General features: G+C 74.2%; 37 protein-coding genes and 1 rRNA gene (1 of these 38 cut by a window edge). 21 read left to right on the top strand and 17 right to left on the bottom strand.

Translation table 11 applies throughout. From position 1 onward, the window contains the following. The first annotated feature begins 165 nt into the window (after positions 1-165). Positions 166-282, top strand: a 5S ribosomal RNA gene (gene rrf / locus ACFV3R_RS04715). Between the two features lie 518 nt (positions 283-800). Here the strand turns inward: rrf and ACFV3R_RS04710 are convergent. Further along, a complete protein-coding gene (locus ACFV3R_RS04710) occupies positions 801-2201 on the bottom strand; it encodes a hypothetical protein (RefSeq protein WP_385575456.1) in 1401 nt (466 codons plus the stop codon). Positions 2202-2347: 146 nt separating this feature from the next. Here ACFV3R_RS04710 and mtnA point away from each other — a divergent pair, with 146 nt between their 5' ends. The 7 genes from mtnA to ACFV3R_RS04675 all read left to right on the top strand — a co-directional run bounded on the left by mtnA (position 2348) and on the right by ACFV3R_RS04675 (position 11454). Then, on the top strand, positions 2348-3520 hold the full coding sequence (gene mtnA, locus ACFV3R_RS04705; protein ID WP_385575453.1) for an S-methyl-5-thioribose-1-phosphate isomerase: 1173 nt from the start codon (positions 2348-2350) through the stop codon (positions 3518-3520). Then, positions 3517-4194 (top strand): two-component system response regulator MtrA, encoded by a 678-nt coding sequence (mtrA, locus tag ACFV3R_RS04700; protein WP_385575450.1) that lies wholly within the window; start codon positions 3517-3519, stop codon positions 4192-4194. The genes mtnA and mtrA overlap by 4 nt, the downstream gene beginning before the upstream one ends. A 1-nt stretch (position 4195) precedes the next feature. Continuing rightward, positions 4196-6373 carry an MtrAB system histidine kinase MtrB gene (gene mtrB / locus ACFV3R_RS04695; protein WP_385575446.1) on the top strand — a complete coding sequence of 726 codons (2178 nt, stop codon included), beginning with the start codon at positions 4196-4198 and terminating at the stop codon, positions 6371-6373. Then, positions 6363-8219 carry an LpqB family beta-propeller domain-containing protein gene (locus ACFV3R_RS04690; RefSeq protein WP_385575443.1) on the top strand — a complete coding sequence of 619 codons (1857 nt, stop codon included), beginning with the start codon at positions 6363-6365 and terminating at the stop codon, positions 8217-8219. The genes mtrB and ACFV3R_RS04690 overlap by 11 nt, the downstream gene beginning before the upstream one ends. A gap of 423 nt (positions 8220-8642) precedes the next feature. After that, on the top strand, positions 8643-9416 hold the full coding sequence (locus ACFV3R_RS04685; RefSeq protein ID WP_385575440.1) for a ComF family protein: 774 nt from the start codon (positions 8643-8645) through the stop codon (positions 9414-9416). 364 nt (positions 9417-9780) lie between these two features. Next, the gene (hpf, locus tag ACFV3R_RS04680; protein WP_385575437.1) at positions 9781-10473 is read left to right on the top strand and encodes a ribosome hibernation-promoting factor, HPF/YfiA family; all 693 of its coding nucleotides are present in this window, start codon (positions 9781-9783) and stop codon (positions 10471-10473) included. A 237-nt stretch (positions 10474-10710) separates the two neighbouring features. Next, positions 10711-11454 carry a response regulator gene (locus ACFV3R_RS04675; RefSeq protein ID WP_385575434.1) on the top strand — a complete coding sequence of 248 codons (744 nt, stop codon included), beginning with the start codon at positions 10711-10713 and terminating at the stop codon, positions 11452-11454. A gap of 76 nt (positions 11455-11530) precedes the next feature. On the opposite strand, the gene ACFV3R_RS04670 is transcribed toward ACFV3R_RS04675, so the two are convergent. Further along, positions 11531-12751, bottom strand: a complete 1221-nt coding sequence (locus ACFV3R_RS04670; protein WP_385575431.1) for a winged helix-turn-helix domain-containing protein — start codon at positions 12749-12751, stop codon at positions 11531-11533. A 217-nt stretch (positions 12752-12968) separates the two neighbouring features. Here ACFV3R_RS04670 and ACFV3R_RS04665 point away from each other — a divergent pair, with 217 nt between their 5' ends. Beyond that, on the top strand, positions 12969-13442 hold the full coding sequence (locus tag ACFV3R_RS04665; RefSeq protein WP_385575428.1) for a YfbM family protein: 474 nt from the start codon (positions 12969-12971) through the stop codon (positions 13440-13442). Positions 13443-13577: 135 nt separating this feature from the next. Here the strand turns inward: ACFV3R_RS04665 and ACFV3R_RS04660 are convergent, their stop codons facing one another. Continuing rightward, on the bottom strand, positions 13578-14192 hold the full coding sequence (locus tag ACFV3R_RS04660; RefSeq protein WP_385575425.1) for a GNAT family N-acetyltransferase: 615 nt from the start codon (positions 14190-14192) through the stop codon (positions 13578-13580). Positions 14193-14539: 347 nt separating this feature from the next. On the opposite strand from ACFV3R_RS04660, the gene secA reads away from it, so the two are divergent. Further along, positions 14540-17365 (top strand): preprotein translocase subunit SecA, encoded by a 2826-nt coding sequence (secA, locus tag ACFV3R_RS04655; RefSeq protein ID WP_385575422.1) that lies wholly within the window; start codon positions 14540-14542, stop codon positions 17363-17365. A gap of 131 nt (positions 17366-17496) precedes the next feature. On the opposite strand, the gene ACFV3R_RS04650 is transcribed toward secA, so the two are convergent. After that, positions 17497-18297: an Rv3235 family protein gene (locus ACFV3R_RS04650; RefSeq protein ID WP_385575419.1), complete on the bottom strand. Its 801-nt coding sequence runs from the start codon at positions 18295-18297 to the stop codon at positions 17497-17499. Between the two features lie 272 nt (positions 18298-18569). Here ACFV3R_RS04650 and ACFV3R_RS04645 point away from each other — a divergent pair, with 272 nt between their 5' ends. The 3 genes from ACFV3R_RS04645 to ACFV3R_RS04635 all read left to right on the top strand — a co-directional run bounded on the left by ACFV3R_RS04645 (position 18570) and on the right by ACFV3R_RS04635 (position 25377). Then, positions 18570-19076 carry a DUF6912 family protein gene (locus ACFV3R_RS04645; protein ID WP_385575416.1) on the top strand — a complete coding sequence of 169 codons (507 nt, stop codon included), beginning with the start codon at positions 18570-18572 and terminating at the stop codon, positions 19074-19076. Positions 19077-19201: 125 nt separating this feature from the next. Beyond that, entirely contained in the window at positions 19202-19867 is a 666-nt protein-coding gene (locus tag ACFV3R_RS04640; protein WP_385575413.1) for an HAD family hydrolase, read from the top strand. Between the two features lie 488 nt (positions 19868-20355). Continuing rightward, positions 20356-25377, top strand: a complete 5022-nt coding sequence (locus ACFV3R_RS04635; protein ID WP_385575410.1) for an NAD-glutamate dehydrogenase — start codon at positions 20356-20358, stop codon at positions 25375-25377. A 133-nt stretch (positions 25378-25510) separates the two neighbouring features. Here ACFV3R_RS04635 and ACFV3R_RS04630 read toward each other — a convergent pair whose 3' ends face one another. After that, on the bottom strand, positions 25511-26296 hold the full coding sequence (locus tag ACFV3R_RS04630) for an ABC transporter ATP-binding protein (protein ID WP_385575506.1): 786 nt from the start codon (positions 26294-26296) through the stop codon (positions 25511-25513). A 64-nt stretch (positions 26297-26360) separates the two neighbouring features. After that, positions 26361-27290 carry an ABC transporter permease gene (locus ACFV3R_RS04625; RefSeq protein WP_385575407.1) on the bottom strand — a complete coding sequence of 310 codons (930 nt, stop codon included), beginning with the start codon at positions 27288-27290 and terminating at the stop codon, positions 26361-26363. 339 nt (positions 27291-27629) lie between these two features. On the opposite strand from ACFV3R_RS04625, the gene ACFV3R_RS04620 reads away from it, so the two are divergent. Beyond that, on the top strand, positions 27630-28238 hold the full coding sequence (locus ACFV3R_RS04620) for a TetR/AcrR family transcriptional regulator (RefSeq protein WP_385575404.1): 609 nt from the start codon (positions 27630-27632) through the stop codon (positions 28236-28238). A gap of 103 nt (positions 28239-28341) precedes the next feature. Here ACFV3R_RS04620 and ACFV3R_RS04615 read toward each other — a convergent pair whose 3' ends face one another. After that, a complete protein-coding gene (locus ACFV3R_RS04615; protein WP_385575401.1) occupies positions 28342-29061 on the bottom strand; it encodes a hypothetical protein in 720 nt (239 codons plus the stop codon). A 383-nt stretch (positions 29062-29444) separates the two neighbouring features. On the opposite strand from ACFV3R_RS04615, the gene ACFV3R_RS04610 reads away from it, so the two are divergent. Beyond that, a complete protein-coding gene (locus ACFV3R_RS04610) occupies positions 29445-32315 on the top strand; it encodes a CDP-glycerol glycerophosphotransferase family protein (RefSeq protein WP_385575398.1) in 2871 nt (956 codons plus the stop codon). Beyond that, the gene (locus tag ACFV3R_RS04605) at positions 32312-33499 is read left to right on the top strand and encodes a glycosyltransferase (RefSeq protein ID WP_385575395.1); all 1188 of its coding nucleotides are present in this window, start codon (positions 32312-32314) and stop codon (positions 33497-33499) included. Before ACFV3R_RS04610 ends, ACFV3R_RS04605 begins: the two co-directional genes overlap by 4 nt. A 33-nt stretch (positions 33500-33532) precedes the next feature. On the opposite strand, the gene ACFV3R_RS04600 is transcribed toward ACFV3R_RS04605, so the two are convergent. The 5 genes from ACFV3R_RS04600 to ACFV3R_RS04580 form a co-directional block, all read right to left on the bottom strand. Beyond that, positions 33533-34765, bottom strand: a complete 1233-nt coding sequence (locus ACFV3R_RS04600) for an acyltransferase family protein (protein ID WP_385575393.1) — start codon at positions 34763-34765, stop codon at positions 33533-33535. Positions 34766-35206: 441 nt separating this feature from the next. Next, complete coding sequence (locus ACFV3R_RS04595; RefSeq protein WP_385575390.1) at positions 35207-35572, bottom strand: DUF6415 family natural product biosynthesis protein; 366 nt, start codon at positions 35570-35572, stop codon at positions 35207-35209. Positions 35573-35687: 115 nt separating this feature from the next. Then, positions 35688-36932, bottom strand: coding sequence for a helix-turn-helix domain-containing protein (locus ACFV3R_RS04590; protein ID WP_385575387.1), 1245 nt, complete (start codon positions 36930-36932; stop codon positions 35688-35690). Positions 36933-37072: 140 nt separating this feature from the next. Beyond that, positions 37073-38059, bottom strand: coding sequence for a UDP-glucose 4-epimerase GalE (gene galE, locus ACFV3R_RS04585; protein WP_385575384.1), 987 nt, complete (start codon positions 38057-38059; stop codon positions 37073-37075). 66 nt (positions 38060-38125) lie between these two features. Beyond that, positions 38126-39028, bottom strand: a complete 903-nt coding sequence (locus ACFV3R_RS04580; RefSeq protein ID WP_385575381.1) for an alpha/beta hydrolase — start codon at positions 39026-39028, stop codon at positions 38126-38128. Between ACFV3R_RS04580 and ACFV3R_RS04575 the strand changes: the two genes are divergently transcribed. Further along, positions 39010-39669, top strand: coding sequence for a TetR/AcrR family transcriptional regulator (locus ACFV3R_RS04575; protein WP_385575378.1), 660 nt, complete (start codon positions 39010-39012; stop codon positions 39667-39669). The genes ACFV3R_RS04580 and ACFV3R_RS04575 overlap by 19 nt on opposite strands. Positions 39670-39727: 58 nt before the next feature. Here ACFV3R_RS04575 and ACFV3R_RS04570 read toward each other — a convergent pair whose 3' ends face one another. Then, positions 39728-41395: a glycosyltransferase family 2 protein gene (locus tag ACFV3R_RS04570; RefSeq protein ID WP_385575375.1), complete on the bottom strand. Its 1668-nt coding sequence runs from the start codon at positions 41393-41395 to the stop codon at positions 39728-39730. 241 nt (positions 41396-41636) lie between these two features. On the opposite strand from ACFV3R_RS04570, the gene ACFV3R_RS04565 reads away from it, so the two are divergent. Further along, complete coding sequence (locus ACFV3R_RS04565) at positions 41637-43292, top strand: glycosyltransferase family 39 protein (RefSeq protein WP_385575372.1); 1656 nt, start codon at positions 41637-41639, stop codon at positions 43290-43292. Positions 43293-43330: 38 nt separating this feature from the next. Here the strand turns inward: ACFV3R_RS04565 and ACFV3R_RS04560 are convergent, their stop codons facing one another. From ACFV3R_RS04560 to ACFV3R_RS04545, 4 genes are all read right to left on the bottom strand, one after another. Continuing rightward, positions 43331-44212, bottom strand: a complete 882-nt coding sequence (locus tag ACFV3R_RS04560) for a carbohydrate ABC transporter permease (protein WP_385575369.1) — start codon at positions 44210-44212, stop codon at positions 43331-43333. Beyond that, on the bottom strand, positions 44209-45624 hold the full coding sequence (locus ACFV3R_RS04555; RefSeq protein ID WP_385575367.1) for a carbohydrate ABC transporter permease: 1416 nt from the start codon (positions 45622-45624) through the stop codon (positions 44209-44211). The genes ACFV3R_RS04560 and ACFV3R_RS04555 overlap by 4 nt, the downstream gene beginning before the upstream one ends. Positions 45625-45667: 43 nt before the next feature. Continuing rightward, on the bottom strand, positions 45668-47023 hold the full coding sequence (locus tag ACFV3R_RS04550; RefSeq protein WP_385575364.1) for an ABC transporter substrate-binding protein: 1356 nt from the start codon (positions 47021-47023) through the stop codon (positions 45668-45670). Positions 47024-47196: 173 nt separating this feature from the next. Beyond that, a complete protein-coding gene (locus ACFV3R_RS04545) occupies positions 47197-50553 on the bottom strand; it encodes an FtsK/SpoIIIE domain-containing protein (protein WP_385575360.1) in 3357 nt (1118 codons plus the stop codon). Positions 50554-51256: 703 nt separating this feature from the next. Between ACFV3R_RS04545 and ACFV3R_RS04540 the strand changes: the two genes are divergently transcribed. The 3 genes from ACFV3R_RS04540 to prfB all read left to right on the top strand — a co-directional run. After that, entirely contained in the window at positions 51257-52951 is a 1695-nt protein-coding gene (locus ACFV3R_RS04540) for a serine/threonine-protein kinase (protein ID WP_385575357.1), read from the top strand. A gap of 432 nt (positions 52952-53383) precedes the next feature. Beyond that, complete coding sequence (locus ACFV3R_RS04535; RefSeq protein WP_385575354.1) at positions 53384-54667, top strand: serine/threonine-protein kinase; 1284 nt, start codon at positions 53384-53386, stop codon at positions 54665-54667. Positions 54668-54918: 251 nt separating this feature from the next. Continuing rightward, on the top strand, positions 54919-55976 hold the 5' portion of the coding sequence (gene prfB / locus ACFV3R_RS04530) for a peptide chain release factor 2 (RefSeq protein ID WP_385575352.1). 61 nt of this gene lie beyond the right edge of the window; the window shows 1058 of its 1119 coding nt (coding positions 1-1058); its start codon is at positions 54919-54921; its stop codon lies off the right edge, out of view.

Raw genomic sequence — 55976 nt, 5'->3', positions numbered from 1 at the left:
GGTTGATAGGCCAGATATGGAAGCCGGGTAACCGGTGGAGTTGACTGGTACTAATAGGCCGAGGGCTTGTCCTCAGTTGCTCGCGTCCACTGTGTTGGTTCTGAAACCACGAACAGCAAGACCGCCCTGTTGGGGCTGGTTGCTGGTTTGAGTGTTTCATAGTGTTTCGGTGGTCATTGCGTTAGGGAAACGCCCGGTTACATTTCGAACCCGGAAGCTAAGCCTTTCTGCGCCGATGGTACTGCGAGGGGGACCTCGTGGGAGAGTAGGTCGCCGCCGAACAATTTTTGATGGGGGAGCCCCGCACCGTTGGTGCGGGGCTTTCCTGCGTTCACGGTTCCTTTCGGTGCGTGGTCGCGTGGCTGCGACTCCTGTGGCTCCTGTGGCTCCTGTGGATCTGCTTCTCGGCTGGTGCTGCGTACCGTCCGGGGCGTGGTGTGCCCATCGGTGTGTGCACCTTCTGGCGTGAGGGTGTCGGGGCGTCACCTGGGAGTGAGCTGCCGGCGGTTGATGATCCGGAGGCGGCGGTCGGCTGTCCTGGGGCTTGTGGTTACGAGCTGGAGGCTTCGTACGCGGGTCGGAGGTCGGGGGCGGTGCTGAGGCGTCGGCGGCTCGGGGTGGGCCGTCAGCTGCGGCCCCCGGACGACGTCTTGGGGCAGGACAGGGCCGCCAGGGCCGGCTGTCGGTGCTTGGCACGGAGTGGCTGCAGAGCTTCCGCACAACAAGGACCCCCGTACGACAGGACCCCGCACGACAGAGCCCCCGCCGGAAGTGTCCGGCGGGGGCTCGTGGGGGTGTTGTCAGGCTGGGGGTGTCGTCGCGGTGGTGTGCGGGCCGGGCACCTGGTCGTAGCCGGGGATGCCGGCGGCGCGGCCGAGTTCGACGTCCAGGGACTCCCGGCGGACCCGCTGGTCCATGTAGAGGAGCGCGGTGACGCCCGCGGTGAAGGGGAAGGCGAGCGCGGAACTGACCACGCCGGCCACGCCCATGCAGATCAGGACCGTCCAACCGGCATCCGTCCGCCCCTCCATCCAGCGCGTCAGATGGTCCGCGTCCAGGATGAAGGCGACGATGAGCGCGGGGATCTGGAGGACGAACTGCACGAGGCCGGTCACCAGGTAGGCGAGGAGCTGGACACCCAGGACCCGCCACCAGGCACCGCGCGTCAACTTCGCGGAACGGCGCAGGGCCTGCAGGGCTCCCTGCTTCTCCAGCATGAGGGCGGGTGCGGCCAGGCTGTAGCGGATCCACAGCCACACTCCGAGGCAGCCCGTCACCAGGCAGCCGAACAGGGCCAACGGGCCGCCGGCGCGCGGTGCGTCCGCAGCGATCAGCAGCAGGCCCGGTACGGCGCCGACCACGACGACCAGGGCCACGCCCAGCGGCAGCAGTACGAGCAGCGCCAGCAGGCGCAGCAGGCGGCCTCGCGCGTCGTGCCAGGCCTCACCCGTCGTCGTCCGCCGGCCCAGGACGGCGCGGCCCACCACGACGGTCAGCAGGGCCGTCACCACCACCGAGCCCAGCAGGTCGATGAGCGAGGAGAAGGACGTGCCGAGGTAGTCCGAGGGGTTCAGGGACACCGAGGAGGAGCTCAGCGCGTCCGAGGCCGAGGGGGTGGTGCTGCCCGGCGCGTCGAACCAGAGGCCGTTGACGACCGTCACCACGACCTCGGTGAGGACCGCGAAGGCCAGGGAGACCCCCAGCATGGTCCGCCAGTGGGTCCGCAGTGCCGTGATCGCCCCACCGATGATCTCACCGGCGCGCAGCGGACGCAGTGGGACGATGCCGGGCTTGGGCGCCGGAGGGGGGAACATGCCGCCTGGCGGGCTCCACTGGCCCTGCCGGCCCCAGCCCGGCGGGCCGCCCCACTGCGGGCCGGGGTCCCGGCCGCCCGGTTGCTGCGGGGCGGGGCCGCCGCCCGCCCGGGTGCGGCCGGCTCGGGCGCCGCCGGTCGGGGCGTCACCCCACGAGGAGCCGTGCGCCGGGGGCGGCTGGTGCTCGGACCAGTGCGAGGCAGGTGCCTGCCCGGGCGCGCCGGGGGCGCCGGCCGCCTCGCCGTCGCGTTGCTCCGGCACCGCCCGTGCGGTGTCCGCCGGCGGTGCACCGGCGGCACCCGGTGCGGCCGCCTGCTCGGGGGGACCGTCCGCCGGCTCGCCCAGGGGACCGGAGTCGGGCGTGGCCCGGCCCGGAGAGTCGTTCATCGCTCGTTCGCTCCTTCACGCTGCCCGTCCGCCCGCAGCCGGGCTACGACGCCAGCCATCGTGCCATGACGCGCCCGCACCGCGACCGTGAACCGTCACCCCCGAAAGCCCTTCTGCCCAGCCCAGGGCGGCGGCAGACTGGGCCCATGGCCGATCGCTTCGAGGTATCCGAGTCAGGCGCCGCCGCGCTCACCATCCCCTCCCTGCGCTGGGAGGAGCCCCCCGAGGGCCCGGTCCTCGTCCTCCTGGACCAGACCAGGCTGCCGGCCGAGGAGGTCGAGTGGGTCTGCACGGACGTGCCGTCGCTGGTTGAGGCGATCAGCACACTCGTGGTGCGCGGGGCACCGCTGCTCGGGGTGGCCGGCGCGTACGGGGTGGCGCTCGCCGCGGCGCGCGGCTACGACGTGACGGACGCCGCGGACGCCCTGGCCGGGGCCCGACCCACCGCCGTCAACCTCCAGTACGGCGCGTGTCGAGCCCAGCGGGCCCACCGGGCGGCGCTCGCCGCGGGACAGGGGAGGCAGGGTGCCGCCGAGGCCGCCCTGCGGGAGGCACGGGCCGTGCACGAGGAGGACGTGCGGGCCGCCGACGCCATGGCGGCACACGGCACCGCGCTGCTGCGGGAACTGCTGCCCGGCGGCGGCTACCGGCTGCTGACCCACTGCAACACCGGCGCGCTGGTGTCGGTGGGCGGGGGCACCGCCCTCGCCGTCGTCGCCGCCGCCCACCGCACCGGGGAACTGCGCCGGCTGTGGGTGGACGAGACCCGCCCGCTGCTCCAGGGCGCCCGGCTCACCGCCTACGAGGCGGCGCGCGCCGGCATGCCCTACACGCTCCTCACCGACAACGCGGCCGGTTCCCTGTTCGCCGCCGGCGAGGTCGACGCCGTCCTGATCGGTGCGGACCGCATCGCCGCCGACGGATCGGTGGCCAACAAGGTCGGCAGCTACCCGCTGGCCGTACTGGCCCGGTACCACCACGTCCCCTTCCTCGTCGTCGCGCCCACCACCACCGTGGACCTCGCCACCCCCGACGGGGCGCACATCGAGGTGGAGCAGCGTCCCGGACACGAGGTCACCGAGATCGCACCGCCCCACGCCCCGGGGGCCGGCGCCGAGGCCGGCACCGGAATACCGCTGGCACCGCTGGGCGCCCAGGCCTACAACCCGGCCTTCGACGTCACCCCGCCCGAACTGGTGACGGCGCTGGTCACCGAGGCAGGAGTCGTCTCGCCGCTCACCGCGGACCGGCTGGCCGAGATGTGTTCCGCGTCACCTGTGGATTCGACGGAATCAGGTAATGGGATGATGGCCCAATGAAGGGACGCGTCCTGGTCGTCGACGACGACACCGCACTGGCAGAGATGCTCGGCATCGTGCTGCGCGGCGAAGGCTTTGAACCGTCGTTCGTCTCCGATGGCGACAAAGCCCTCACCGCCTTCCGCGAGACCAAACCCGACCTCGTACTGCTCGACCTCATGCTGCCCGGCAGGGACGGCATCGAGGTGTGCCGCCTCATCCGTGCCGAGTCCGGGGTGCCGGTGGTCATGCTGACCGCCAAGAGCGACACCGTCGACGTGGTCGTCGGGCTGGAATCGGGGGCCGACGACTACATCGTCAAGCCGTTCAAGCCCAAGGAGCTGGTGGCCCGCATCCGTGCGCGGCTGCGCAGGTCCGAGGAGCCCACCCCGGAGCAGCTCGCCATCGGCGACCTCGTCATCGACGTCGCCGGCCACTCCGTCAAGCGCGAGGGGCAGGCGATAGCGCTGACCCCGCTGGAGTTCGACCTGCTGGTCGCCCTCGCCCGCAAGCCCTGGCAGGTCTTCACCCGCGAGGTGCTGCTGGAGCAGGTCTGGGGCTACCGGCACGCCGCCGACACCCGGCTGGTCAACGTCCACGTGCAGCGGCTGCGCTCGAAGGTGGAGAAGGACCCCGAGCGGCCGGAGATCGTCGTGACCGTCCGGGGCGTCGGCTACAAGGCTGGAACGAGCTGAGATGACCGCAGGTGGTCCGGCTCCGACGACTCGCCGGGAACGGACCGTCGAGGAGACGGCGACGAGCACGGCAGCGGGGGCGGGCGACGACGGGCCGGTCGGCCCGCTCACCCGGTGGTGGCGCGGCGGCGGCTACGGCTGGCCCGACGGCGCCGCCGCCGGCCCCGCCCGCCCGCTGCTGCGGGTCTTCAGCCGGTGGGTGCGCCGCCCGCTGCTGCTCGCGCTGCGGCTGTGGCGGCGCAACATCCAGCTGCGGGTGGTGGCCACCACCCTGCTGATGTCGCTGGCCGTCGTCCTGCTGCTGGGCGTCGTCGTCATCGGGCAGGTGCGCAACGGCCTGATGGACGCCAAGCGCCAGGCCGCGCAGTCCCAGGCCACCGGCGGCTTCGCCGTCGCCAAGAACATGGCCGACGGCGCGGGGGACAGCCGCAGCGACGACAGCATGCGCACCGGCAACCGCTCCAGCGCCGACCCGGCGACCTGGCTCACCAACCTCGTCGAGCAGCTCGCCAGCGGCGGCCAGGGCGTCTACTCCGTCGTCGCCCTCAGCTCCGACGCCGCACTGGGCCAGCCCACCGCCGGCGACAGCGCGGGCACCCGGGGGCCGCGCGCCTCCGGCGACATCGACCCCGAACGCAGCGTGCCGCCCGACCTCCGCCGGGAACTGGACCAGAAGTCGGGCACCTTCCGCCGCTACACCCGGATCCGGCGCATCGGCTCCGACGAGGGCACGCCCGCCCTCGTGATCGGCAAGCGCCTCAACGACCCCCAGAGCAACCCCTACCAGCTCTACTACCTCTTCCCGTTCACGCAGGAGGAGAGCTCCCTCAACCTCGTCACCGGGACCATCGCGACCGCCGGCGTCTTCGTCGTCATCCTCCAGGGGGCCATCGCCTGGCTGGTGGTGCGGCAGGTCGTCACGCCCGTCCGCATGGCCGCCGGGATCTCCGAGCGGCTGGCCGCGGGCATCCTCCAGGAGCGGATGAAGGTCACCGGTGAGGACGACATCGCGCGCCTGGGCGAGGCCTTCAACAAGATGGCGCAGAACCTCCAGGTGAAGATCCAGCAGCTCGAAGAGCTCTCCCGGATGCAGCGCCGCTTCGTCTCCGACGTCTCCCACGAACTGCGGACGCCCCTGACGACGGTGCGCATGGCGGCGGACGTGCTGCATGAGGCGCGCACCGACTTCGACCCGGTGACGGCCCGCTCCGCCGAGCTGCTGCACGGCCAGCTCGACCGCTTCGAGTCGCTCCTCGCCGACCTGCTGGAGATCAGTCGCTTCGACGCCGGGGCCGCCGCGCTGGAGGCCGACGCCGTCGACCTGCGCGACGTCGTCCACCGGGTCGTGGAGGGCGCCGAGCCGCTCGCCGAAGCCAAGGGCACCCGGCTGCGGGTCCGAGGCGACGGCGAGCCGGTGGTGGCCGAGGCCGACGCCCGCCGCGTGGAACGGGTGCTGCGCAACCTCGTCGTCAACGCCGTGGAGCACGGTGAGGGCCGCGACGTCGTCGTGAGCCTGGCGGTCTCCGGCGACCGGCGGCACGGCGCGGTGGCCGTGGCGGTGCGCGACTACGGCGTCGGCCTGAAACCGGGCGAGGCGACCCGGGTCTTCAACCGGTTCTGGCGCGCCGACCCGGCCCGGGCCCGCACCACCGGCGGCACCGGCCTGGGGCTGTCCATCGCGGTGGAGGACGCCAGGCTGCACGGCGGCTGGCTGCAGGCCTGGGGCGAACCGGGCGGCGGCTCGCAGTTCCGCCTCACCCTGCCCCGCACCGCCGGGGAGCCGCTGCGGGGCAGCCCCATCCCGCTGGAGCCGGTCGACTCCCGGCGCCACCGGGCCCGGCGCGAAGCCGCCGGCCGCCCGCCGGTCGCCCCCGCCCTGCCCGCCCAGACCCGCGGCCCGCTCGGGGAGAGCCGGGTGCCGTCAGCGGGCAGCACTGCGGCGGCCCGGCCCGCCGGCGACGGCGGTGAGCCGGGGCGGGCCGGCAGCCCGGGCCTGCCGGAACGCGGGACGCGGGTGGTGTGCCCACGCACCGGGGGCCCGGCGCCGGACGGGACGGCGGCGGACGGCCGCGGTTCCCTGCCGGGACAACGGCGGGCAGGCGGCGGGGACGAGGCGGAGCAGCGGTACGCGTCGCCGGACAGGCAGGGCGAGAGGGAAGGCGAACACGGTGAACGGTGAGGCCGGGGCGGGGGCGGCGGGAGGGGGCCGCCGGCCACGTCGCAGGCTCCACCTCGCCCGGGGACTGGTGGTCGCGGCCTGCGGGGCGCTGCTGGCCGGCTGCGTGTCCATGCCGGACAGCGGCGAGGTGCAGCGGGTCGACGAGTCGCCGCGTGCCGACAGCGACTCGCAGGTCCGTGTCTACGGGGTCCCGCCGCGTCCCGACACCTCGCCCACCGACATCGTCCGCGGCTTCCTCGACGCCACCACCAGCGACGAGGCGGACTTCCGCACCGCCCGCCAGTACCTGTCGGAGGCCGCCCGCAAGAGCTGGAACCCCTTCCAGGACACCCGGGTGCTCCAGGAACGCCCCAAGCCGGAGACGCCCACGGGCGGTACGGACGCCACCGGGTTCACCGTGGTGCTCACCGGCACCCAGGTCGCCGAGGTCGGCGGCAACCACGCGTACACGCCCGAGGAGCAGCGCTACCTCCAGCGCGTCCACCTCACCCGGGAGCACGGCCAGTGGCGCATCGACCAGCTCCCCGACGGGCTGGTGCTGGGCCTGCCCGACTTCCAGCGCATCTACCGGTCCGTCAACAAGTACTACTTCGCCTCCTACGGTTCGGAGACGGGCGACGAGGGCGCCGGCCGACGCGCCCTGGTGCCCGACCCGGTCTACCTCCGGCAGCGCATCGACCCGCTCACCGCCAGTGTGGAGGCCCTGCTGGAGGGCCCCAGCTCCTGGCTCGACCCGGTCACCACCACCTCCTTTCCGCGCGGCACCACGCTGCGCAGCCGCGGCCTGGTGCTGGACGACTCCAACGCGCTGCGGTTGCGGCTCAGCGGGCAGGCCGCCGTCGCCGACCGGACGCAGTGCCACCGGATGGCCGCCCAGCTCCTCTTCACGGCGCAGGACATGTCCCGGGCGACGAAGGTGAGCGAGGTCGACCTGCAGGGCCCGACCGGCAAGAGCCTGTGCGTCCTGAGCCAGTCCGAGGCCACCCGCGAGTTCGGTCCGCCGGAGCGGCCGGACGGACAGGGGGAGGCGTTCTTCCTCGACCAGCACCACAGGATGGTCAGTGTCTCCGCGGCGTCCTCCCACCCGCGAGCCGTCGGCGGGCCCTTCGGCAGCGGCCCGAACGCGTTCCGTTCCGTCGGCGTCTCGCACCGCGAGGACACCGCGGCCGGGGTCTCCCTCGACGGCCGCTCCCTCTATGTCGCACCGTTGGCGCACGGCAGCGACCTGGGGCCGCGCCGGCTGCACAGCAAGGCCACCGGTGTCGCGCCGGGCCTGACGCCGCCGAGCTGGGACGGGCTGGGTGACCTGTGGGTCGCCGACGAGGAGGCCCACGGCTCACGGCTGCTGAGGCTGCGCCGGGGGACCGGTGACCCGCGGGAGGTGTCGGTGCCGGGCCTGGGCGACGGGCGCATCGCCGCGGTGCGCGTCGCCTCCGACGGCGTGCGCGTCGCGCTGCTGATCGAGCAGGACGGGCACACGACCCTGCGGCTGGGGCGGGTCGAGCGGACCGGGACGGCCCGGCAGCCGAAGCTCGCGGTGGTGGACCTGCGGATCGTCGCGCCGCAACTGGAGGACGTCGAGGCGGCCTCGTGGGCGGGCGGCAGCCGGCTGGTGGTGGTCGGCAGGGAGGCCGGCGGCGTCCAGCAGATGAGTTACGTCGACACCGACGGTTCGGCATCGACCTCGCAGCCGCTGCCCGGCGTCGACGGGGTCACCGAGGTCGCCGCCTCGGAGGACGAGACCCGGCCACTGGTGGCGCGCGCCGCGGACGGCATCGTGCGGTTGCCGCCGGACGCCAACTGGAAGACGGTCTCGCAGGGGACGGGGCCGGTCTACCCGGGGTAGGCCGGTCTACCCCGGGATGGGCCGGTCTGTGCGGGGTGGGCTGGTCTGTGTGAGGTGGGCTGGTCTGTGCGGGCGAGTGGTCCGACCCGGGGTGGGCTGGTCTGTGCGGGCGAGTGGTCCGACCCGGGGTGGGTGGTCCGTCCCGGGGGTGATTCGTCTTGGGGTGGGGGCCTGAGCCGGGGTGGGTGGTCCGTCCTGGGGTGGGTGCCGTCCCGGGGTGCGCGGTGCCCGGGGGCGGTGGTCGGGCTCTGCGGTGTGGTGGCGTGCGGTGGTGTCCGCGGCTCGGCGGGTGGCCGTGGAGGCGCGCGGGTTCCGCGGCGTGTTCCCGCGCCCGTGGCGCCTGTGGAGAAACGGCGCCAACTGCTGCCCGAGGGTTTTCCACAGGGCTGGTGGTGGCAGCCTGCCCGCGGGAGAGTGGTGCCCATGGCCGGGTTGTGGCAGGAGTTCCTCGGGCTGGTGGTTCCGGGCGAGTGTGCCGGGTGCGGCAGCTCCGGGGAGCGGCTCTGCCCGGCGTGTGCGGCGTCCCTGACGCGGGAGGGCGCCGGGTTCGGGGTGCGCCGGGTGAGGCCCCGGGCGGCACCGACCGGGCTGCCGGCGGTGTGGGCGGCCCTGCCCTACGAAGGGCTGGTGCGGACCTTGGTGCCGGCCCACAAGGAGCGCGGCGCGCTGGGCCTGGCGCGCCCACTGGGCGGCGTACTGGCGCGCGCCGTGACAGCCGCGGGGCGGCGGGGGTGGGGAGGGGAGGGGGAGGGCCCCCTCAGGCTCGTCCCGGTGCCCTCCGCCCGCAGCGCCGTGGCCGCCCGGGGGCACGATGCCACCCTGCGCCTGGCCCGGGCTGCCGCGCGGGAGCTGCGCGGGGCGGGACGGGCGGCGGGGGTGCTGCCGGTGCTGGTGCAGTCGCCGGGCGTCGCCGACCAGGCGGGGCTGTCCGCCGTGGAGCGCAGGGCGAACCTCGTCGACCGGGTCCGGGTGCGGGGCTCCGCCGCAGGCCTGCTGCGCGGCGCGTCGGTGGTGCTCGTGGACGACCTCGTCACCACCGGCGCATCGCTGGCCGAAGCGGCCCGGGCGGTCCGGGACGCCGGCGGAGCGGTGGTGGGGGCCGCAGTGGTCGCGGCAGCCGGTGACGCGTTCGATCGTGGGGAAGAAGTGCGGAGATCTGTCCACACGCGGGACATCGTCGCAGGTGAGATGGGGTGAAGTTCACTCGAACGGGGCTGATGCCTGCCAGGGGGTGCCGACAGCGGCCGCAGCGAGCTATGTTCGTTTGTGAGAAGTAGTTGCTGATGGATATCGGTAACGGTGCCTTGGTCGCGTATGCCTCGTGTTGCACCGGCTCGTCCCCCCCCTCAGAGGGGGCCCGGGAGACGCGGAGGGCGGGCACGACACGCCGTGGCCGGCACACTCCGCACGGACACCGCGGGTGACCGGGGGCGTGAGATGCCGGCGACGGGGGAGGAGGAGGTGGAAGCCGCTCAGTCCGGGGCCCGGCGTCACCGCCGAGCCCAGTGCGAGGAGGACGCGCCCCGCCGCCGCGCGGAGCGCTTCCGGAACGGAGTTCTGCGTGGACATCGTCGTCAAGGGCCGCAAGACCGAGGTGCCTGAGCGCTTCCGGAAGCACGTGGCCGAGAAGCTCAAGCTGGAGAAGGTCCAGAAGCTGGACGGCAAGGTGATCAGCCTGGACGTCGAGGTGTCCAAGGAGCCCAACCCCCGGCAGGCGGACCGTTCGGACCGCGTCGAGATCACCCTCCGCTCCCGTGGGCCGGTCGTGCGCGCCGAGGCTGCGGCGGCCGACCCCTACGCGGCACTGGACCTCGCGACGGCGAAGCTGGAGGCCCGGCTGCGCAAGCAGCACGACAAGCGGAACTCGCGGCGGGGCGCCAAGCGCATCCCGGCTGCAGGAGTGGCCGAGCACGTGCCGGAGGCCGCGCACTTCAACGGCGACGGGCAACTGGCCGGTCTCCCCGCGGAGAGCGAGCAGGTGCCCGTCCGGCGCGAGGGCACACTCGAGGTACAGGGTGACGGCCCGCTCGTGGTGCGGGAGAAGGTCCACTCCGCGCCACCCATGGCCCTGGACCAGGCGCTGTACGAGATGGAACTCGTGGGGCACGACTTCTACCTGTTCGTCGACTCCGAGACGAAGTTGCCGAGCGTCGTCTACCGCAGGCACGCCTACGACTACGGCGTGATCAGGCTCAACGCCGACTCCGCGCGGCAGCAGGGGCCGGGCGGCGGCGGGGGCGCACTCGGCGGATGAGGATGCCCCGCCACCCGTGATGTGCGGTGAGAAAGTGCCCCCGGCACCGGCCGGGGGCACCATCACGCCCGGCGGTAGGGGAAGTTGAGGCCGTATAGTCTTGCGTCCGGGGGATTCGTCCCACTCGTGACGTCGGGGGCTGCGGGCTTCCGGCGCGTCCGGTGCACCGGGTCGTCTTCAACCAGCCGTATGTCGCAACTCCGGCCCGGTGCCGGGTGGTTGACCGGGGAGGAATCGATGGGGGAGAGCTTCGGACCCTTGGGTGGGGTGTCGGAGGAGCCCGGTGGCGGCGCCGAGGCGCGGCCGGTGGCGCCGCGGTCCGAACCCATCAGGGTCCTGGTCGTCGACGACCACGCGCTGTTCCGGCGGGGGCTGGAGATCGTGCTGCACCAGGAGGAGGACATCCTCGTGGTGGGAGAGGCCGGGGACGGCACGGAGGCTGTGGACAAGGCCGCCGACCTCCTCCCCGACATCGTGCTGATGGACGTGCGCATGCCGCGCCGCGGCGGTATCGAGGCCTGCACCTCCATCAAGGAGGTGGCACCCAGCGCGAAGATCATCATGCTGACCATCAGCGACGAGGAAGCCGACCTCTACGACGCGATCAAGGCCGGGGCGACGGGCTACCTCCTCAAGGAGATCTCCACCGACGAGGTGGCGACCGCCATCCGCGCCGTCGCCGACGGCCAGTCGCAGATCAGCCCGTCGATGGCGTCCAAGCTGCTCACCGAGTTCAAGTCGATGATCCAGCGCACCGACGAACGTCGGCTGGTGCCCGCCCCCAAGCTCACCGACCGGGAGCTGGAGGTCCTCAAACTCGTCGCCACCGGGATGAACAACCGCGACATCGCCAAGGAACTCTTCATCTCCGACAACACCGTCAAGAACCACGTCCGCAACATCCTGGAAAAACTCCAGCTCCATTCCCGGATGGAAGCGGTGGTCTACGCGATGCGGGAGAAGATCCTGGAGATCCGGTAGCGGGCCCCACCAGGGGTGACGCCGGCCGACGCAGTCCCCACCGGGGATGACAGCGGCCCGCCGGTGCCTGCCGAGTTCACCCCCGGTCCGCCTGTTCGAGCTCCGGGGCGGACGCCGTCCCCGCCGCCAGCGCGGTGCGCAGGGCAGGGGCCAGCCCGGTGGGGGTGCACTGCTCGACGCGCACGTCCTCGCAGCCGACCCAGCTCGCGGCCTCCCACAGCGCCCGGGCCATCTGGGGGACCACCTTCGGGCCTGCCATCGAGAGCTGCCGGGCCACCAGGGTCCGCCCCTCCCGGGCCGGGTCCACCCGGCCGACCAGCCTGCCGCCCGCCAGCAGAGGCATCGCGAAGTAGCCGTGGACCCGCCGGGCCCGCGGGACGTAGGCCTCCAGCCGGTGAGTGAAGTCGAAGACGCGTTCGGTGCGTTTGCGGTCCCAGATCAGGGAGTCGAAGGGCGAGAGCAGCGTGGTGCGGTGACGGCCGCGGGCGGGTGAGGCAAGGGCCTGCGGGTCGGCCCACGCGGGCTGAGCCCAGCCCTCCACCGCCACCGGCACCAGCCCGGAGTCGGCCACCACGGCGTCGACCTGCTCGCCGCGCAGCCGGTGGTAGTCGGCGAGGTCGGCGCGGGTGGCCACCCCCAGGGAGGCACCCGCCTGTGCGACCAGGCGCCGGGTGCACGCCGCCTCGTCGAGGTCGTCGTGGAGCAACTCGCCGGGGACGGCACGCTCGGCGAGGTCGTACACCCGCTTCCAGCCGCGGCGCTCGGTGCAGACCACCTCGCCGGTGTCGAGCAGCCACTCGACCGCGATCTTCGTCTCCGACCAGTCCCACCACTCGCCGCCGTTCTTGGCGCCGCCCAGCCCGGTGGTGGTCAGCGGCCCCTCGCCCCTGAGGCGGTCCAGCACGGCGGCGCAGGAACGCTCGGCGTCGGACATCCGGTGCCAGCGGTAGCCCTTGGCCCGGGCCGCCCGGCGGCGGAAGGCGAACAGCGGCCACTCCTCGATCGGCAGCACACAGGCGGCGTGCGACCAGTACTCGAAGCTGTGCCCGCCCGACCAGTACGCCGCCTCGACCGCCTGCCGCCCCACCGCGCCGAGCCGGGCGTAGGGCACCAGCTCGTGGGAGCGGGCGAGCACCGAGATGGTGTCGAGCTGCACCGCACCCAGGTGGCGCAGCAGGCCCCGCACGCCGGCGCGGCGGTCGGGGGCGCCGAGCAGGCCCTGGGCCCGCAGCGCCAGGCGGCGCGCCTCGTCGGCGGAGAGGGAGGTGACGGGTGAGGGCGACGGCACGGCTGTCATGGCGCACAGCGTAGGGGCGGGCACTGACAACGGCCGGGCCGCGCCCCGCCCACCGGCCGCACTGCCGGGCCCGTCGCCCCGGCGGACAAGGTGCTTGCCGACCAGGGGGGTTGGGCGCCGAGGGCGCGCCGGTACCCCACGGCCGGGGGCGCTGCGGCCCGGGCGGTGTGGAACACTCGGTCGCCGACCGAGGCCGACGTCGACCGGGGGCTCCCGCATGGGCATGTATCTCTCCTTCATCCGCGTGACGCCGCAGGAGTTGGAGGAGGCGGAGAAGGACCCGGCCCGCGCCGAGGTGTTCCTCGAACGCCGCCATGAGCGCGGCGCGGACGAGCCGGACGGCGGCCTGGAGAAGGCGTGGGCGGGACTGGAGTTCCTGCTCAACGCCGCAGCCGCGGGGGTCGACCTGTTGCGCGACGGCGAGCTGATCAGCGAGGACGGCCGGTTCAGCGGTTGGACGGCCGACCGGGTGCAGGGGGCGGCGAAGCGGCTGGGCGATCTGCCGTTCGAGCGGCTGGCCCGTCACTACGACCCGCAGCGGATGACCGAGGAGGACGTCTACCCCGGTGTCTGGCAGCCCCCCGGGAAGGGCGAGCTCGCCTACCTGGAGGAGCACTACGCGGTGCTGGTCGGCTTCTTCACCGCCGCGGCGGCCTCCGGCTCGGCGGCGATCATGCTGCTCGACTACTGAGACGCCCGGCCGGCGGACCGCCCGGCGCCCCGGGGCGGCCGGCTGCTGCGCGGACGCGGTTGCTCGGCGCCGCGTCCGGACAGCCCCGCCTCCGGTGACGGCCGCGCCTGCCGGGGAACGAGGACCCGCCCCGGCTCAGCGCGGTGAGGACTCCACCGGCTCCCCCTCCCGGTAGGGCAGGTACGGGGCGCCGCCGGTCAGGCCGAGGTCGCCGGGGAGCAGGGAGCCGCGCCAGGCGTCGCGGCGGGTGCCGCCGCGGGGGTACTGGGCGCGGGCCGTGCCCTCCATCCGGAAGCCGACCTTCAGCGCGACCGCGCGGGACGCCTCGTTCCCGGCCTCGGCGCACCACTCCAGCCGCTCGACGCCCAGCTCCGTGAAGGCCCACCGCACGACGGCGGTGGCGGCCTCCGCGGTCATGCCCCGCCGGCGGTACGGTGCGGCCGTCCAGTAGCCCAGCTCGGCCTGGCGGACGGGTGCGGCCAGGTGTTCGAGGTGCACCAGGCCCATGGCGCCCACCAGCGAGCCGTCGGCGCGGTCGGTCACGGCGAAGTTGTAGGTCTCGTCCCGCTCCCAGCCCCGGGCGGAGTGCTCGGTGACGAACTCCTCGGCGTCCCTCAGGCTGTAGGGCGAGGGAACCACCGTCCAGCGCGGGATGAGCGGGTCCTGGCAGGCGGCGTGCACCGCGGGGACGTCCGAGAGCCCGAAGGGGCGCAGCAGCAGGCGGTCGGTGACGAGTCGCGTGGGCTCCATGACCGGAGTCTGCCGCCGTTTCCGGCGGTCCGCACCGTATTTCCGGGCGGACCGGCACCTTCGGGCGGCGTCATACGTTGGAGGGAGGGGTGGAACGCAGCCGGTCGCTCACCGATCCCGGTGGGCGCCGCCCGGTTCCGCGGGTGCGGGGGGCGGCGGCGTGGGACTTGTCTCGGAACGAAGCGCCATCCCGAGGGCCGCAACCTCCCGGGCGGACCGTGTCCTCCCTTACGATGGCCGTTGCGGCGGGGCCTGCCCCAGCGACATGCCGCGCCCGCGCACCCTCCCCGGCCCGTCCGGCGGGGGACGACAGTGCCAGGCCCGACCGGCGGAGGAGACCAGCCCAAGTGTCCGTCTTGACGAAGATCATGCGTGCAGGCGAAGGAAAGATCCTGCGCAAGCTGCACCGCATCGCGGGCCAGGTCAACTCCATCGAAGAGGACTTCGTCAGCCTCTCCGACGCAGAGCTGCGCGCGCTGACCGACGAGTACAAGCAGCGCTACGCGGACGGCGAGAGCCTGGACGACCTGATGCCCGAGGCGTTCGCGACCGTCCGGGAGGCCGCCAAGCGGGTCCTCGGGCAGCGCCACTACGACGTCCAGTTGATGGGCGGCGCCGCCATGCACTTCGGCTACGTCGCCGAGATGAAGACCGGTGAGGGCAAGACCCTGGTCTCGACGCTGCCGGCGTACCTCAACGGCCTCTCCGGCGACGGCGTCCACATCATCACCGTCAACGACTACCTGGCCGAGCGCGACTCGGAGCTGATGGGCCGCGTCCACCGCTTCCTCGGGCTGTCGGTGGGCTGCATCCTCTCCAACATGAACCCGGCGGAGCGCCGGGAGCAGTACGCCTGCGACATCACCTACGGCACCAACAACGAGTTCGGCTTCGACTACCTGCGCGACAACATGGCGTGGTCGAAGGACGAGCTGGTGCAGCGCGGCCACAACTTCGCGGTGGTCGACGAGGTCGACTCCATCCTGGTCGACGAGGCCCGCACCCCGCTGATCATCTCCGGCCCGGCCGACTCCGCGACGAAGTGGTACGGCGACTTCGCCAAGCTGGTCCAGCGCCTGAAGAAGGGCGAGGCCGGCAACCCGCAGCGCGGCATCGAGGAGACCGGCGACTACGACGTCGACGAGAAGAAGCGGACCGTCGGCATCCACGAGTCGGGTGTCACGAAGGTCGAGAACTGGCTGGGCATCGACAACCTCTACGAGTCGGTCAACACCCCGCTGGTCGGTTACCTCAACAACGCCATCAAGGCGAAGGAACTCTTCAAGCTCGACAAGGACTACGTCGTCATCGACGGCGAGGTCATGATCGTCGACGAGCACACCGGCCGTATCCTCGCCGGCCGCCGCTACAACGAGGGCATGCACCAGGCCATCGAGGCGAAGGAGGGGGTGGAGATCAAGGACGAGAACCAGACGCTCGCCACCATCACCCTCCAGAACTTCTTCCGTCTGTACAACAAGCTCTCCGGCATGACCGGTACGGCCATGACCGAGGCCGCGGAGTTCCACCAGACGTACAAGCTCGGCGTCGTCCCGATCCCGACGAACCGGCCGATGGTCCGCATCGACCAGGCCGACCTCATCTACCGCACCGAGACGGCCAAGTTCGACGCGGTGGTCGAGGACATCGCCGAGAAGCACGAGAAGGGGCAGCCGATCCTGGTCGGCACCACCTCCGTGGAGAAGTCGGAGTACCTCTCCCAGCAGCTCAACCGGCGCGGTGTGCAGCACGAGGTGCTCAACGCCAAGCACCACGAGCGGGAGGCGGCGATCGTCGCCCAGGCGGGCCGCAAGGGCGCCGTCACCGTGGCGACCAACATGGCCGGCCGCGGTACCGACATCAAGCTGGGCGGCAACCCCGACGACCTCGCCGAGGCGGAGCTGCGGCAGCAGGGGCTGGACCCGGTCGAGCACGTCGAGGAGTGGGCGGCGGCCCTGCCGGCGGCGCTGGAGCGCGCCGAGGCGGCGGTCAAGGCCGAGTTCGAGGAGGTCAAGGAGCTCGGCGGCCTCTACGTGCTGGGCACCGAGCGCCACGAGTCGCGGCGTATCGACAACCAGCTGCGCGGTCGTTCCGGCCGTCAGGGCGACCCCGGCGAGTCCCGCTTCTACCTCTCGCTCGGCGACGACCTCATGCGGCTGTTCAAGGCGCAGATGGTCGAGCGCGTGATGTCGATGGCCAACGTCCCCGACGACGTGCCGATCGAGAACAAGATGGTCACCCGCGCCATCGCCTCCGCGCAGGCGCAGGTCGAGCAGCAGAACTTCGAGACGCGCAAGAACGTCCTGAAGTACGACGAGGTGCTCAACCGGCAGCGCGAGGTCATCTACGGCGAGCGCCGCCGGGTGCTGGAGGGCGAGGACCTGCAGGAGCAGATCGCCCACTTCATGGACGACACCATCGACGCCTACGTGCAGGCCGAGACGGTCGAGGGCTTCGCCGAGGAGTGGGACCTGGAGCGGCTGTGGAGCGCCTTCCGGCAGCTCTACCCGGTCCACGCCACCGTCGAGGAGCTGGAGGAGGCGGTGGGCGACCGCGCCGGACTCACCTCCGAGTTCATCGCGGACGCCATCAAGGAGGACATCCACGAGCAGTACGCCAAGCGCGAGGAGGAACTCGGCTCCGACATCATGCGGGAGCTGGAGCGCCGCGTCGTGCTGTCCGTCCTGGACCGCAAGTGGCGTGAGCACCTCTACGAGATGGACTACCTCCAGGAGGGCATCGGCCTGCGCGCGATGGCCCAGAAGGACCCGCTGGTGGAGTACCAGCGCGAGGGCTTCGACATGTTCACCGCCATGATGGAGGGCATCAAGGAGGAGTCCGTCGGCTACCTGTTCAACCTGGAGGTCCAGGTCGAGCAGCACGTCGAGGAGGTGCCGGTCCAGGAGCCGGCGGAGGCCGAGGCGGAGGAGCCGGAGGCCGTTCCCGCCGGCGCCGCGCGTCCCGAGATCCACGCCAAGGGCCTCCAGGCCCCGCAGCGCCCGGCGCACCTGCACTTCTCCGCGCCCACGGTGGACGGCGAGGGCGGTGTCGTCGAGGGCGACTTCAGCAGCGAGGAGACGCCGGTCGCCCAGACCCGCTCCGAGTCCGACGGCATGACCCGGGCCGAGCGGCGCAAGGCGCAGCAGAAGGGCGGCCGTCGCCGCAAGAAGTAGCCGTCCGGGGGCCGGGGCGCTGCGGTGCCCCGGGCCTCCGCAGGTGCCGCGTCGGGCGCCGCCACAGCTCGTGGCGGCGCCCTTCGCCGTTCCCCGCGCCACCCACCCCGGTCCGTGCCGCTGCGGGCGCCTCACCAGCGCCCCGGGGCGGGCGCAAGGCCGTCCAGGGCCAGGGCGGCGCACCGCCAGCGGCCGGGGGCGGGCCGCTCCAGCCGGAAGGCGAGCGCGCGTACCCGGTCGCCGCACGCGACGCGGGCGAACGCCTCGATGACGTCGGCCCGCGGCCGGAACAGGCCGCACTCCCGGACGACGGGCTGCGGGGCCCGGCGCAGCGCGGGGCGCAGCGGCGCGGCGGGGGCCAGCTCGGCCAGCTGGTCGTAGGCCTCGGGCAGGGCGTGACGCATCAAGGTGTGGACGGGCTGCCGGCCGCTGAGGGTGAGCACGAGCTGTTCCGCGAACCAGTGATGGGGCGCCCGTGCGCGGTGCGGCGGGCAGGGCTGCCGCGGGTGGCACGGGGCGGGGGCGGGGCGGCGCCCGTCGCGGCGGACGGCCGGAGCGGTGCCCGCCCTGCCCGAGGGACCGCTGCGCCCCGGGCCGCCGGGCCGGGCGCTGCGCCGGGCAGCGGTGGCCAGGGCCCTGCCGGCCGGAGCGCGGTGTCCGGCCGCCGGGGCGGGTGGCGGTGGTGGCACCGCGCCGGCCGCGGTGCGGGCGTCCACCGCGGCAGACGCGGGGGTGCGGGGCTGCGGGACGGAGGGGGCCGTGGCGGTGCCGGTGGCTCGGGGCGCCGGAGGGGGCGCGTCGGCCGGGTGGGTCGTGTCGGCTGGTCCGGGTGCGTCGGCCGGGTGGGGTGCCCCGGTGGGTGGGGCCGGGGCGGACGGGGCCTGGGTGGGGTGCGGTGGGACGGCGGGGTGGCGGGTCAGCGTGCTGGTCATCGTGAGGTCTCCCCTTGCGCAACCGGTTCTTACTGGTCGGTAGCTCTGTGTTGGCCAGACTTCTACCGGTCCGGGGACGCGGCGGCAACGAGGGGCGGGGCCGTGCCGCGGCGGCCCCGGTTTCCCCTATCCGGGTGGTGCCGGCGTGGATGCTGACCCGGTGCAGGCCGCCGCCGCACGGGGAGGCCGGGGTGAGCGTCCCCCGGGCGCGGTCGGGGAGAGGCGCCGTATGCTGGCTGATCCAGTCCCGATCGTCAGCGAAAGCGGCAGCCATGCGCGTGTACGTCCCCCTGACCCTGCCGGCCCTGGCCGAGGCGCACGCCGCCGGGGAGCTGGGACCCGGCCCGCTGTACGCCTTCGCGGTGACGCCGGCGCTGCGCGAGTGGTACGTCTCCGACGACATCGAGGAGTTGGAGTACGCCGCCCTCAACCGGGCAGGGCAGGGCTCGCTGCGCCGGCTCGCCGCCGACCCGAAGGCCCCGCGCCGCCGCGTGGTCGTGGCCCTGGACGTCCCCGACGCCCTGGCGGCCACCGACCCCGACCGCGGGCTGGACCCCTCCTCGCTCGGCGAGGTCCGCATCGCCCAGGCCGTGCCGCTGACCCGTGCGGCAGCCGTCCACGTCGACGGGGAGGACGCCGAGCCGGACGTCGCCGCGGCGGCGGCGGCCCTGGGCGCCGCCGATCTGGGGGACGACGACGCCCAGTTCACCGTGGACGGGGCCGAGGACCACGAACTGCTCTGGTACGGCGTCCAGGAGATCGAGCACCTCATCGGCTGACCCCCCCGTCCGGACGGCGGGCGGCGCCCGCCGTGCTGCGGGAGCGCGCGCCGCACCGGGCGCTCCGGCCCGCACACCGGCAGCCCGGGGCGCGTTGTCGGTGCCCGCCGCTACCGTGTGGGGGTATGGGGAACCACTCGACGCCGCACCTGGTCTGGGACTGGAACGGCACGCTGCTGCACGACACCGAGGCTGTCGTCGCCGCCACCAACGCGGCCTTCGCCGAGCTGGGGCTGGCCCCCCTCACGCTGGAGCGCTACCGCGACACCTACTGCGTGCCCATACCGCGGTTCTACGAGCGGCTGCTGGGGCGGGTGCCCTCGCAGGAGGAGTGGCTGGTGATGGACGACACCTTCCACCGCCACTACACCGAACGCCTCGCGGCCTGCCGGCTGGCGGACGGTGCCGAGGTGCTTCTGGAGGGGTGGCAGAGCGCGGGCCGGACCCAGTCCCTGCTGAGCATGGCGGGCCACGAGCAGCTGGTGCCGCTGGTCACCGGCTTCGGCATAGCCGAGCGGTTCGTCCGGGTCGACGGCCGGCGAGGGCCCTCCGGCGGCAGCAAGGCCGCCCACCTGGTCCGCCACCTGCGTGCCCTGGACGGTGTCGCACCGGAGCGGACGGTGGTCGTCGGGGACGTGCTGGACGACGCGGTCGCCGCCCGCGAGGCCGGGGCCCACGCCGTCCTGCACACCGGCGGAAGCCAGAGCCGGCGCAGCCTCGCCCGGGGCGGCGTGCCCGTGGTGGACACCCTCGACGAGGCGGTGGCCCTCGCCCTGGAGCTCGCGAGCTGACGCTGCGCCCGTCCTCGCGCCCGCACCCGCGGTCCGCCGCCGCGGGAGGCAGGTGGCACGGGTGACGCAGGTCACGGCTGTGCCGTCGGCGCACGGCCGTTTGGCCGTGACGTCCACCACCCTTCCGGAACGGCGCCGCTCTCCCGTCCCGGAAGCGTCCTCGGAGCGATAGCCTTTACCCGTGATCAGCGCGATATGTCGCGGGGGTGCTCCCTACCCTGCTCTGCGCCCGAGGTACGAAGGTGACCGGGCGTACGCTGATCCATCCCTTTTCAGCCAGGTGTCGGGTTCGTCAATTCCCGCCCAATTCGGCCCGGTCCGCCCGTCGCTCCCCATAGCGTCGTACCCGACCGGAATTCTCCCGTGCACGACACGGGTGCGCCGCACGGCGCGACGTCGAACGACACCCACGGCTTTTGCGGCACCCACCGCACCCGTCACCTTTTTCCACGACGTCACGCAACGGCGCGCGACAGGAGCCAGAGGACATGCAGACCAAGCTGGACGAAGCCAAGACCGAGCTGCTCAACCGGGCGGCGCAGGTCGCTGACAGCACACCTGCCGCGGGGCAGGTGTCCGGGGCGGGACTCGCCCCGGACGCGCTCACCGGATACCTCCAGCGCTACTACCTGCACACCGCCCCGGAGGACGTGGCCGGACGGGACCCGGACGACGTCCTGGGGGCGGCGCTCTCCCACTACCGCCTCGGGCAGAACCGCCCGCAGGGCACCGCCAGCGTGCGGGTCCACACCCCGACCGTGGAGGAGAACGGCTGGACGTGCAGCCACTCCGTCGTCGAGGTGGTCACCGACGACATGCCCTTCCTGGTGGACTCCGTCACCAACGAGCTGTCCCGGCAGGGCCGCGGCATCCACGTCGTGATCCACCCGCAGATCGTCGTGCGCCGGGACGTCACCGGCCGGCTCGTGGAGATCATCGACGAGGGCCCCGAGGTCCACGCCGACACCCGGCGCGGTGCCCGCGACGCCGACCTGCCGCACGACGCCCTGGTGGAGAGCTGGATCCACGTCGAGATCGACCGCGAGACCGACCGCGAGGACCTCAAGCAGATCACCGCCGACCTCCAGCGGGTGCTCACCGACGTCCGTGAGGCCGTCGAGGACTGGGAGAAGATGCGGGCCACGGCCGTGCGCGTCGCCGAGGAGCTGCCGCAGGAGTTCGCCGGCGGCCCCGACGTCGCCGACCTGCGCGAGGAGGAGGTCGCCGAGGCGCGCGAGCTGCTGCACTGGCTCGCCGACGACCGCTTCACCTTCCTCGGCTACCGCGAGTACACGCTGCGCTCCCACACCGCCGAGGACGGCAGCACCGAGGACGTCCTGTGCGCGGTGCCCGGCACGGGCCTGGGCATCCTGCGCGCCGACCCCTCGCCGCACGGCGCCCCCGACGAGCACGCGGGCCTGTCCGGGCTGACGCGCTCGGGAGACGCGGGCACCGAGGACTCCGCCTCCTTCAGCCGGCTGCCGCAGGACGCCCGCGCCAAGGCGCGCGAGCACCGGCTGCTGATCCTCACCAAGGCCAACAGCCGAGCCACCGTGCACCGGCCCTCCTACCTCGACTACGTCGGGGTCAAAAAGTTCGACGAGAACGGTGAGGTCGTCGGCGAGCGCCGCTTCCTCGGCCTGTTCTCCTCCTCCGCGTACACCGAGTCGGTGCAGCGGGTTCCGGTGGTGCGCCGCAAGGTCGCCGAGGTGCTGGAGGGCGCCGGCTTCTCGCCCGAGAGCCACGACGGCCGCGACCTGCTCCAGATCCTGGAGACCTACCCGCGCGACGAGCTGTTCCAGACCGGCTCGGAGGAGCTGCGCTCCATCGTCACCAGCGTCCTCTACCTCCAGGAGCGCCGCCGGCTGCGGCTGTACCTGCGGCAGGACGAGTACGGCCGTTACTACTCGGCGCTGGTCTACCTGCCGCGCGACCGCTACACCACCGGGGTGCGGCTGCGCCTGATCGACATCCTCAAGCAGGAACTCGGCGGTACCAGCGTCGACTTCACCGCCTGGAACACCGAGTCGGTCCTCTCCCGGCTGCACTTCGTGGTGCGCGTCGAGCCGGGTGCCGCGCTGGCCGAGATCACCGACGAGGACGCCGACCGCATCGAGGCGCGGCTGGTGGAGGCCACCCGCTCCTGGGCCGACGGGTTCGCCGAGGCACTGGTCGCCGAGGTCGGTGAGGAGCGCGCCGCCGAGCTCTCCCGCCGCTACCAGCACTCCTGGCCCGAGGGGTACAAGGCCGACCACTCGCCGCGTTCGGCCGTCGCCGACCTGCAGAACCTGGAGAAGCTCACCGGCGACGGCGGCCCGCAGGACTTCGCCGTCAACCTGTACCAGCCGGTGGGCGCCGGCCCCACCGAGCGCCGCTTCAAGATGTACCGCACCGGTGAGCCCGTCTCCCTCTCGGTGGTCCTGCCGCTGCTGAACCGGCTGGGCGTCGAGGTCGTCGACGAGCGGCCCTACGAACTGCGCTGCGCCGACGGCGGGTCCGCGTGGATCTACGACTTCGGGCTGCGGGTGCCGGAGTGGGTCAGCGGCGACGACGCGCGCGAGCGCTTCCAGGACGCCTTCCGGGCGGTGTGGACGGGTCGCGCCGAGAGCGACAACTTCAACAAGCTGGTGCTGCGGGCCGGTCTGGACTGGCGGCAGGCCATGGTGCTGCGCGCCTACGCCAAGTACCTGCGGCAGGCGGGGTCGACGTTCTCCCAGACATACATGGAGGACACCCTCGCCCACAACGTCCACACCACGCGGCTGCTGGTCAACCTCTTCGAGGCGCGCCTCTCGCCGCTGCGGCAGCGCGCCGGACGCGAACTGGTGGACGGGCTGCTGGAGGAGCTGGACGGCGCACTGGACCAGGTCGCCTCCCTCGACGAGGACCGCATCCTGCGCGCCTTCCTCACCGTCATCAAGGCGACGCTGCGCACCAACCACTTCCAGCACGACAGCCACGGCGAGCCGCACACCTACCTCTCGCTCAAGCTCGACCCGCAGGCCATCCCGGACCTGCCGGCGCCGCGCCCGGCGTACGAGATCTGGGTGTACTCGCCGCGCGTGGAGGGCGTCCACCTGCGGTTCGGCAAGGTGGCCCGCGGCGGGCTGCGCTGGTCGGACCGGCGGGAGGACTTCCGCACCGAGATCCTGGGCCTGGTCAAGGCACAGATGGTGAAGAACACCGTCATCGTGCCGGTGGGCGCCAAGGGCGGCTTCGTCGGCAAGCAGCTCCCCGACCCGGCCGCCGACCGCGACGCGTGGCTGGCCGAGGGCATCGCCTGCTACCGCACCTTCATCTCCGGTCTGCTGGACATCACCGACAACCTGGTGGGCGGCGAGGTCGTCCACCCCGAGGAGGTCGTCCGGCACGACGAGGACGACACCTACCTCGTCGTCGCCGCCGACAAGGGCACCGCCACCTTCTCCGACATCGCCAACGAGGTCGCGCAGGACTACGGCTTCTGGCTCGGTGACGCGTTCGCCTCCGGCGGCTCGGCGGGCTACGACCACAAGGGCATGGGCATCACCGCCCGCGGCGCCTGGGAGTCGGTGGAGCGCCACTTCCGCGAGCTGGGCCACGACACGCAGTCGCAGGACTTCACGGTCGTCGGCGTCGGTGACATGTCGGGTGACGTGTTCGGCAACGGCATGCTGCTGAGCGAGCACATCCGCCTGGTGGCCGCCTTCGACCACCGCCACATCTTCCTCGACCCCGACCCGGACGCGGCGACCTCCTACGCCGAGCGGCGCCGCCTCTTCGAGCTGCCGCGCTCCTCGTGGGCCGACTACGACACCGGCCTGATCTCGGCCGGCGGCGGCGTCCACCCGCGTACCGCCAAGTCCATCCCGATCACCGCGCAGGTGCGGGCCGCGCTGGGCATCGACGCGGGCGTCGCCAAGCTGACGCCGGCCGAGCTGATGCGGGCGATCCTGAAGAGCCCGGTGGACCTGCTGTGGAACGGCGGCATCGGCACCTACGTCAAGTCCTCCGCCGAGTCCCACGCCGACGTCGGCGACAAGTCCAACGACGCGATCCGGGTGGACGGCGCCGACCTGCGCGTCAAGGTCGTCGGCGAGGGCGGCAACCTGGGCCTGACCCAGCTCGGCCGCATCGAGTTCGCCCACGCCGGCGGGAAGGTCAACACCGACGCCATCGACAACAGCGCCGGGGTGGACACCTCCGACCACGAGGTGAACATCAAGATCCTCCTCAACGCGGTCGTCGCCGACGGGGACCTGACGCTCAAGCAGCGCAACGCCCTGCTGGCGGAGATGACCGAGGAGGTCGGCTCGCTGGTCCTGCGCAACAACTACGCGCAGAACACCGCGCTGGCCCTGGCGCTGGCGCAGTCCTCCTCCATGCTGCACGCCCAGTCCCGCGCCATCCGCCGCCTGGAGCGCGACGGCCACCTGGACCGGGGCCTGGAGTTCATGCCGAGCGACCGGCAGATCAAGGAGCGGCTCAACAGCGGTCGGGGCCTGACCCAGCCGGAGACGGCCGTGCTGCTGGCCTACACCAAGATCACGGTCGCCGACGACCTGATCCGCACCTCGCTCCCGGACGACCCCTACCTCCAGTCGCTGCTGCACGCCTACTTCCCCAGCGCGCTGCGGGAGCGGTTCGGCGACCGGATCGACGGGCACGCGCTGCGCCGGGAGATCATCACCACCGTCCTGGTCAACGACACCGTCAACACCGGCGGGACGAGCTTCCTGCACCGCATGCGGGAGGAGACCGGCGCCTCGCTGGAGGAGGTGGTGCGCGCCCACACCGCGGCCCGCGCCATCTTCGGCCTCGGCCAGGTCTGGGACGAGGTGGAGGCGCTGGACAACGTGGTGCCGGCCGACGTCCAGACCAGGGTGCGGCTGCACTCGCGGCGCCTGGTCGAGCGCGGCACCCGCTGGCTGCTGGCCAACCGCCCGCAGCCGGTGGACCTCACGCAGACCGTGGAGTTCTTCGGGGAGCGGGTCGCCGAGGTCTGGGCGGCGCTGCCCAAGCTGGTCCGCGGCTCGGACCTGGCGTGGTTCGAGCGGATCCACGACGAGCTGGCCTCGGCGGGGGTGCCCGACGCGCTGGCCACCCGGGTCGCCAGCTTCTCCTCGGTCTTCCCGGCGCTCGACATCGTCGCGATCGCCGACCGCACCGGCAAGGAGCCGCTGGACGTCGCCGAGGTCTACTACGACCTCGGGGACCGGCTGCGCATCAACCAGCTGCTGGACCGCGTCCTGGAGCTGCCGCGCGAGGACCGCTGGCAGTCGATGGCCCGCGCCGCGATCCGTGAGGACCTCTTCGCGGCCCACGCCGCTCTCACCCGCGACGTGCTGACGGCCGGCGACGGCACCTCCACGCCGGAGGAGCGGTTCCGGGAGTGGGAGGAGCGCAACACGGCGTTGCTGGGCCGCGCCCGCGCCACGCTGGAGGAGATCCACAACTCGGACTCCTTCGACCTGGCGAACCTGTCGGTGGCCATGCGCACCATGCGCACGCTGCTGCGCGCCCACGGCTGACGCACCGTCCCGGCCCCGTCCGCAGCGGCGGGGCCGGGACGGCGGGAGCACGAAGCGGCGGGAGCACGAAGCGGCGGGGCCGGACACCACAGCTGTGGTGTCCGGCCCCGCCGCCGTCCCGGAAGCCTCCCGGCTACTTCTTGGTGAACGCCTCGTACTCCTTCAGGACGTCCTCGGTGGGCCCGTCCATGCGCAGTTCACCCTTCTCCAGCCACAGCGTCCGCTCGCAGGTGTCGCGGATCGACTTGTTGTTGTGGCTGACGAGGAAGACGCAGCCGGCCTCCTTGCGCAGCTCCCGGATGCGGGCCTCGGAGCGCTTCTGGAACTTGCGGTCGCCGGTGGCCAGCGCCTCGTCGATCATGAGGACGTCGTGGTTCTTGGCGGCGGCGATGGAGAACCGGAGCCGGGCGGCCATGCCGGAGGAGTAGGTCCGCATCGGCAGGGAGATGAAGTCGCCCTTCTCGTTGATGCCGGAGAAGTCGACGATGCCGTCGTAGCGCTCGCGCACCTCCTCCCGGGACATGCCCATCGCCAGGCCGCCCAGCAGGACGTTCTTCTCACCGGTCAGGTCGTTCATCAGGGCCGCGTTGACGCCCAGCAGGGAGGGCTGGCCGTTGGTGTAGACCCTGCCGTGCGCCGGGGGCAGCAGGCCGGCGATGGCCCGCAGCAGCGTGGACTTGCCCGAGCCGTTGGAGCCGATGAGGCCGATGGCCTCGCCCTGGCGGGCGACGAAGCTGACGCCGCGCACCGCGTGGACCTCGCGGGTCCCGGCGGAGGCGCCGCGCCGCATGATGCGGCTGAGCGCCGAGGTCGCGCTGCCGCGGCCACTGGTGGTGCCGTGGACCTTGTAGATGATGTGGACCCCGTCGGCGATGACGGTGGGGGGCGCCTCGACGGTGCCGGCGCCGGAGGCGGGCAGCGGCCCGGCCTGGGCGGGAACGGCTGCCGGCGCGGTGCCGGCGGCGGTGGGGGGAGCGGTGGTCTCAGCCACGACCGTATGCCTCCTCGGCCTTCCAGAAGTAGACGAAGCCGGCGAGGCCGGCGACCACGGCCCAGCCCACGGCGAGGGCCCAGACGTGGGGCGGCAGCTGCGAGTGGTGGAAGCTGTCGATGAGCGCGAACCGCATCAGGTCGATGTAGACGGCCGCCGGGTTGACGTCCAGGAGGAACTGCACGAAGCCGGGGATGTGCTTGCCGCGGGTGATGTTGCTCAGGCTGTACATCACGCCCGAGGTGTACATCCAGGTGCGCAGGATGAACGGCATGAGCTGGGCGAGGTCGGGGGTCTTGCTGCCGAGCCGGGCCATGACCAGGGCGAGCCCGGTGTTGAAGGCGAACTGCGTCAGCAGCGCCGGGATCACCAGCAGCCAGGAGAAGGCCGGGAAGATCCCGGAGCAGACCAGGATGACGACCAGCACGCCCATGGAGAACAGCAGCTGCTGGAGCTGCATCAGGCAGAACGAGATCGGCAGGCAGGCCCGGGGGAAGTGCAGCGCCCGCACCAGGCCGAGGTTGCCGGAGATCGCCCGCGTCCCGGCGAGCACCGAGGACTGCGTGAAGGTGAAGACGAACACGCCCGTCACCAGGAACGGGATGTAGTCCGGCACGCCCCTCTTGGTGCCCAGCAGCAGGCCGAAGATCAGGAAGTAGACGAGGGCGTTGAGCAGCGGGGTCATCACCTGCCACAGCTGGCCGAGCTTGGCCTGCGCGAACTGCGCACTGAGCTTGGCGCTGGCGAAGGAGGAGATGAAGTGGCGGCGGTCCCAGAGCTGCCGCACGTAGGCGGGCAGGCTCGGCCGGGCGCCGCTGACCGTCAGCCCGTGGCGTTCGGCGAGGGCCGCCAGGGCGGGGTCGGGCGAGGCGCCGACCGCCGGTGTCGCCGCGCTGGGGGGCGAGGAGAGGGTGGTGGTCATGGGTGGCCGCTTTCGTGATGCGGGGGACGGAGGGCGGGGGCTGGGGACAGCCGGCGTGAGGAGTATGACGGCCGTCCGGGCCCCGTGGCGGCGTGAGGCGGAAACCCGCTGTTCGGGCAGGTGAATCCGGCTCCCGGCAGGTGGACGTGGGGCGCGGGGGACGCCCTCGGCGAGGGCGCGTCACGTCGGGCACCCCTCCGGCGGTACTGCTCGACGGCGGGGCCCTCCCTCCAGCTCCTCGACGATGGAACGGGACCGTATCGTCGTCCTGTCAGCAGCAGAGTAGGAGATCGGTACGTCGCAACGCAACCGTTTCGTCGTGACGCTATGCTGAAATCCATGGCGAAGGACGGCAGCGCGTACAAGAGGGCACCGGCGGGGGCCGCGGTACTCCGGGAGGAGAAGACCGAGGCCATTCGGGAGGCGGTCTTCGAAGAGCTGGCCGCGGTCGGCTTCGCCCGGATGTCGATCGAGGGCATCGCGCGCCGCGCCGGGGTCGGCAAGACCGCCGTCTACCGCCGCTGGCGCTCCAAGCTCCACCTGGTCCTGGACGTGGTGACCGCGCTCGCGGCCGGGAGCCTGCCGGTGCCGGACACCGGGTCGCTCCGCGGCGACGTGCGCATGCTCCTGGAGATCGGCTCCCGCGCGCTGCGCCACCCGCTGGCGACGCAGATCATCCCCGACCTGCTCGCCGAGGCCGGCCGCAACCCCGAGATGGCCGAGGCGGTCCGCTCGGCCCTGCACGACAGCCAGGAGGGCGTGGTCGCCGAGATGGTGGGCCGGGCCGCCGCCCGGGGCGAGGTCCCGGGGGACGCCGACGCGCGCCTGGCGCTGGACCTGATGGTCGGACCGCTCTACTGGCGTCTGGTCGTGGCCAGGGACAGGCCCTCTGCCGCCTACCTGGACGCCCTCTCCCGCGCGGTCACGACGGCCCTCGGGCGGACCTGAGGTCGCCGGGCCGGAGCGCCGGCGCCGCGCGGGCGAGGTGGCGAGGTGGCGCCCGGTGGTGCCGGACGGCGGGTGCGGCGCCGCCGCCCGGTGGTGGCGCCGGTCAGTCGGGCAGCAGGATCGGCTGGAGGATCATCCAGGTGAAGAACAGCAGGGGGACGAGCACCACGTAGGCCGCGGGCCGCCGCAGGACCGGCTTGCCCGCGTCGAGCTGCTGCCGGCCCGGTACCGGGGTCGCAGCCGGGAGCCCGCCGAACTTCAGGTACGCCACCAGGTTGTTCAGCAGCGTCAGCGGCGTGAAGAGGAAGAGCGAGAAGGGGCTCCACCACCCGAGCGACAGCGTCATGGTGGTGTAGGAGCGCACCGCGGCGCGGCCGCAGGTCCGGCAGAGCGGCCCCTTGATGTGCACGAAGCGCATGACGACGAGCAGCCCCTGGTGGCCGCGGACCGTCCAGCTGCTGGTCTCGGGTGCGCCGCAGATCCGGCACCCGGTGGGCTGCTGCGCCGGCCCCCAGTACTGCTGGCCCGCGTGGGGCCCGCCCTGCCCGGGAACGGGCGGACCCGCGTACGGGCCGGCCTGCCCGGGGTACGGCGGGCCGGGGTGGGCCGGCGGGTGCGGACCTGCGTACGGGCCGGGCCCGCCGGGCGCCTGCGGGGCGGCGTAGGGGGAGAACTGCCCCGGTGCCGGCCGGCCGGGGGCTGCCGGGTACGGCCCGGGGGCGGCGGGGGCAGGGGGGAAGAGGGCGGCTGCCGGGGGCTGCGCCGGGGCGGCGTACCCGGGCTGGGGGTGTGCCGGGCCGGCAGGTGGCGGCGGTGTGGTCACGAGCTGTTCTCCCCGTGGGTGGCTCAAAGAGGATGGTGAGGGGACGGCCTCGGCTCCGCGGGGGAGGGGCGCGTCCGGCAGGGAGCATGCTGCCATCACCTGGTGTCACTCCGTACACGTTTTCGGAACCGTTTCCTCTCGGATGCACAACCGTCCCGTCTGCCTCACCCGCTGCCGTTCGGAGCGACCGCAGCACTTCGGCCAGGCGCGCCGGGCGGTGGGCGGTGCCCGCGCCACGCACCGTCACCTCCGCCGGGGCGGCCGGGGCTCCCCGCAGGTGGTCCTCTTCCGCCGGGAGGCCCACAGCGGCACGCGCATTGCCCTGGGGAGCGAGAAGTAGGGAGTAGCGTATGGCGCTATAACCGCATGAAAGAGGGCAAAAGGTGCACGAACCTGACGTCTCCGTGGTGGTGATCGTCTACAACGACGCCGAACGGCTGCCGGCCGCGGTCGCCTCCGTGCTCGAACAGACCCACCGCGGCGTCGAGGTGGTCGTGGTCGACGACCACAGCACCGACGGCTCCTGGGACGTCGCCCGCGCACTCGCCGCGGACCGGCCCGACCGGGTCCGCGCCTTCCGGCTGCCGGAGAACAGCGGTGGCTGCGGCGCGCCCCGCAACCTCGGGGTGGGCCAGGCGCGCGGCCGGTACGTGATGTTCCTCGACAGCGACGACACCCTGGAGCGCAACGCCTGCCGCAACATGGTCGCGGCGGCCGAGGACACCGGCGCCGACCTCGTCTCGGGCATGTGCGTGCGGGTCCACGTCGACTCCCGGCACGGCAAGCGGGTCGAGTGGTACCCGTGGCTGTACGCCGCGACGCGGACCCTGGAGTCCGTCGCCGAACTGCCCGACCTGCTCGTCTTTGACACCCTGTCGACCAACAAGTGCTACCGGCGCGACTTCCTGATCGAGCGGGAGCTGACCTTCCCCGTCGGCATCCACTACGAGGACCTGCTCTTCTCCGCGCAGGCCTACGTCGCCGCCCGTCGCATCACCCTCATCCCCAACCACGTCTACTTCTGGAACGTCTTCGACAAGGCCGCCACCAAGTCGATCAGCAACCGGCGCCACGAGATCGCCAACTTCGCCCACCGCATGGAGATCCACCGCCGGGTCGACCAGCTCCTGACCGACCACGGCCTGAGCGACCTGCGCTTCCACAAGGACGTGAAGTTCCTCAAGCACGACCTCGTCCTGCACCTGCGGGACCTGCCGCTGCTGGACGCCGAGTACCGCCACAGGTTCGCCGCACTCGCCCGCCCCTACCTGGCCGGGCTGCACCCCGACGCCTACGCCGAGGCCCAGCCGATCCAGGCCGTCTGCGCCTACCTGCTGGCCAAGGAGGACTGGCGCAACCTGCTGCCGGCGGCCGACACCCTCACCAACCGCTCCAAGATCTCCTCGCCGCTGGTGGCCCGCGACGGCCGGATCTACTGGTGCGCGGAACACCTGGACGACCCCGTGGGGCGCCGCATCCTCGACGTCACCGACGCCGGCTACCACACCCGCCCGCTCCACCAGCTCTTCCTGCGCAACCAGCTCACCGCCTACCGCGACGACGGCCACGGCACCGTCCACCTGGCCGGCAGCATCGTCAACCCGCTCGGCCGCATCACGCCCGAGGCACGGGTGCGGGGCCAGCTGGAGTTCCGGGCCCGGCGCCGCTCCCTGCAGACCTTCCGCTTCCCGCTCACCTCCCTGCGCCGCGCCGGGACCGGCCTGGAGTGGGAGGCGGAGGTGGACCTCGCCCGGTCGCTGCGCCCCCTCGGCGTGATCGACACCGTGTGGGACGTGCGGCTGCTGCTCGACGTGGACGGCGTCCCGCTGCGCACCCGCCTCTCCGTCACCGGCGGTGAACTCGACGACGCCGCGCTGCTGCGGGTGCGGCCCCGGCTGACCCGGCTGGTCTCCGACCGCGTGGAGCCGGGCGTCTCCAGCCGCGGACACCTCTCCTTCGTCCTCGTGGCGCAGGGGCCCGCGGCCCGCCGCTCGGCGGACGCGGTGCGCTCGGTCATCGCCGGGCCCGCCGGGGGGCTGGCCAAGGAGGCGGTGCGCCGGGCCCGGCGGGCGAAGAAGCGCCTGAACTCCGGTGAGACGAAGATCCGCACCTACCACGAGGTGTTCAGCCGGCTGCCGATCCGCCGCGGCCTCGTCGTCTTCGAGAGCCACCTGGGCAAGCAGTACAGCGACAGCCCCCGTGCGATCTACGAGGAGATGCGGCGCCGCGGCGTGGAGTTCGAGGCGGTATGGTCCTACGCCGGCTCCGAACCGGTCGGCTTCCCCAAGGACGCCACGCTGGTGCGGCGCTGGGGCTGGCGCCACCTGAAGGCCCTTGCCCAGGCGGAGTTCTGGATCGACAACCAGGGCATGCCGCTGAAGCTCACCAAGCGCCCCGAAACCACCTACCTCCAGACCTGGCACGGGTCGGCCCTCAAGCGCATGGGCTTCGACGAGCCCGGCCACCGGCTGCGGGGCCGGGAGTCCCGGGAGGCCTACCAGCGTGTCCTGGACCGCTTCGACCACTTCCTGGTCCGCTCCGAGCACGACGTGCGGACCCTGGCAAGGGCGTTCCGGCTGCGCGAGGAGGTGCTGCTGCGCTGCGGCTACCCCCGCAACGACGCGCTGGTCGCCGCCCGGCAGGCCGAGGCAGCCTCCGGCGTGCGGCAGCGCGGGGCGCTCGCCAGGCAGCTGGGCGTGCCGGAGGACCACGCGGTGCTGCTCTACGCACCGACCTTCCGGGCCACCCCCGCCGGCAAGGTCCGCAAGTTCGAACTCCCCTTCGACGTCGAGGAGTTCGTACGCCGCTTCGGGGACCGCTACACCCTGCTCGTCCGCTCGCACTACCTCAACCACGTCGTGCTGCCGCCGTCGGTGGCCGGCAGCGTCGTCGACGTCACCGACCACCACGACGTCGCGCCGCTGATGCTGCTCGCCGACGCCCTGATCACCGACTACTCCTCGGTGATGTTCGACTACGCCCTCCTGGACCGGCCGATGGTCTTCTACGTCCACGACTGGGAGGAGTACGCGGGGGCCGACCGCGGCACCTACTTCGACCTGCGGGAGAAGGCGCCGGGACCGGTGGCCTTCACCGAGGAGGAGCTGTGGCAGGCGGTCGACGAACTCAAGGGCGCGGAGGAACGGGACGCCGAGGCGCGCGCCCGCTTCGTCGCGGAGTTCGGCGAGTACGACCGCGGTGACGCCGCCGCCACCGTCGTGAGCACCTTCTTCACCCCCCAAGGAGCCAGGTGACCGCCACACAGGCCCGGACCGCCGCCGCCCCCACCGCGGACCCGGTGCGCGACGTCTTCCTCGTCGGCAACAGCGTCGACGAACTCGGCGGGGTGACGACCTGGACGCACCAGATGGCGCGGCTGTTCACCGAGCGGGGCCACCGGGTCCGCGTCATCGGGGTGACCGACGCCGAGGTGGCACAGGACCTCGGGGGGACGCCGCCCTACCCCACCTTCACGCTGACCCGGACCCGCCCGCCCCGCCCCGAGCCGGCCGGCGGGCTGCGCGGCCGGGTGGACCCGGTCCGCCGCCACCGCCGCCGGGAGCGCGAGGCGGCCGTGCGCGACCAGGCGGCCGGGCTCACGGCGCTGTTCGCGCAGGCCCGGCCCGGCGCGGTGGTCATCGTGACGCAGGTGTGGGCCATGGAGTGGGTCGCCCTGGCCGACACCGCCGGGCTGACCGTCATCGGCATGAGCCACGAGTCCTACGACTACTCCCGCTCCACCTCCCGCTGGGGCCGCGTCAAGCGCCACTACGCCGACGTCGACCGGCTGCTGCTGTTGACCCGCGAGGACGCCGACCGCTGGATCCGGGCGGGCTTGGACAACGTCGCCTGCATGCCGAACCCGCTGCCGCACCTGCCCGCAGAGCCCTCGCGCCGGGAGGCGAAGGTGGTGCTGTCCATGGGGCGGCTCACCGACCAGAAGGGCATCGACATGCTCCTGGACACCTGGGCCGAGGTGGCGCCCCGCCACCCGGACTGGCGGCTGCGGATCTACGGCGACGGGGAGGACGAGGCGGCGCTGCGCGCGCAGTGCACCGGCCTCGGCCTCGACGGCAGCGTCGAGTGGTGCGGGCGCACCGGGGACGTGCCGGGGGCGCTGCGCGGCGGCTCGGTGTTCGTCCAGTCCTCCCGCGGCGAGGGCTTCCCGCTGGCGCTGATGGAGGCGATGGCCGCGGCCGTGCCCTGCGCCGCCTTCGACTGCGCCCCGGGCGTGCGGGAGATCGTCCGCGACGGGGAGGACGGGCTGCTGGCGGCCCCCGGCAACACCACCGAGCTGGCCCGGCGGCTGACCACGCTGCTGGCCGACCGGGACCTGCGGGACCGGATGGGCGAGGCCGCGCGCGAGAACATCCGCCGCTACACCACGGACGAGATCGTCCGGCGCTGGGAGGAGCTGTTCGCCTTCCTGGAGCGCTGAGCCCCGGCCCGCGGGCCGGCCGTCCCGGGCTCCTCAGCGGTCCGGATGCCCGCCGGCCGCAGCGGTCGCCGGTGCCTTGCCGGACCGTGCCGTGCCGGACCGTGCCGTCGCCCGGTCCCGCAGGGCCCGCGGCATCCGCCCGTTCCACCAGCGGGCCGCCGGCTCCTCGACCCAGCGCCACAGTGCCCAGGCCGGCACCGTCGCGAGCACGGCCGTGCCCAGCAGCACCCCGAGCGCGCCGTTCCCCGGCGGCATGCGCCCCCACAGGTGCTCGGCGAGGTCGATGACGCTCTGGTGGACCAGGTAGAAGCAGTACGACCAGGTGCCCAGCGCCACCAGCCCGCGGCCGGCCACGAGGGTGGTCCGCCCCGAGACCTCCCGGTGGACGAAGGCCACGACGACGAGCGCCGCCAGCACCGCCATCACCGGACGCGCCAGGTAGTCCGTCTGCGCCACCACCGCGGGTGCCAGCACCTCACGCCCGCGGTAGTAGAGGAAGGTGACGAGGGCGAGCAGGCACACCGGCAGCGCGGGGTGGACGGCGAACCGCCGGCCGCGGCGGATTGCCAGCGCGCAGACCATGCCCAGCGCGAACTCCGGCAGGTACACCAGCGGATGCCGCATCACCCAGCCCTCGGTGTCCGTGCTGAAGGAGACGTGCGCCCACCAGTTGACCGCCCACATCCCGGCCAGGCCGAGCGCCGTGATCCCCGCCAGGACCCGGGTGCGCAGCCGCAGCGCCCCGCGCAGCAGCAGCGGGAAGAGGGCGTAGAAGAACAGCTCCACGCCGAGGGTCCAGGTCACCGGGTTGCCGGGCAGGGCCGGGTCCAGGTGCGGGAACCAGGGCTGGAGGAGGAAGACGGAGGAGAGCAGCCCGGTGGCGTCCCACGGCTGGTGGCCCAGGACGTAGAAGACGCAGACGGCCGGCACCAGTGCGACCAGATGCGCCGGGAGGATCCGCCCCAGGCGTCGCCAGTAGAACGCCCCGACCGGCTGCGAGGGGCGGGCCACCCAGGTCAGCAGGAAGCCGGAGAGGACGAAGAAGAAGGTGACGCCGTGCCCGCCGGCCATCGAGTACGGGAAGAGCGCCGGGGCGCGGCCGAGGCCGGTGTCGCCGCCGGTGCCGGTGAAGTGGTGGGCGAAGACGGCGAGCGCCGCGAAGAACCGCAGCCCGGTCAGCGAGTCGAGCCGGCGGGGCAGCGGCGCCGCGGACGGCTCGCGCTGCACGGTGCGGGTCAGGGACTGCGTGACGGTTGTCAGGGACACGGGAGGCTCCCAGTCGGCTGCCGGGGTCAGCAGCCAGGCTAGGGGCGGCGCCGGGGGCCGGCCTGTCCGCGGCGTGGGATAGGGGAGTGGTCCGTCACACCGGCGGCCCCCTTCCCGGGCGTCCGCGCAGGTCCCCGACGCTCTCCCGGGCGTTCCGCCAGGTGTGTGAGAAGGGCCTCGCCCGGGTGCGCGGGCTGTGGCCGGCCCGACCCGGGCGGAGCAGGAGGGGGGCTCACCGCGAGCGGTGACGGGTCAGGACGCGCAGGACGGTCTCCGGGACGGTGGCGGGATCGAGGGGCAGCACCGCACACGGGCCGCACACCCGCCGCGTCCACCCGGGACCGCTGGCGCCCGGCTCCCACAGTTCCCGTACGTCCTGGTCGCCGCTGCACACCTCGCAGCCGTCGGGCGCCGTACCGTCCCGGCCCGTGGCCACCCGGCTCACGTCCGGTCGAGGTGGACGAGGAGCCAGTCGCAGCCCCGGACGAGCTGCTGCACGTCGGAGTAGGCGGCGCCGGTGCTCCGGGCGATCGGCCGGACATGCAGGGCGGTGAGGCGCTGGAGGTGGATCTCCATGCGGTGCCGGTCGAAGGAGCCGGTGGGCAGGGCGTCGGCGATCTCGCGGGCGGCGTCGAGAAGGACGGCCAGGTGGCCGCGGAGGGTGAGGTGGAGGGTGGCGACGGCGTCGGGCGAGAGGCGACCACGGCGCATGCTGTGCGCGGTCGCGAGGGTGGCGTTGATCGTCTCGACGTCGACGGGCAGGGCACCGGTCCCCGTAGTGGCGTCGGTCGTGTGCAGGTGTGTCACATGAAGCTCCGGACAGTCCATCGCGAGTCCCCCTTACGGGACGTCAGTCGACGTGACCGTAAGGGGAACGTCAGGCGACAGGGGGGACAGGTTGTCCCCTTTGCCCTGGCTGTCGCTACGCGCCGGTCACGCCCACCGCCTCGGCGAGACGCGCCGCCTGAGTCCGGAACGCGCGCGGAGCCTTGCGCCACAACTCGGTGGTGGCCATGCGCGCCGACGGGGTGAACCGGACCGTCTCCGCGCTGATCTCGTGCGCCATGCTCATCACGTGGAGGGCTGCGGTGCGGTCGCCACGGAGGAGGTGCCCGCGGGCGACGTCCACCCACAGCCGGGACCGGCGCTCCCGGGAGGGCATCAGGTCGGGGTCGATGTCGTCGGCGAGCGACAGGGCGGTTCCGGCCTTGCGCAGGTCGGTGGCGACGCTCACGGCGTGGAAGTCCACGTTGGCCCGGCCGAACACCGTGGAGGGGTGGACGTACGTGGCGGGGAGGGACTTGGCGATGTGATCGCCGGCGTCCCAGGCGCGCCAGGCGTCGCCGTCGCGGCCGTCACGGGCGTGTGTCACGGCGGCGTGGAGCTGGAGGGCGCCGTAGATGCCCCGCCAGTCCTCCGGGGCGTCCTCCAGGTGGGGGCGGATGAGGTCGGCGGCCTCGGTGACCACCTGTACCGCCGCCTCCGGGTAGGAGGTCTCCCGCAGGATGTTGGCCATGTTCCACGCGGCGGCGGCGATGGCTGCCGGGTGGTCCGCCTCCTGGGCGGCAGTCAGTGCGCGGTCGGCGACGACCCAGGCCAGTTCGGCGGGGGCGACATAGGCGGTCGCCTGGCCGGTGAGGCGGTAGACGTCGGACAGGGCCACCAGCGCGGCACGGCGCTGGTCGCCGTCCAGCGTCCGGGTGGCGGTCTCGGCGTCCCGGATGAGGTCGGGCAGCAGCTCGGCGACCTCGGTGCGATTGCGCCGCGAGGAGTGCCAGAGGCGCCACGTCTGGTCCACCCTGCCCTGGAGCGCGGCAGGGTCCGGTGCGGTATCGGTGCGGCCGGTTGCCAGGCTGCGGCTCATGACGGCGCTCCACACCGCGGGCATGCCGGGGTGGGGGAGGCGCCCGGTGGGGATCGGCTGAGCCGGGCCGGTGGTGTCTCCGGTGATGGCCGACAGGTCGGAGACCTGAAGAGCCACGGCGAGCCGGAGAAGGAGGGTGTGGGACCGCAGCGGGCGCTCACCGGTCTCGATCTTCTTCAGCCAGTCGGGTCCGCGTCCGCAGAGTCCTGCCAGGACTGGTCGAGTCATCCCGCGGGCATCGCGCAGGAGGCGGATGCGCGCGCCGACGGAGGGGTCTGGGGTGGGTTCGTCAGTGTGGGTCATACCGAACTCCGTTCTGACCTAGACACTCAGAACGGTACCGCCCGCAGCGCCCCCGCAGATACCGCAGAACGGCCCCAACCGCCACTGGGCAGGGGCCGTTGACGTTTGCGGCGGTGGGTGGGACCGCGTCCGGCGGGTGCTCAGTCGCGCCGTGCCTGCGGGTGGTGCAGCAGCCAGCCCTGCCAGGCGGAGGCGACCATGTCGCGGACGTCGTGGCGGGCCTTCCAGCCGAGTTCCGTCAGGGCCCGCTCGGCGGAGGCCACCACGCGGGCCGGGTCACCGGGGCGGCGGTCCGTGACGTCCGCCGCCACCTCGCGGTGGCCGCTGACCTCGCGGATGAGGTCGATCATCTCGCGCACCGAGACGCCCTCACCCGTCCCGATGTTGAGGGTGAGGTGGCGCACCGGGCCGGGCTCGGCCAGCGCGCGGGCCGCGGCCAGGTGCGCCTGGGCGAGGTCGGCGACGTGGATGTAGTCGCGCACGCAGGTGCCGTCGGGGGTGGCGTAGTCGTCGCCGAAGATCCGCGGCGCCTGCCCCTCGGTCAGCTTCTCGAAGACCATCGGCACCAGGTTGAACACCCCGGTGTCCGCCATCTCCGGGGAGGCCGCGCCGGCCACGTTGAAGTAGCGCAGGCAGGCGGTGCTGACGCCGTGGGCCCGGCCCGCCGAGCGGGTGAGCCACTCGCCGGCGAGCTTCGTCTCGCCGTAGGGGCTCATCGGTGCGCACGGCGTGTCCTCGGTGACCAGGTCGACGTCCGGCATGCCGTAGACGGCGGCGGACGAGGAGAAGACCACCTGCCGCACCCCGGCGGCGACGACCGCCTCCCACAGCGTCCGCAGGCCGTCGAGGTTCTCGCGGTAGTAGTGCAGCGGCATCTCCACCGACTCGCCCACCTGCTTCTTCGCCGCGAGGTGCACCACCCGGTCGACCTCGTGCTCGGCCAGTACCCGCTCCAGCAGCTCGCGGTCCAGCGTCGAGCCGGTCACCAGCGGGACGCCCTCCGGGACGCGCTCGCTCACACCTGTGGAGAGGTCGTCGAGGACGACGACGCGTTCACCGGCTTCGACCATGGCGCGTACGACGTGGGCGCCGATGTAGCCGGCGCCGCCCGTGATCAGGAAAGACATCTCGCCATCCTAGGTCGGCCCGCTCACCGCGCACCGGGAACGGACCCGGCGGGGCGCAAGGACCCCTCAGTCCCCGAAGGCGGCCGCCACGGCGACGCCGAGCCGGTCCAGGACGTCACGGGAGAGCTGCACCGACCCGGTGAACGAGAGGAACCCGTGGGTGGCTCCCGGCACCGGGAGGTGCGTGACCGGTACCCCGGCGGCGGCGAGCTGCCGGGCGTAGCGCTCGCCCTGGTCGCGCAGCGGATCGTGTTCGGCGGTGACGACGACGGCCGGAGGCAGCCCCGTCAGGTCGACGGCGCGTGCCGGGGAGACGCGCGGGTCGGCGCCCTCGTCGGGGGTGGCGAGGTAGAGGCCCCAGAACCATTCCAGCCAGGGGCGGGAGAGCAGCGGTCCGGCGATGTTCTCGTACATCGAGGGACTGTCGTCGAACCGGTCGACCGGTGGGTAGGCGAGCACCTGCAGCGTGATCCGCGGGCCGCCGCGCCGCCGGGCCTCCTGCGCGAGGACGGCGGCGAGGTTGCCGCCGGCGCTCTCGCCGTAAACCGCGATCCTCCGCCCGTCGCCGCCGAAGTCGGAGGCGTGGGCCGCGACCCAGGTGAGGGCGGCGTAGGCGTCCTCGATCGCCGCTAGGAAGCGGTGTTCGGGCGCGAGCCGGTAGTCGACGGAGACCACGATCGTGCCGGAGCGGTTGGCCGTGCTGCGGGCTATGTGGTCCTGGCTGTCCAGGTCGCCGAGGACCCACCCGCCGCCGTGGAAGAAGAGCGTCACGGGCAGTGGTCCGGTGCCCGGGGTGCCGGCAGGGGTGTAGATGCGGAGGGGGACCCGCCGGCCGTCGACGGTGGCCACGGTGCTGTGCACGCCGGCGACCGGCTCAGGTGCTCCCGCGAGGGCGGCCAGGCTGCTCGCCGTTGCGCGGTTCTCCGCGACCGTGCGGCTCTCCGGTGCGGGTGCGCCGCCTTCGGCCAACTGGCGGAGCAGGGTGTCGATACGTCGAGGGGCCGGAGCAGCGCCGGCTCACCAGGCCCGGTCGCAGGACCCGTGACCGCATCGTCGAGGCCGCCGCGGAGCTGATGTTCCACCGCGGTGTCGGGGGCACGAGCATCCCGGACATCCAGGCGGCCGCCGGTGTCAGCGCGTCGCAGATCTACCACTACTTCGGCGACAAGCGGGGCCTGGTCCTGGCCGTCGTGGACTTCCAGACCGACGCCAGGCTCGACCAGCAGCGGCCCCTGCTGGACCACCTGGACAGCATCGAGGCGCTGCGGGCCTGGTGCGAGCGGGCGGCCGAGCGGCAGGAGGCCGCGGGGTGTGTGGGCGGCTGCGAGATCGGCTCGCTGGCCGGCGAACTCGCCGAGACCGACCCCACGGCGCGCACCGGGCTCGCCGCCTCCTTCGACCGCTGGGAGGCCCCCATCAGGTCGGGGCTCTCCCGCATGCAGGACCGGGGGGAGCTCAGTGAACGCGCCGACGTCGCCGCGCTGGCCACCGCGCTGCTGGCCGCCATCCAGGGCGGCATGCTGCTCGCGCAGGTCCGCCGGTCGAGCACGGCCTACCGGCATGCCGTCTCGGCGGTGATCGACCACATCGAGAGCTACGTCGTGCGGTAGCCGGCCCGGCCGTGCGGCCTCCGCCCGCCCGGCCCGCGTCCCCGGGTCCGGCCGCCCGTCACCGCCGGCGGGCGAGGGCGCCGCTCACCGCCCGCCGGGCCCGGCGCACCGCGATGCCCGCTGCCCCGGTGGCGCCCCGGGCCACCCGCAGCGACAGGGCTCCGCCCGTGGTGCGGTAGGGGCGGCACAGCAGCAGTCCGCGCCGGGTGACCACCAGGGTGCGGCGCAGGCCCGGGCCCGCCGGGCGCAGCGCCACGCGCACCCGGGAGCCGTCCGCGCAGCGCACCGTGGCCGCCAGGGCCCAGGACTGCGGCCGGCCGCGGGGGGCGGTGGCGGCCAGGGCGGCCAGGTCGAGGCGGACCCGCGCGCTCCAGCCGCCGCCGGGGGCCGGGGAGAGGGCCGCGGTGTGCACCGGCCCCGACCGGTGTGCCGACTGCCGCCGCAGTGCGAGGTCGACGCCGACCGGTCCGGCGCCCGCCAGCCGGCCGTACAGGTCGTGCACGTGCAGCCGCAGCTCCGCCCGGCGACCGAGGACGGGCTCGGCCTCGACCGTGACCGGGAGGCGCGTGACGGGTTTGGTGAGGATGCCGTCCAGCTCGACCCCGGGCAGCTCGGCGGACCACACCGCGCGGCCCGCGGCCTGAGCGTACGGCGGCAGCAGTCGGGCCGGACGGGCGGCGAGTTCGGCCAGTCTTTCCAGGTCGACCGGGGTGTCGCAGGCCAGGACGACGCGGGCGACCCACCGCGCCGGGGCCCGGGCGGCCGCCAGCTCCGCCGCCTCGAAGCCGGCGAGGTGGGCGCGGGTCAGCCGCCACCACTCCCGCCGGTGCCGCTCGTCCCTGGCGGGCAGTTCGACCGCGTACATCCGCAGGTCGTGGTCGAGGAACTTGGTCCGGGCGGCGTGCGCCAACCGGGTGCGTCCCGCCTCGCGCAGGATGTCCACGCAGGCCCGGTGGGCTCTCAGCCGGGCCTGCCAGTTGGTGACCGCGTCGCGGTCCAGGGAGAGGGAGGGGCGCGCCGCGTCCCGCCGCACCTGCCAGACGTACACCGTCTCCGGGACCAGGGCGATGCGCGGGGCCGCCGCCAGGACCCGTGCGGTGAAGACGAAGTCCTCGTACACGTACCGCCCTTCGGGGAAGCGGACGTCGTGCCCGGTCAGGAAGCGGCGGTCGTAGAGCTTGTTGACGCAGAGGGTGTCGCGGACCAGGCGCGGCCGGGCCTCGGGGGAGCGCAGGGTGCGGCGGCGGGTGTAGAGCTCCGGCTGCCAGCGCACCTCCCGCAGGCTGGGCAGCTCCCGCCGCACGCACGCCCCCGCCGCCACCGGGGCCCCGGCCCGCAGTGCCGCGGTGAGCAGCGTGTCGACCGCGCCGGGCGGGAGCACGTCGTCGCTGTCGAGGAACATCACGTACCGGCCGGTGGCGGCCCGCAGGCCCTCGTTGCGCGGGGTGCCGCAGCCGCCGCTGTTGACGGTGCGGTGCAGCACCCGCAGCCGCGGTTCGGTGCGGGCCAGGGCGTCGAGCACCGCGCCGGTGCCGTCGCGGGAGGCGTCGTCGACGGCGACGACCTCCGCCACGGCCGGACCCTGGTGCAGTGCGGAGGCCACCGCCCGGCGGACGTTGCGGACGTCGTCGTAGGCGATGAGGACCACGCTGACCTGTGCGGTGGCGGTGGCCGGGGGCGGGTCGGGGTGGACGTCGGGCGCTGGGGTCAGGCGCGCTGAGCTCACGCCCCAAAAGTACCTTTTGTGGGCTTATCGCTCCATGGGGAGGTCGGGCGCGGATGCCATCGGGCAGGGCCGGGGCCGGGTCGCCCTCGCTTCCCCGACCCGGCCCGCCTCCGCCGCCTGAGCCGCCCTCGTGCGCCCGTGCGTCGTACGGCTGAGCTGACCACCGCCGCGTACGGGCGAATACCCGCCGGTACGGATCGGTTCGCCGGTGCCGGCAGCCCGATCGCCGGAAGATGCGGTCATGCGCGAAACCCTCCTGCCGGACGACACCCCCGACCGCGCCCCCGCGTCCGCCCCCGCCCCGACCGCCTCCCCGGCCCCCACCACCTCCCCGGACGCGTCCGCCACGACGGCCCTCTCGCGCCCCGTGACGCCGCGTCCGCGCAGCCGTCCCCTGCCCTCCGGTCCGCGCCGCCCGCACTCCGGCGCCACCGGGCGGGCCACCCTGACCGTGGCCCTCGTCCCCGCCGCCGTGATGCTCGTCCTGGGGCTGTGGGGGCTGCGGCGCGGCACCATGTGGCGTGACGAGGCCGCCACCTTCCAGGTCGCCCGCCGCACCCTGCCCCAGATCTGGCACACCCTCGGCTCCGTCGACGCCGTCCACGGCCTCTACTACCTGCTGATGCACCCGCTGCTGGCGGTGCGGCCCGACGAGGTGACGCTGCGGCTGCCCTCGGTCGTCGGCGCGGCCACCGCCTGCGCCACCGTGGCGCTCCTCGGCCAGCGGCTGGCCGGACCCCGCACCGGGCTCTGCGCCGGCCTCCTGCTCGCGGCCGCCCCCGTCGCCAGCCACTACGCGCAGGAGGGCCGCTCCTACGCGGTGGTCGCCGCCGGGGCCGCCGCCGCCACGCTGCTGCTGACCGTCGCCGTGGAACGCGGCACCGTCCGCTCCTGGGCGGCCTACGCCGCCGTGACGGCACTGACCTGCCAACTGCACGAACTCGCCGTGCTGTTGCTGTGCGCGCACGCGGTGACCCTGGCGGTGTCCGCCGTCGGGGCGAGGGCGTGGCGCGCCTTCCTGGCCTCGGGCGCCGCCGTCTGCCTGACCCTGGTGCCGCTGTGGTGGGTCTCGCGCGGCCAGAGCGCGCAGCTCGCCTGGCTCCACCCGCCCGGGCCCCGGCAGGCGCTGGAGCTGGTGGTGGGCCTGGTCGGGCCGTCCCGGGCGGTCCTCTTCCTCACCCTCGCCCTGATGGCGGTGGCCCTGTGCCGGCCGCTGCCCCGGCGCACCCGGCTCGGCCTCGTGGCGGTGGCCGCCCCGCTGGCCCTGGTGCCGCCCGTCGTCCTCTACGTCCTCTCCCAGCGGCAGCCCCTCTTCCTGGAGCGCTACCTGCTCTGGACGGTGCTCGGCGTCGCGCTGCTGACGGCCGCCGGCGTCGAACGCCTGCTGCGGGCCGTCCTGGGCCGCCGGTCCGGTGCGCCGGCCCGGCGCCTGGCGCTGGCGACCGTGCTGGCCGGCGCCACGGCGGCCCTCCTGTGGCAGCTGCCCGCCCAGCACCACGAGCGCCGCCCCGGCAGCAGGCCGGACGACCTGGCGGCGGTGGCCCGGCAGGTCGCGGCGGGCAGCCGGCCCGGTGACGGCGTGCTGTTCGTCCCCTCCTACGAGCGGCGTGTGGCGGAGACCTACCCCCGCGCCTTCCGCGGCCTGCGGGACCTGTCGGTGCGCGTCTCGGGGCCCGAGTCCGGCACGCTGTACGGCACCGACACGGCCCTGGCCGTGACCCGTGCCCGGATGGCGGGCGTCCACCGGGTGTGGGTGGTGGCCGACCCGCGGGCCGTGGGGGCGCGCTGGTTCGCCCACAGCCGGCGCGAGCGTCCCAGGTGGGACCTGCTGCACTCGCTCTTCCACCAGTCCGGCGCCGCCGACCGGCGCGCGTCGGTGCGGCTCTTCGTGCGGTGAGCAGGGCCCCTCGCCCGGACCCCGCGCACCGCACCGCGCTACTTCACCGCGCCCGACATGACGCCGGAGACGAACTGCTTCTGGAAGGCGAAGAAGACCGCCAGCGGGATCACCATCGACAGGAACGCGCCCGGCGCCAGCACGTCGATGTTGTTGCTGAACTGCCGGACCTCCTGCTGGAGGGCGATGGTGATCGGCGGGTGGCCGTTGTCCGCGAAGATCAGGGCCACCAGCATGTCGTTCCACACCCACAGGAACTGGAAGATCGCCAGGGAGGCGATCGCCGGGCCGCCCAGCGGCAGCACCACCCGGGTGAACAGCCGCAGCTCGCCCGCGCCGTCCAGCCGGGCCGCCTCCAGCAGCTCCCGGGGTATCTCCGCGAAGAAGCCGCGGAGCAGGAAGATGGCGAACGGCAACCCGAAGGCCGTGTGGAAGAGGACCACCCCGGGCGTGGTGTTGAACAGCCCGACCAGCCCGAAGAGCTTCGCCACCGGCACCAGCGCCACCTGCACCGGGACCACCAGCAGCCCCACCACCACCATGAACCAGCCGTCGCGGCCGGGGAAGTCCAGCCACGCGAAGGCGTAGCCGGCCAGCGCCCCGAACACCACCACCAGCAGCGTCGCCGGCACCGTGATCAACGCCGTGGTGAGCAGCGAGCCCATGATCTTGTCGTTGCCCAGCAGCTCCGCGTACGACTGGGTGGTCAGCTGCGCCGGGTGGGTGAACACCTGCCACCAGCCGCTGTCCGCCACGTCCGCCGGCGAGCGCAGTGAGGAGAGCAGCAGCCCGACGGTGGGCGTCAGCCACAACAGTCCGACCAGGACGAGGAAGACCCGCAGCACACCGCCGCCGGCCCGACCCGCGAGGCGGGCGGCCAGGGACGGCCGAGGCCGTACGACGCCTGTCGTCGCGCTCATCGGCGACGCTCCCTTCGTAGACGCCGGAGGTTGACCCACATCACCGGCACCACCAGCAGCAGCAGGAAGACGGCGATGGCGCTGCCGAGCCCCTGGTCGACGTCGGTGCCGAAGGACGTCTGGTACAGCTGGAGCGCCAGCACGTTGGCGTCGGGCAGGCTCGAACCCGGGGCGATGACGTACACCAGGTCGAAGATCTTCAGGACGTTGATCATCAGCGTGACGAGGACGACGGAGAGCACCGGAGCCAGCAGCGGCACGGTGATCCGCCGGAACACCTGCCACTCGTTCGCCCCGTCCACCCGCGCCGCCTCCAGCAGCTCACGGTCCATCCCCGCGAGCCCCGCCGCGATCAGCACCATCGCGAAGCCCGCCCACATCCACACCCACGAGGCGATGATGGCCGGGGTGACCAGCGTCGGGCCCAGCCACTCGGCGCCGTTGTAGGCGGCTGCGAAGTCCGCGGCGGGCAACCGCAGACGGGCGCCCTCGACCTGGGCCGCGTCCAGTGCATACGTGCCGTCGGCCGCGGTGGTGGTGCTCGCCACCGTCCGGCCGTCGCGGACCGCCTGCACCGTCAGCCCGGCCAGCGCCTTCTCGCCCCGGTCGATGACGCCGGGCCGGCCGCCGCCGCCCCGGGTGAAGTCCAGCCAGGCGGTGCCGGTGACCTTGCCGGGGACGGGCTTCGCCGCCACGGCGGGCCGGGCGTGCGCCACCTGGTCCGGCTGGACGGCGACGAGCGGCAGGTCGGCCGGGTCGTGCGCGCCGGTGCCGGAGGCCGCGCCCAGGGTGGTGCGGCTGGTGTAGGCCCCGCCGCCGGAGGCCCGCAGCTCGCCGCCGGGGCGGGGCCGGGCGCCGGGGAAGGGGGCCGGCTCGGCGAAGGTGTCGTGGACGCCCACCCACACCGCGTTGGCCACGCCCCGGGCCGGGTCCTGTTCGTAGACCAGCCGGAAGATGATGCCGGAGGCGAGCATGGAGATGGCCATCGGCATGAAGACGACCAGCTTGAACGCCGTTCCCCAGCGCACCCGTTCGGTCAGCACGGCGAAGACCAGGCCCAGCGCGGTGGCCACGGTCGGCGCCACCACCACCCAGATCACGTTGTTGCGCAGCGCGGTGCGGATCCGGTCGTCGGTGAACAGCTCGCCGTAGTTGCCCAGCCCCACGAAGCCGTCACCGGAGGCGTCGAAGAGGCTGCGGTAGACCGAGAAGGCGATCGGGTACACCACCAGCGCGCCCAGCAGGACCAGGGCCGGCAGCAGGAACAGCGCCGCCACCCACGGGCGGGTGCCCAGCACCCGCCCGGGCCGCCGGCCGGCCGCCCGCCCGCCGCCACTGGGCGGGGGAGCGGGCACGGTCGCCGGGCGGCCGCCCTCGGGGCCGGGCGGGCCCCCGGCCGTCACCACCTTCATCGCGACCCTCCCCGTGCCTGTGCCGGCCGCCCGCCGTCCGCGCTCAGTTGCCCCACGCCTTGGCGGCGTCCCGCTCCAGGGCCTTCTGGGCGCCCGCCACGTCCTTCGGGTCCTTCAGGAAGTCCTGGAGGTCCTTCCACTCGCCCTGGCCGGGCTTGCCGCCGAAGGAGGCCGGCGCCTGGTCGGACATGTCGAAGCGGAAGTCGTCGCCCGCCGCGATGAGCGCCTTCGCGATGTCGCGCATCGTGGTGTTGGCGTAGGCACCGGACTTGACGGCCTTGTTGGGGGAGACGAAGCCGCCCGCGCCCGCCCAGATGCTCGCCGCGTCGGGGGAGGCGAGGAAGGTCAGCAGGGCCTGCGAGGCCTTGCTGTCCTTGAGGGCGACCGCCACGTCGCCACCGGTCACCACGGGCGAGCTGTCGCCGACCGCGGGGAACGGGAAGATCTTCGCGTCGGTGCCGATCTTCGCCTTGGTCTGCGTGACGTTGGCGGCGGCGTAGTCGGCGGAGGAGACCATCGCGGCCTTGGCGGCGTCACCGCCGCTGAAGACCTGCGTCACCGACTCGGGGAAGGAGGTCTGCAGCGCGCCCTCGTTGCCGCCGGCCAGCAGCGCCTTGTCGCCCCACAACTGGGCGAGGGTGGTCAGAGCCTGCTTGACGCTGGGGTCGGTCCAGGGGATCTGGTGGTGGGCGAGCCGGTCGTACTTCTGGGGGCCCGCCTGCGAGAGGTAGACGTTCTCGAACCAGTCCGTCAGCGTCCACCCGTCGCCGCCGCCCACCGAGACCGGGGTGACGCCCGAGTCGGATATGGTCCGGGCCGCCTTCAGGAAGTCCGACCAGGTCTTCGGCGGCTGCACCCCCGCGTTGTCGAGCGCCGCGGTGTTGTACCAGACCAGCGACTTGTTGCTCGCCTTGAAGTAGACGCCGTAGTCGGTGCCCTGCCAGGCGCCGAGGTCCTGCCAGCCCTTGGAGTAGTTCTTCGCCAGTTCCGCCTTGGCAGCGGACCCCAGCGGCTTGAGCCACTTCTTCTTCGCGAACTCCTGGAGCACGCCGACCTGCTGGAGCATCGCCACGTCGGGCGGGCCGCCGCCGGCGATCTTCGTACCGACGAAGCCGGCCATGTCGTCGCCGCTGGGCACGAAGTCGACCTGGGCGCCGGTGCGCTTCTCGAACTCCCCGAGCACCTTCAGGAAGCTGGCCTTCTCCGGCCCGGTCCACACCGCGGTCACCTGGAGCTTCTGCCCGTCCAGCTTCGGCAGCCGCACCGTGGTGGGCACGGCCGCCGCGCCCCCGTCGTCCTTCTTGCCGGAGCCGCCACCGCCCCCGCAAGCCGTCAGCACCAGTGCGCCCGTCACCGCGAGCGCCAGTGTGATCCCTCTGGCCGTGCGCGCTGTCCGCATCCCCGTCGCCTCCCCGTCAGTTCCGCACCCGACTGTGCGACAGGTCTACGCCGTGACGCAGGTCACCGCAATAGCGTCCGGGGGCGGCCGCAGGGTTTTGTGATCACGCTGTTACCGGCCCGGCGCGCAGCTCAATCCGCGCGCGGGCCAGCACAGTTGGCTCACCGTGGTGATCAGCGGGCCGCCCGCGAGACGGCGCTCGCCAGCAGCGCCAGGTCCGTCGGCCCGTTGCCGAGCTCCCGCAGCGGGCGCCGCGCCGGCGGGTCGCCCATGCGCTGCCACTCCAGCGGGACGACGGTGGGCCGCAGCGTCGCGGTGCGCGGGATGCGGCCCGTCACCCGGCCCGCCTGGAACGGCACCGCGGCCTCAGCCGCCTCGCCGCCCCGGCGGCGCAGCACACCCCGGCCGGGCGGCAGCGCCCCGGCGCGTCCGGCACCGGCGGGCTCCTGACCGACCTCGTCCCCCTCGCTGACGCCCAGCGCGACCTCCCAGGCCGCCGTCGTGGCGGTCACGGTGTGCGCGGTCCGCTCCGGGTGCCCGGTGGCGGCCACCAGGTGCACGCCCAGCATCGCTCCGTCCCGGGCCACCGCCTCCAGGGCCCGCACCACCGACCCGGCCGAGGGCCGGCCGGTACTGCCCAGCGCCGGCGCCACCAGCGCGTCGAAGTCGTCGACCAGCACGAACAGCCTTGGCAGGGCGGCCGGATCGGGCCTCTCGCCGCCCTCGGGCGGCGTGCCGCCACCGCCGGCCGGCATCCGCAGGGCGCCGGCGCGTGCCGCCGCCCTCGCCGCCTCGTCGGCGGGCTTGCGCGGCGCCACGACCCGGCCGACGGGCGAGGGCACCGCACCGGAGAACGGGACGCCGGCCAGCACCTCCGCCCGGCGCCGCAGCTCGGCGGTGAGCGCCTGCGCGAACTCCCGCATGAGGACCGGGTCGGACGCCGTCATCCGGGCCACCACGTGCGGCAGTTCCTCACACGGCTCAAGGCCCTCGCCTCGCTCCCGGCCGTGTCCGTCGACCAGCACGATGCCCAGGCGCTCGGGATGGTCGGCGGCGGCGAGCGAGGCGGCGAGCGAGCGCAGCAGCTCCGTCTTGCCCGTCGAGGTACCGCCGGTGACCAGCACCGGAGCGCCGTCCACCACCGGCTCCAGGCCGAGCGGCCCGTAGGGGCCGGCGCCCAGCACCAGTGCGCCCGTCCCCGCCGGCTCGTCCGCGGCCGCCGCCCACCGGGCCGTCAGCGAGGCGGGCGTCGCCCTGGCCAGGCCCAGCTCCTCCAGCAGGCGCACCGACTCCGGCAGCCGGGCGCGAGGGGTGCGCGGCCCGCCCGGAGCGGTCCCCTCCCGCGACCGCAGCGGCGCCATGGCCCGGCCGAACCGGTCGGCCCAGGCGGCGGAGACCGCGTCGACGGTCGCGAACGTGCCCTCCGGGGAGCCGTCCGCCGCCACCACGCGGACCGCCGTCGCCACGTCCCCGCTGAGCACCGCCACCGCGCCGCACGAGCCGAACGGCAGGCTCGCCGTCCGCGCCGCCTCCAAGGTGGCGGCCAGCGGGAACGCCGCCGAGGCGGCGGGCGTCTCGGCCAGGCACAGCACGTGCACGCCGGCGCCGGAACCGCCGAAGGCGAGCTGGGCGAGGGTCTGGCGCAGCGCCGCCGTGCCCGGGTCGCCGTCCACCACCACCACGGTCCGCGGCCCCCGGTGCCGGGCGGCGGCAGCGGCCACCGCCGCGCGGTCGGCGCCCGCCCAGCCCGGCCCCAGCGGGCCGTCCGCCAGCCGGCGCTCCAACTCGGCGGCACGGGCCGCCGCCTGCTCCCGGTCCAGGGCCAGCAGCAGCCGGCAGTCCTGCCCGCGTTCGGGACGGGTGTGGGGCAGCCAGCCCAGCCAGGACCAGTCCGCCACCCGCTCCTCACCGCCGCGCGCCCGGTCGGTGGCGACCAGCACCACCTCCAGGTCGGTGGGGGAGTGCAGAGCGGCCAGCTGCGCCAGCACCGAACGCGCTGTGGCCGTCAGCCGTTCCCGCGGCCCGGCCACCCCCAGCGAGCCCGAGTGGCGCAGGTCCACGGTGACCGGCACCGCCTGCGCCGCCACCGTGCCCGGGTGGGCCGCCGGCGGACCGGCGGTACCGAGCCGCACCACCAGGGCGTCCGGATGGCCGGGCCCGCGCTCCCACAGCCGCGGGCCCGGGCCCAGCGCGGTCAGCAGCACGGTGGCCGCGTCCGGCCACCGCGTGAGGTCCACGGGCGCCGCCGTGGGGAGGCCGGCCGCGGTGGGACCGCCCGGCTCCCCCGGCGCCCCGGCGGCGTCCGCGGCGGGCCGGCCGCCGGTGAAGCGCCGCGCCCACGCCCCTATGCCGCCGCGGCGGTAGGAGCGTGCGGCGGGCTCGGGCGGTGCCAGCCGCCGGCCGCCGCCGTGCGTGGCCTGTGACGGCACCCGCGCCCCGGGCACGTCGGCGGCGGGCCCCGGTGCCAGGTCCTCGGGCACGGGCGTGCCGCGCAGCGGGGTGCCGCGGCGACCCGTCGCGGCGGGGTCGGCGCCACCGGCCGCCCACCGGTCCCCGCCCCCGGCCGCGTCCCGGCCGTCGTGGCCGGCGGGGTGCGCAGCGGGAGCGTCCGCGGCGGGCGGTGCGGCGGGGGCGCCGGCGGCGAGCGCCGCCGGGGGGTGCGGCACGAGGCTGTCGGCGCGGGCCCCGGCGGACCGGCCGGGCGGCGCGAAGCCCGAGCCGAGTACGTGGACCGTCGGGCCGTCGGGACCGTCACCGGCCGCCATACCGCCGCCACCGGACGAGGCGCCCGCCACCCGCAGGAAGCCCTCGCCGTCCGGCGTGACCCGGCCGGGCCCGTCGGCAGCCGCCCGCGCCCCGGCGATCGTCTCCGGCAGGGTGAGGGCCGGCTCCGCGTCGAGCAGGGAGACCGTCAGCACCGACTCCCCGACCCGCAGCAGCGAAGCCGGGGCCACCGGCACCGGCTCCTCGCCCACCGGGACGCCGTCGACCGAGGTGCCGTTGGTGGAACCGAGGTCGCAGACGGAGACGAGGGGGGCCGCCTCGGGGGCGCCGCCCGCCGGGGCGGGACCCACCGTGACCGCGCAGTGCAGCCGGGAGACGTCCGGGTCGTCGAGGGGGACGTCCGCGTCAACCGAGCGCCCCACCGTCACCCGGCCACCGTGGAGCAGGTGCACGCCCCCGGCGTCCGGCCCGGCCACCACCCGCAGCAGCGCGAGCCCGCGCGGGCCGGCGGGGAGCCCGTGCGCGGGCGCGGGGCCGGGGCTGTGCAGGGAGAGCACCGCGCCGTCCAGCAGCGGCGGCTCACCCAGCGAGCAGCGCTGCGGGTCCAGCCGCTCGGTACCGGCGTACACCGGCACGGCACCGGTGGTGCCCGCGTTCCTGGTGTCCGGCCCGGACCCGGCGAGAGCCGCCACGAGGCCGCCGGTGACCGCGGCGAGCGCGGTCCCGGCCGGGGCGGTCACGAGGACGTCGCGGGCGCGCACGCACTGGTCGCCGCGCGGCCCGAGGACGGTCAGGCGGATCTGCATCGCCGTCAACGGTCCCTTCTGCCTAGGGTGACCGCCGGACACCGGGCCATCCGCCCGCCCCGCCCCCGCCGGCCTCGTACACCTCGTACCCGACGCGCGACGGGTCGGGCCACCGCGTCCGCCGCCGGGACGGCCCTCACCGCCCGTGCCGCGGGACGCCGCCGCCCCTCGCCGTCCGCCCGCACACCCGGCTCCCCCGAGGGGCGCACCCCCGCCGCCGGCGGCCCCGGGCCGCGTCGCGGCGGCGGCGATCCGGCCCCACCCTGCGTGCTGGAGGCATCTTCGCACCCTGCGGGGACGTCACGTCTGCTGCCCGCCACTTCGTGATCTTCGACCGCCGGGCAAGAGGGCAAATATGCCAGCTTCACCGTCGGACACAGCCGGTTTTCGGTCATCCGCCGAGCGCGACGATCCCCGTCCCGGCAGCCCGGGACGGCTATGAGTCGCACCACACCGCCGCGCGGCGGGGGCGGGGGCGGGAACCGGCCGAGGGGGGCCGCACGTCCTTTACCGGAAGGGCCCGGCGTCCCGCGGACCACCCGGCCGGCGACCCGGACGGGCGCGGCGCACGGACTCCACCAGGCCCCGCCGCGGCCCCCGCGGACCTCGCCGGCCCCCGGGGACGCCGCATTACAGTGGGGCCGGACGGGCCGGCCCCAGGGTCGGCCCCGGACACCACCCCCCACGACAGGGAGCGCATGACGTGCGGCCGGTAGGCAGCAAGTACCTGCTTGAGGAGCCTCTGGGACGCGGCGCCACGGGCACCGTCTGGCGTGCCCGGCAGAGGGAGACGGCGGGTGCCGAGGCGTCCGTGCCCGGCCAGCCGGGCGAGTTGGTCGCCATCAAGGTGCTCAAGGAGGAACTCGCCAACGACGCGGACATCGTCATGCGCTTCCTGCGGGAGCGCTCGGTCCTGCTGCGCCTGACCCACCCCAACATCGTGCGCACCCGCGACCTCGTCGTCGAGGGCGACCTGCTGGCCCTGGTCATGGACCTCGTCGACGGCCCCGACCTGCACCGCTACCTGCGCGAGAACGGCCCGTTCAGCCCGTTCGGCGCCGCCCTGCTCACCGCGCAGATCGCCGACGCGCTGGCCGCCAGCCACGCCGACGGCGTCGTCCACCGCGACCTCAAGCCCGCCAACGTGCTGCTGGCCGGTGCCGACGGCGAGAGCGCGATGCACCCGATGCTCACCGACTTCGGCATCGCGCGCCTGGCCGACTCACCCGGCCTGACCCGCACCCACGAGTTCGTCGGCACCCCCGCCTACGTCGCCCCCGAGTCCGCGGAGGGCCGCCCCCAGACCTCCGCCGTCGACATCTACGGCGCCGGCATCCTGCTGTACGAACTGGTCACCGGACGCCCGCCGTTCGCCGGCGCCACCGCGCTGGAGGTGCTCCACCGCCACCTCGCCGAGGAACCCCGCCGCCCGGCGGACCTGCCCGAGCCGCTGTGGACCGTCATCGAGCGCTGCCTGCGCAAGGACCCCGACCAGCGCCCCAGCGCCGAGAACCTCGCCCGGGCGCTGCGGACCGTGGCGGCCGGCCTGCGCGCCGACACCGCCTCCGCCGAGGGGCGCGCCGCCCTGGGCGTCGCCGCACTGCTGGGCCCGGACCCGCGCCCCGCGCCCGTCCCCGGGACCGGAGCGGAGGGCGGCGGAGCGCCCGGCTCCGGCGACGCCGACCCCACCCAGGTCCTGGCCGCGGGGGCCGCGGGGGCCGCCGGAGCCGCCGCGGGCGCCTGGGCCCACGACCCCGAGGCCCACACCAGCGTCATGCCCACCGGCCCCGGGCCGGGCGGGACGCCGGGCGACGGCCGCACCCAGGTCATGCCGCCCGTGCCGCCGGGACCGCCCGGGAGCGGCCAGGGGCAGGACGGCCCGCACCCCTGGGAGAGCCAGCTCCGCGCCGCCCGCGACCGCAACGACCAGACCCAGGTGCAGTACCTCTCGCCCGAGGACGACCCGCTGCGCCACCGGCCGCAGCGCCGTCCCGCCCCGCCCCAGCCCTACCAGGAGCCCGGCGGGTACACCCAGCCCGCAGCCGCTCAGGCCCCGCCGCAGGCTCCGGCCCGGCAGGCCCCGCCCCGGCGGGCCGAGCCGCAGCGCCCGCCGGCCGCCGAGCCGCGCCGCCGGCAGGCCCCGCCGCGGGAGCCCGCGCCGCCGAGGGAGCCCGCCCCGCCGCGGGAGCGGCGGCGCAGCGCCAACCCGATGCGCATCCCGGGCCTCGGCTGCCTCAAGGGCTGCCTCTTCGTGATCGTGCTGCTGGTCGTCGGCTGCTGGGCGGTCTGGGAGTTCACGCCCCTGCAGAGCTGGATCGCCGACGGGCGCAGCTTCTGGCAGGAGGTCACCCACTGGTTCGACGTCGCCAGCGGCTGGGTCTCCGACCTCTCGGCGTAGGCAGTGTCCTCACAGTCCCGCTTGTCCGGCGGCGCCCAGCGCGCGCCCTCGCAGTCGCTCCCGGCGGCCCGCCCGCAGTCCGGGGCGGGCCGCCGTCGCGCGTCCGGGCTGGCGCGTCACCCCTGCGTGAGGCCGGACGGACACATGTGCCCCTCGGTGCCCGTGCGACGCCGGGGCCCGGCCCCGGCCAGCACCGCACCGCGACGACCGAGGCGACATGTCGACACCTGAGGGGTGCATTACGCCGCAGAACCGGCACATCGCGCGACTCCCGGCGCCACACCCCCGCCACCCCGCGTAGCTTTGTCGCCAACACGGGTCACCGGACGCGCTCCGCGGGCCGCCCGACGGGCACCCGCCCAGGGGTCCGCCAGCGGACTCCCTCCCGCCCCGGTGGCCGGCACCTGTCGGACAAGACACGTCGGAGCAGTCTTGGCACGCAAGATCGGCAGCCGGTACACCGCCCACCAGATCCTGGGACGCGGCAGCGCCGGCACGGTGTGGCTCGGGGAGGGTCCTGACGGGGCCGTCGCCATCAAACTCCTGCGCGAGGACCTCGCCTCCGACCAGGAACTCGTCGGCCGTTTCGTCCAGGAACGCGCAGCCCTCCTCGGCCTGGACCACCCGCGGGTGGTGGGGGTGCGCGACCTCGTCGTCGACGGCACCGACCTGGCCCTGGTGATGGAACTGGTCCGCGGCACGGACCTGCGCACCCGGCTGGACCACCAGCGCCGCCTGGCCCCCGAGGCCGCCGTCGCCGTCGTCGCGGACGTCGCCGAGGGCCTGGCCGCAGCCCACGCCGCGGGCATCGTCCACCGCGACGTCAAGCCGGAGAACATCCTGCTCGACATGGCCGGCCCGCTCGGCCCCGGCGGCGCGCACCGGGCCCTGCTGACGGACTTCGGCATCGCACGGCTGGTCGACACCCCCCGCCGGGTGCGCACCACCAAGGTCATCGGCACCCCCGACTACCTGGCGCCGGAGATCGTCGAGGGGCTCCCGCCCCGGGCCGCGGTGGACGTCTACGCCCTGGCCACCGTCCTGTACGAGCTGCTGGCGGGGTTCACGCCGTTCGGCGGCGGCCACCCCGGCGCGGTGCTGCGGCGGCACGTGACCGAGAGCGTCGCGGCCCTGCCCGGCATCCCCGACGAGCTGTGGCAGCTCCTCACCCAGTGCCTGGCCAAGGCCCCCGCCTCCCGGCTGCGCGCCTCGGAGCTCGCCGAGCGGCTGCGGGAGCTGCTGCCGGACCTCGCGGGCATGCCGCCGCTGGAGATCGACGAGGGCGGCGAGGCGGCGGAGGAGGACGAGGCCGAGGAGGCCGCCGGCGCCCAGGAGACCTACGACACCCGGCGCGGTGACCCCCAGGGCCCGGCGGCCGGTGCGGACGCCGGGACGGCCCGGCGGCGAGCCGTGCCCCTGGTGCAGGGCGCCGCGCCCGACTCCCACCGCGACACCCACACCAGCATGCGCGTCCCCGGCCCCGACGAGCTGGCCGGCGGCGCGCACGGCACCGCCCGGGCGGTGCGCAGGCCCGGTGAGCCGCGCGCCGGGTCGGCCCGCCACCGCGCGGAGGCCCGCCGCCGGCGGGTGCGCATCGGCGCGGCGGCCGCGGCCGTGGTGGTGGCGGCCGGGCTCGGCGGCTGGCTCGCCACCTCGGGTGACGACGACGGCCACGCCGCACCGGGCACCCACCAGACCTCGCCGGACCAGCCCTGAGGCCCCGCCGAGGGGTCTGAGACCGCACCGGACCGGTCCTGGGGCCTCCCCGAGGGGCCTGCGCTCCCGCCGGACCGGTCCGGCAGGCGCAGCGGGCGGCGCCGGGAGCCCCGGGGCGGGGGCCAGGGCGGGCCCGGCGGGTACGGCTCCCCGGGCTGGAGCGGGGCCGGGGCGTGCGGGTTCCGGCCCGCCGTCCCGTCCCGCCCGCCGGGCAGGGACGCGCACCCGGCGGCAGCCGTTAGGCTGGGAGCGTGGCAGTCGTCGATGTATCCGAAGAGCTGAAGTCCCTCTCCTCGACCATGGAGTCGATCGAGGCCGTTTTGGACCTCGACAGGATGAGGGCCGACATCGCTGCGCTCGAGGAGGAGGCAGCGGCGCCGTCCCTGTGGGACGACCCCGAGAACGCCCAGAAGGTCACCAGTCGCCTCTCCTGGCTCCAGGGCCAGCTCCGCAAGGCCGAGGAGCTGCGCAGCCGGGTCGACGACGTGGAGGTGCTGTTCGAGCTGGCCGAGGCCGAGGGCGACGCCGACGCGCGCGCCGAGGCCGAGTCCGAGCTGACGGTGGTCCGCAAGGCCGTCGACGAGCTGGAGGTGCGCACCCTCCTCTCCGGCGAGTACGACTCGCGTGAGGCCGTGGTGAACATCCGGGCCGAGGCCGGTGGCGTGGACGCCGCCGACTTCGCCGAGAAGCTGCAGCGCATGTACCTGCGCTGGGCCGAGCGGCACGGCTACAAGACGGAGCTGTACGAGACCTCCTACGCGGAGGAGGCCGGCATCAAGTCGACCACCTTCGCCGTCCAGGTGCCGTACGCCTACGGCACGCTCTCCGTCGAGCAGGGCACCCACCGCCTGGTGCGGATCTCGCCCTTCGACAACCAGGGGCGCCGCCAGACCTCCTTCGCCGGAGTCGAGGTGCTGCCGGTCGTCGAGCAGACCGACCACATCGACATCGACGAGTCCGAGCTGCGCGTGGACGTCTACCGCTCCTCGGGCCCCGGCGGTCAGGGTGTCAACACCACCGACTCCGCGGTCCGCCTGACGCACATCCCCACCGGCATCGTGGTCTCCTGCCAGAACGAGCGCTCGCAGATCCAGAACAAGGCGACCGCGATGAACGTCCTCCAGGCCAAGCTGCTGGAGCGGCGCCGCCAGGAGGAGCAGGCCAAGATGGACGCCCTCAAGGGCGACGGCGGCAACTCCTGGGGCAACCAGATGCGTTCCTACGTCCTGCACCCGTACCAGATGGTCAAGGACCTGCGCACCGAGTTCGAGGTCGGCAACCCGCAGGGTGTGCTCGACGGTGAGATCGA

Source organism: Streptomyces sp. NPDC059740, assembly GCF_042733155.1.
GTDB lineage: Bacteria > Actinomycetota > Actinomycetes > Streptomycetales > Streptomycetaceae > Streptomyces.
This window is presented reverse-complemented; position numbering and strand designations above follow the sequence as displayed.

Coding starts and splice junctions, on each gene's coding strand:
- ACFV3R_RS04645 (WP_385575416.1), top strand. CDS start 18,570: ATGCGCGTGTACGTCCCCCTGACCCTGCCGGCCCTGGCCGAGGCGCAC.
- mtnA (WP_385575453.1), top strand. CDS start 2,348: ATGGCCGATCGCTTCGAGGTATCCGAGTCAGGCGCCGCCGCGCTCACC.
- ACFV3R_RS04560 (WP_385575369.1), bottom strand. CDS start 44,212: ATGAGCGCGACGACAGGCGTCGTACGGCCTCGGCCGTCCCTGGCCGCC.
- ACFV3R_RS04685 (WP_385575440.1), top strand. CDS start 8,643: ATGGCCGGGTTGTGGCAGGAGTTCCTCGGGCTGGTGGTTCCGGGCGAG.
- ACFV3R_RS04650 (WP_385575419.1), bottom strand. CDS start 18,297: ATGACCAGCACGCTGACCCGCCACCCCGCCGTCCCACCGCACCCCACC.
- ACFV3R_RS04640 (WP_385575413.1), top strand. CDS start 19,202: ATGGGGAACCACTCGACGCCGCACCTGGTCTGGGACTGGAACGGCACG.
- ACFV3R_RS04550 (WP_385575364.1), bottom strand. CDS start 47,023: ATGCGGACAGCGCGCACGGCCAGAGGGATCACACTGGCGCTCGCGGTG.
- ACFV3R_RS04660 (WP_385575425.1), bottom strand. CDS start 14,192: ATGGAGCCCACGCGACTCGTCACCGACCGCCTGCTGCTGCGCCCCTTC.
- mtrB (WP_385575446.1), top strand. CDS start 4,196: ATGACCGCAGGTGGTCCGGCTCCGACGACTCGCCGGGAACGGACCGTC.
- ACFV3R_RS04625 (WP_385575407.1), bottom strand. CDS start 27,290: ATGACCACCACCCTCTCCTCGCCCCCCAGCGCGGCGACACCGGCGGTC.
- ACFV3R_RS04675 (WP_385575434.1), top strand. CDS start 10,711: ATGGGGGAGAGCTTCGGACCCTTGGGTGGGGTGTCGGAGGAGCCCGGT.
- ACFV3R_RS04670 (WP_385575431.1), bottom strand. CDS start 12,751: ATGACAGCCGTGCCGTCGCCCTCACCCGTCACCTCCCTCTCCGCCGAC.
- ACFV3R_RS04620 (WP_385575404.1), top strand. CDS start 27,630: ATGGCGAAGGACGGCAGCGCGTACAAGAGGGCACCGGCGGGGGCCGCG.
- ACFV3R_RS04635 (WP_385575410.1), top strand. CDS start 20,356: ATGCAGACCAAGCTGGACGAAGCCAAGACCGAGCTGCTCAACCGGGCG.
- ACFV3R_RS04710 (WP_385575456.1), bottom strand. CDS start 2,201: ATGAACGACTCTCCGGGCCGGGCCACGCCCGACTCCGGTCCCCTGGGC.
- ACFV3R_RS04565 (WP_385575372.1), top strand. CDS start 41,637: ATGCGCGAAACCCTCCTGCCGGACGACACCCCCGACCGCGCCCCCGCG.
- galE (WP_385575384.1), bottom strand. CDS start 38,059: ATGTCTTTCCTGATCACGGGCGGCGCCGGCTACATCGGCGCCCACGTC.
- ACFV3R_RS04590 (WP_385575387.1), bottom strand. CDS start 36,932: ATGACCCACACTGACGAACCCACCCCAGACCCCTCCGTCGGCGCGCGC.
- ACFV3R_RS04555 (WP_385575367.1), bottom strand. CDS start 45,624: ATGAAGGTGGTGACGGCCGGGGGCCCGCCCGGCCCCGAGGGCGGCCGC.
- ACFV3R_RS04545 (WP_385575360.1), bottom strand. CDS start 50,553: ATGCAGATCCGCCTGACCGTCCTCGGGCCGCGCGGCGACCAGTGCGTG.
- ACFV3R_RS04665 (WP_385575428.1), top strand. CDS start 12,969: ATGGGCATGTATCTCTCCTTCATCCGCGTGACGCCGCAGGAGTTGGAG.
- mtrA (WP_385575450.1), top strand. CDS start 3,517: ATGAAGGGACGCGTCCTGGTCGTCGACGACGACACCGCACTGGCAGAG.